This window comes from Blautia sp. MSK.20.85 (assembly GCF_013317245.1).
Lineage (GTDB): Bacteria > Bacillota > Clostridia > Lachnospirales > Lachnospiraceae > Blautia_A.
In genome coordinates this window covers 1-57,671 of record NZ_JAAIUN010000022.1, presented here as the reverse complement: position 1 = coordinate 57,671, position 57,671 = coordinate 1, and the positions used below count along the sequence as shown (strand labels likewise).

General features: G+C 46.0%; 51 protein-coding genes (1 of these 51 running past the window's edge). 45 read left to right on the top strand and 6 right to left on the bottom strand.

Annotation, left to right across the window (positions count from 1 at the left end; all coding sequences use genetic code 11):
- Positions 1–108, top strand: the 3' portion of a protein-coding gene (locus G5B12_RS12100; RefSeq protein WP_021977914.1) for a hypothetical protein. 117 nt of this gene lie to the left of the window's left edge; the window shows 108 of its 225 coding nt (coding positions 118–225); the start codon falls outside the window, past its left edge; it ends in the stop codon at positions 106–108.
- A 63-nt stretch (positions 109–171) separates the two neighbouring features.
- Here the strand turns inward: G5B12_RS12100 and dapF are convergent, their stop codons facing one another.
- Positions 172–1,026: a diaminopimelate epimerase gene (gene dapF / locus G5B12_RS12095; protein WP_174088369.1), complete on the bottom strand. Its 855-nt coding sequence runs from the start codon at positions 1,024–1,026 to the stop codon at positions 172–174.
- A gap of 353 nt (positions 1,027–1,379) precedes the next feature.
- Here dapF and G5B12_RS12090 point away from each other — a divergent pair, with 353 nt between their 5' ends.
- From G5B12_RS12090 to nagA, 4 genes are all read left to right on the top strand, one after another.
- On the top strand, positions 1,380–2,156 hold the full coding sequence (locus G5B12_RS12090) for a transporter substrate-binding domain-containing protein (protein WP_021977912.1): 777 nt from the start codon (positions 1,380–1,382) through the stop codon (positions 2,154–2,156).
- Positions 2,157–2,322: 166 nt separating this feature from the next.
- The gene (locus G5B12_RS12085; protein WP_021977911.1) at positions 2,323–3,012 is read left to right on the top strand and encodes an amino acid ABC transporter permease; all 690 of its coding nucleotides are present in this window, start codon (positions 2,323–2,325) and stop codon (positions 3,010–3,012) included.
- Positions 2,999–3,742 (top strand): amino acid ABC transporter ATP-binding protein, encoded by a 744-nt coding sequence (locus G5B12_RS12080; RefSeq protein ID WP_021977910.1) that lies wholly within the window; start codon positions 2,999–3,001, stop codon positions 3,740–3,742. The genes G5B12_RS12085 and G5B12_RS12080 overlap by 14 nt, the downstream gene beginning before the upstream one ends.
- A 200-nt stretch (positions 3,743–3,942) precedes the next feature.
- Complete coding sequence (nagA, locus tag G5B12_RS12075; RefSeq protein ID WP_174088367.1) at positions 3,943–5,046, top strand: N-acetylglucosamine-6-phosphate deacetylase; 1,104 nt, start codon at positions 3,943–3,945, stop codon at positions 5,044–5,046.
- A 176-nt stretch (positions 5,047–5,222) separates the two neighbouring features.
- Here nagA and G5B12_RS12070 read toward each other — a convergent pair whose 3' ends face one another.
- On the bottom strand, positions 5,223–5,648 hold the full coding sequence (locus G5B12_RS12070) for a CBS domain-containing protein (RefSeq protein WP_021977908.1): 426 nt from the start codon (positions 5,646–5,648) through the stop codon (positions 5,223–5,225).
- A 48-nt stretch (positions 5,649–5,696) separates the two neighbouring features.
- On the bottom strand, positions 5,697–6,707 hold the full coding sequence (gene asnA, locus G5B12_RS12065; RefSeq protein ID WP_021977907.1) for an aspartate--ammonia ligase: 1,011 nt from the start codon (positions 6,705–6,707) through the stop codon (positions 5,697–5,699).
- Between the two features lie 262 nt (positions 6,708–6,969).
- Here asnA and G5B12_RS12060 point away from each other — a divergent pair, with 262 nt between their 5' ends.
- Together G5B12_RS12060 and nrdD are read left to right on the top strand one after the other, a co-directional pair.
- Positions 6,970–7,527 carry a hypothetical protein gene (locus tag G5B12_RS12060; protein ID WP_174088366.1) on the top strand — a complete coding sequence of 186 codons (558 nt, stop codon included), beginning with the start codon at positions 6,970–6,972 and terminating at the stop codon, positions 7,525–7,527.
- A 175-nt stretch (positions 7,528–7,702) separates the two neighbouring features.
- Positions 7,703–9,838, top strand: a complete 2,136-nt coding sequence (gene nrdD, locus G5B12_RS12055; protein WP_021977905.1) for an anaerobic ribonucleoside-triphosphate reductase — start codon at positions 7,703–7,705, stop codon at positions 9,836–9,838.
- A gap of 278 nt (positions 9,839–10,116) precedes the next feature.
- Here nrdD and arcC read toward each other — a convergent pair whose 3' ends face one another.
- Complete coding sequence (gene arcC / locus G5B12_RS12050; RefSeq protein WP_021977904.1) at positions 10,117–11,049, bottom strand: carbamate kinase; 933 nt, start codon at positions 11,047–11,049, stop codon at positions 10,117–10,119.
- A gap of 573 nt (positions 11,050–11,622) precedes the next feature.
- Here arcC and G5B12_RS12045 point away from each other — a divergent pair.
- From G5B12_RS12045 to lgt, 16 genes are all read left to right on the top strand, one after another.
- A complete protein-coding gene (locus G5B12_RS12045; protein ID WP_174088364.1) occupies positions 11,623–13,497 on the top strand; it encodes a COG1470 family protein in 1,875 nt (624 codons plus the stop codon).
- A 153-nt stretch (positions 13,498–13,650) separates the two neighbouring features.
- The gene (locus G5B12_RS12040) at positions 13,651–15,117 is read left to right on the top strand and encodes a UDP-N-acetylmuramoyl-L-alanyl-D-glutamate--2,6-diaminopimelate ligase (RefSeq protein WP_174088362.1); all 1,467 of its coding nucleotides are present in this window, start codon (positions 13,651–13,653) and stop codon (positions 15,115–15,117) included.
- 4 nt (positions 15,118–15,121) lie between these two features.
- Complete coding sequence (gene priA, locus G5B12_RS12035) at positions 15,122–17,341, top strand: replication restart helicase PriA (RefSeq protein ID WP_174088360.1); 2,220 nt, start codon at positions 15,122–15,124, stop codon at positions 17,339–17,341.
- Between the two features lie 52 nt (positions 17,342–17,393).
- Positions 17,394–17,867, top strand: coding sequence for a peptide deformylase (gene def / locus G5B12_RS12030; protein ID WP_021977900.1), 474 nt, complete (start codon positions 17,394–17,396; stop codon positions 17,865–17,867).
- Positions 17,868–17,879: 12 nt separating this feature from the next.
- Complete coding sequence (gene fmt / locus G5B12_RS12025) at positions 17,880–18,824, top strand: methionyl-tRNA formyltransferase (RefSeq protein ID WP_021977899.1); 945 nt, start codon at positions 17,880–17,882, stop codon at positions 18,822–18,824.
- Positions 18,825–18,830: 6 nt separating this feature from the next.
- The gene (locus tag G5B12_RS12020) at positions 18,831–19,538 is read left to right on the top strand and encodes a zinc metallopeptidase (RefSeq protein WP_118063775.1); all 708 of its coding nucleotides are present in this window, start codon (positions 18,831–18,833) and stop codon (positions 19,536–19,538) included.
- Positions 19,534–20,886, top strand: coding sequence for a 16S rRNA (cytosine(967)-C(5))-methyltransferase RsmB (rsmB, locus tag G5B12_RS12015; RefSeq protein ID WP_118063805.1), 1,353 nt, complete (start codon positions 19,534–19,536; stop codon positions 20,884–20,886). Before G5B12_RS12020 ends, rsmB begins: the two co-directional genes overlap by 5 nt.
- Positions 20,887–20,891: 5 nt before the next feature.
- Positions 20,892–21,932, top strand: coding sequence for a 23S rRNA (adenine(2503)-C(2))-methyltransferase RlmN (gene rlmN / locus G5B12_RS12010; protein ID WP_021977896.1), 1,041 nt, complete (start codon positions 20,892–20,894; stop codon positions 21,930–21,932).
- 1 nt (position 21,933) lies between these two features.
- On the top strand, positions 21,934–22,680 hold the full coding sequence (locus G5B12_RS12005; protein WP_021977895.1) for a Stp1/IreP family PP2C-type Ser/Thr phosphatase: 747 nt from the start codon (positions 21,934–21,936) through the stop codon (positions 22,678–22,680).
- Positions 22,674–24,923, top strand: coding sequence for a Stk1 family PASTA domain-containing Ser/Thr kinase (pknB, locus tag G5B12_RS12000; protein WP_174088358.1), 2,250 nt, complete (start codon positions 22,674–22,676; stop codon positions 24,921–24,923). The genes G5B12_RS12005 and pknB overlap by 7 nt, the downstream gene beginning before the upstream one ends.
- Before the next feature lie 2 nt (positions 24,924–24,925).
- The gene (gene rsgA / locus G5B12_RS11995) at positions 24,926–25,804 is read left to right on the top strand and encodes a ribosome small subunit-dependent GTPase A (RefSeq protein WP_118063771.1); all 879 of its coding nucleotides are present in this window, start codon (positions 24,926–24,928) and stop codon (positions 25,802–25,804) included.
- Between the two features lie 3 nt (positions 25,805–25,807).
- The gene (gene rpe, locus G5B12_RS11990) at positions 25,808–26,482 is read left to right on the top strand and encodes a ribulose-phosphate 3-epimerase (RefSeq protein WP_174088356.1); all 675 of its coding nucleotides are present in this window, start codon (positions 25,808–25,810) and stop codon (positions 26,480–26,482) included.
- 2 nt (positions 26,483–26,484) lie between these two features.
- Positions 26,485–27,159 (top strand): thiamine diphosphokinase, encoded by a 675-nt coding sequence (locus G5B12_RS11985; RefSeq protein WP_021977891.1) that lies wholly within the window; start codon positions 26,485–26,487, stop codon positions 27,157–27,159.
- Positions 27,160–27,297: 138 nt separating this feature from the next.
- On the top strand, positions 27,298–28,743 hold the full coding sequence (locus G5B12_RS11980; protein ID WP_021977890.1) for a VWA domain-containing protein: 1,446 nt from the start codon (positions 27,298–27,300) through the stop codon (positions 28,741–28,743).
- A 177-nt stretch (positions 28,744–28,920) separates the two neighbouring features.
- Entirely contained in the window at positions 28,921–30,018 is a 1,098-nt protein-coding gene (gene ychF / locus G5B12_RS11975; protein ID WP_021977889.1) for a redox-regulated ATPase YchF, read from the top strand.
- A gap of 66 nt (positions 30,019–30,084) precedes the next feature.
- Entirely contained in the window at positions 30,085–31,203 is a 1,119-nt protein-coding gene (lgt, locus tag G5B12_RS11970; protein ID WP_174088354.1) for a prolipoprotein diacylglyceryl transferase, read from the top strand.
- Positions 31,204–31,356: 153 nt separating this feature from the next.
- Here lgt and G5B12_RS11965 read toward each other — a convergent pair whose 3' ends face one another.
- Positions 31,357–32,163: a helix-turn-helix domain-containing protein gene (locus G5B12_RS11965; RefSeq protein WP_021977887.1), complete on the bottom strand. Its 807-nt coding sequence runs from the start codon at positions 32,161–32,163 to the stop codon at positions 31,357–31,359.
- Positions 32,164–32,345: 182 nt separating this feature from the next.
- Between G5B12_RS11965 and G5B12_RS11960 the strand changes: the two genes are divergently transcribed.
- The 12 genes from G5B12_RS11960 (at position 32,346) to ftsZ (ending at position 49,223) form a co-directional block, all read left to right on the top strand.
- Complete coding sequence (locus G5B12_RS11960) at positions 32,346–35,390, top strand: glycoside hydrolase family 2 TIM barrel-domain containing protein (RefSeq protein WP_174088352.1); 3,045 nt, start codon at positions 32,346–32,348, stop codon at positions 35,388–35,390.
- A 303-nt stretch (positions 35,391–35,693) separates the two neighbouring features.
- Positions 35,694–36,125: a division/cell wall cluster transcriptional repressor MraZ gene (gene mraZ, locus G5B12_RS11955; RefSeq protein ID WP_021977885.1), complete on the top strand. Its 432-nt coding sequence runs from the start codon at positions 35,694–35,696 to the stop codon at positions 36,123–36,125.
- A gap of 35 nt (positions 36,126–36,160) precedes the next feature.
- Positions 36,161–37,096 (top strand): 16S rRNA (cytosine(1402)-N(4))-methyltransferase RsmH, encoded by a 936-nt coding sequence (gene rsmH / locus G5B12_RS11950; RefSeq protein WP_021977884.1) that lies wholly within the window; start codon positions 36,161–36,163, stop codon positions 37,094–37,096.
- Between the two features lie 29 nt (positions 37,097–37,125).
- On the top strand, positions 37,126–37,695 hold the full coding sequence (locus tag G5B12_RS11945; RefSeq protein WP_021977883.1) for a hypothetical protein: 570 nt from the start codon (positions 37,126–37,128) through the stop codon (positions 37,693–37,695).
- Between the two features lie 31 nt (positions 37,696–37,726).
- Positions 37,727–39,796, top strand: coding sequence for a peptidoglycan D,D-transpeptidase FtsI family protein (locus G5B12_RS11940; RefSeq protein ID WP_244096089.1), 2,070 nt, complete (start codon positions 37,727–37,729; stop codon positions 39,794–39,796).
- 66 nt (positions 39,797–39,862) lie between these two features.
- Positions 39,863–41,629: a peptidoglycan D,D-transpeptidase FtsI family protein gene (locus G5B12_RS11935; RefSeq protein WP_174088350.1), complete on the top strand. Its 1,767-nt coding sequence runs from the start codon at positions 39,863–39,865 to the stop codon at positions 41,627–41,629.
- 63 nt (positions 41,630–41,692) lie between these two features.
- Entirely contained in the window at positions 41,693–42,649 is a 957-nt protein-coding gene (gene mraY, locus G5B12_RS11930; RefSeq protein WP_021977880.1) for a phospho-N-acetylmuramoyl-pentapeptide-transferase, read from the top strand.
- 14 nt (positions 42,650–42,663) lie between these two features.
- The gene (murD, locus tag G5B12_RS11925; RefSeq protein ID WP_174088348.1) at positions 42,664–44,019 is read left to right on the top strand and encodes a UDP-N-acetylmuramoyl-L-alanine--D-glutamate ligase; all 1,356 of its coding nucleotides are present in this window, start codon (positions 42,664–42,666) and stop codon (positions 44,017–44,019) included.
- Between the two features lie 55 nt (positions 44,020–44,074).
- Positions 44,075–45,175, top strand: a complete 1,101-nt coding sequence (locus G5B12_RS11920) for an FtsW/RodA/SpoVE family cell cycle protein (protein WP_021977878.1) — start codon at positions 44,075–44,077, stop codon at positions 45,173–45,175.
- A gap of 27 nt (positions 45,176–45,202) precedes the next feature.
- Positions 45,203–46,483, top strand: coding sequence for a UDP-N-acetylglucosamine 1-carboxyvinyltransferase (gene murA, locus G5B12_RS11915; protein ID WP_330597710.1), 1,281 nt, complete (start codon positions 45,203–45,205; stop codon positions 46,481–46,483).
- On the top strand, positions 46,480–47,820 hold the full coding sequence (locus G5B12_RS11910; protein ID WP_021977876.1) for a cell division protein FtsQ/DivIB: 1,341 nt from the start codon (positions 46,480–46,482) through the stop codon (positions 47,818–47,820). Before murA ends, G5B12_RS11910 begins: the two co-directional genes overlap by 4 nt.
- A gap of 251 nt (positions 47,821–48,071) precedes the next feature.
- Positions 48,072–49,223, top strand: a complete 1,152-nt coding sequence (ftsZ, locus tag G5B12_RS11905) for a cell division protein FtsZ (RefSeq protein WP_118070617.1) — start codon at positions 48,072–48,074, stop codon at positions 49,221–49,223.
- A 75-nt stretch (positions 49,224–49,298) separates the two neighbouring features.
- Here the strand turns inward: ftsZ and G5B12_RS11900 are convergent, their stop codons facing one another.
- The gene (locus G5B12_RS11900) at positions 49,299–49,622 is read right to left on the bottom strand and encodes a DUF1540 domain-containing protein (protein ID WP_021977874.1); all 324 of its coding nucleotides are present in this window, start codon (positions 49,620–49,622) and stop codon (positions 49,299–49,301) included.
- Between the two features lie 444 nt (positions 49,623–50,066).
- Here G5B12_RS11900 and infC point away from each other — a divergent pair, with 444 nt between their 5' ends.
- The 10 genes from infC to G5B12_RS11850 form a co-directional block, all read left to right on the top strand.
- Complete coding sequence (gene infC, locus G5B12_RS11895) at positions 50,067–50,561, top strand: translation initiation factor IF-3 (protein WP_021977873.1); 495 nt, start codon at positions 50,067–50,069, stop codon at positions 50,559–50,561.
- A gap of 83 nt (positions 50,562–50,644) precedes the next feature.
- Positions 50,645–50,842 carry a 50S ribosomal protein L35 gene (rpmI, locus tag G5B12_RS11890; RefSeq protein WP_019162770.1) on the top strand — a complete coding sequence of 66 codons (198 nt, stop codon included), beginning with the start codon at positions 50,645–50,647 and terminating at the stop codon, positions 50,840–50,842.
- A 33-nt stretch (positions 50,843–50,875) separates the two neighbouring features.
- The gene (rplT, locus tag G5B12_RS11885) at positions 50,876–51,232 is read left to right on the top strand and encodes a 50S ribosomal protein L20 (RefSeq protein WP_015526090.1); all 357 of its coding nucleotides are present in this window, start codon (positions 50,876–50,878) and stop codon (positions 51,230–51,232) included.
- 236 nt (positions 51,233–51,468) lie between these two features.
- Positions 51,469–52,629: an ABC transporter substrate-binding protein gene (locus G5B12_RS11880; RefSeq protein ID WP_118070619.1), complete on the top strand. Its 1,161-nt coding sequence runs from the start codon at positions 51,469–51,471 to the stop codon at positions 52,627–52,629.
- 96 nt (positions 52,630–52,725) lie between these two features.
- Entirely contained in the window at positions 52,726–53,610 is an 885-nt protein-coding gene (locus tag G5B12_RS11875) for a branched-chain amino acid ABC transporter permease (protein ID WP_015526088.1), read from the top strand.
- Between the two features lie 10 nt (positions 53,611–53,620).
- Entirely contained in the window at positions 53,621–54,694 is a 1,074-nt protein-coding gene (locus tag G5B12_RS11870; protein WP_022426434.1) for a branched-chain amino acid ABC transporter permease, read from the top strand.
- 2 nt (positions 54,695–54,696) lie between these two features.
- Positions 54,697–55,455 carry an ABC transporter ATP-binding protein gene (locus tag G5B12_RS11865; RefSeq protein WP_015526087.1) on the top strand — a complete coding sequence of 253 codons (759 nt, stop codon included), beginning with the start codon at positions 54,697–54,699 and terminating at the stop codon, positions 55,453–55,455.
- Positions 55,456–55,469: 14 nt separating this feature from the next.
- Entirely contained in the window at positions 55,470–56,180 is a 711-nt protein-coding gene (locus tag G5B12_RS11860) for an ABC transporter ATP-binding protein (protein ID WP_021977871.1), read from the top strand.
- Between the two features lie 10 nt (positions 56,181–56,190).
- Positions 56,191–56,811, top strand: coding sequence for a cytidylate kinase-like family protein (locus tag G5B12_RS11855; protein WP_015526085.1), 621 nt, complete (start codon positions 56,191–56,193; stop codon positions 56,809–56,811).
- Between the two features lie 104 nt (positions 56,812–56,915).
- Positions 56,916–57,671 (top strand): polysaccharide deacetylase family protein (locus tag G5B12_RS11850; protein WP_244096088.1); only part of this gene is annotated, 756 nt, incomplete at its 3' end.

Genomic DNA, 57,671 nt, shown 5'->3' with positions numbered 1-57,671 from the left:
TCCAGTAGACTATCTGAGCAGATTTTAAATGACAGCTATGGAATAGAAAATATGGATGCAAAATATCTTGCAGAAGATTTGATAGAAAATGAACCGGAATTATTTTGAAATTAAAAGAGGCAGTTATGGAAATGGAGGGAGCTCCCAAAAGCTCCCTCCATTTCCATTTATTTATTCACCTAAAAACCCAAGATCAATTTCCCCATCAAACACCGTAGTTGCCGGACCGGTCATGTAGATGAGATTTTCGTCTCTTTCCCAGGAGATATTTAAGTCTCCGCCAAGGAGCTGTACGGTTACCGGTTTGCTGCCGTCAACTTTATCGTTGAGGATGGAAGCGACTGTGACTGCACAGGCGCCGGTGCCGCAGGCGAGAGTCTCTCCGGAGCCGCGCTCCCAGACACGCATCTTAACGGTGTGGCGGTCGATCACCTGAACAAACTCGGTGTTGACCCTGTCAGGGAAGCAAACGTGATTCTCAAAGGACGGGCCGATTTTTTCCAGGTCAAGGCTGTCCACATCATCTACGTAGATGATGGCGTGAGGATTGCCCATGGAAACTGCAGTCATATGATACTCTTTTCCGTCAACGGTGATGGGAGCGTTGATCACCTGCTCGGTTTCGGCAACCACCGGGATCTCTTTTGCAGTGAGGATCGGGGAGCCCATGTTGACTTTTACCATGGAAGCCTTGCCATCGCGGATCGTAAGATCTACATATTTAATACCGCTTCTTGTGGCAATGCTTAAAGATGTTTTGTCCACAATGCCGTGGTCGTAGACATATTTGGCAACGCAGCGGATACCATTTCCGCACATGGCGCCCTGGGATCCGTCCAGGTTGTACATATCCATCTCACAGTCTGCGATCTCAGACGGGCGGATCAGGATCAGACCGTCGGAACCGATGCCAAAGTGGCGGTCGCTGACAAATTTCACCACTGCGGCAGGATCTTTGACAGTCTCCTCAAAACAGTTTACATATACATAATCGTTTCCAATGCCGTGCATTTTCGTGAATTTCATAATGATAACCTCCTCTTGTTTCTGAATATTATACTTGGTTTTTCTGTTGGAGCACAAGACCCGCATGGAAAAAACACGCCAGTTTTTTCCAGTTGCTGTCTCTGATAGTATAGTATACTGGATAATTGTTATCGAAAAGTGAATTTTCCCCATGGAATTCCCATAAAATAGAAGGGGAATTTCGGATTTATGGATTTTATGTGCTTGCATTTTGTCAGAAACATGGTATCATAAAACAAAGCAATATGCACGGAGATGCATAATTATGCTGTACATCGCGAAATGCGCTGCTGCATTAAGAGAAAGAAGCAGCCCCTTTCGCGATGTACAAGAGAATTCAGGAGGAAGAAAAAATGAAGAGAAAATTTATGGCACTTGCACTTGCGGCAGCTATGACAGTATCCATGACATCCGCTGTTTTTGCAGCAGATGAGATCAAGAGCGCAGATGATCTTACCGGAAAGAAGATCGGTGTTCAGCTTGGAACTACCGGTGACACCATCGCTACAGATATCAAAGATGCAACAGTAGAGAGATATAATAAAGGTAACGATGCAGTAATGGCTCTGAAACAGGGCAAGATCGACTGCGTGGTTATCGACAGCGAGCCGGCCAAGAAGTTCGTTGATAAGAATGATGATCTTAAGCTTATCGATAACGTATTTGATAAAGAGGAGTATGCGATCTGTATTTCCAAGGACAACACAGATCTTACCAAAGAATTCAACGACGCACTGAAAGAGCTTAAGGATGACGGAACACTGGATTCCATCAGAGACAACTACATCGGTGATGATGCAGGCAAGACTCCATATGAGACTCCGAAGGATGCAGATCATTCCAAGGGAACTTTGACCATGGCAACGAACGCAACATTCCAGCCATATGAATATTATGACGGAGATAATATCGTAGGTATCGACGTTGATATCGCACAGGCAATCTGTGATAAGCTTGGATACGATCTGAAGGTTGAGGATATGGAATTTGATGCCATCGTAAATGCAGTAAAATCCGGAAAAGCTGACTTTGGCGCAGCAGGAATGACTGTAACAGAGGATCGTAAGAAGAGCATTGATTTCACAGATCCATATACAACCGCAGAGCAGGTTATCATCGTACAGAAATAAATTAACTCAATAAATTGCTTGGCAGTTTACTGAGTTATGAGCAAGTAGCGAATGCGGATCGCGAATATCCGCTTGACGAAAAATTACAAAAATTACACGCAGGTTCCGGATATCCGGGGGACTTTTCCGGATTTCGGAACCTGTAGTTTTGGAAAGGGTGGAAATTTTGAGTCTTATTGAACAGTTTCAGTTTAATTTTCTGGACGACAGCCGCTGGCAGTTTATTGTATCCGGTCTGAAAAACACCATCATTATTACATTCTTTGCGGTGCTGCTTGGCGTTTTTCTGGGATTTCTGATTGCCATTGTCCGTTCCACACATGATAAGACGGGGAAACTTAAGATCCTTAATGTGATCTGCAGAGTTTACCTGACTGTGATCCGTGGAACACCAACCATGGTACAGCTGCTGATCGTTTACTATGTTATTTTTGCTACCGTAGATCCGGGTAAAGTGATCGTTGCCATCATTGCGTTTGGAATGAACTCCGCAGCATATGTGGCAGAGATCGTCCGTTCCGGTATCATGTCCATTGATCAGGGACAGTTTGAGGCAGGACGAAGCCTTGGACTTAACTATACACAGACTATGACCAAGATCATTCTTCCACAGGCCGTAAAGAATATCCTTCCGGCACTTGGAAATGAGATGATCGTACTTCTGAAGGAGACCTCCATCAGTGGTTACATCGGTCTTACAGATCTGACCCGTGGCGGAGATATCATCCGAAGCCAGACCTACAGTGCCCTGTTCCCGCTGCTTGCAGTAGCGGCAATTTATCTTGTGATCGTTTGTTTCCTTACATACCTTGTAGGAAGACTTGAGAGGAGGCTGAGAAACAATGAGCGTAAGTAATGAGGTACTTCTTGACGTGCAGGGACTTCAGAAGGCCTACGGCAGCAATCAGGTCCTTAACGGGATCACCACACAGATCCGTCGCGGTGAAGTAGTAGCCATCATCGGACCGTCCGGCTGTGGTAAATCCACATTTCTCCGTTCGCTGAATCTTCTTGAGGAGCCAACCGGGGGAAAAATCCTTTTTGAGGGAACTGATATCACAGATCCGAAGGTAGATATCAACCGTCACCGACAGAAGATCGGAATGGTATTCCAGCAGTTTAATCTCTTTCCGCATAAAACCGTAAAAGAGAATATCATGCTGGCACCGGTAACTTTGAAGCTGATGAGCAAAGAAGAAGCAGAGAAAAAAGCTCTGGAGCTTCTCAAGCGTGTCGGACTTCCGGACAAGGCAGATTCTTATCCGGACATGCTTTCCGGTGGACAGAAGCAGCGTATCGCCATTGCAAGATCCCTTGCCATGAACCCGGATGTGATGCTGTTTGATGAGCCTACATCCGCACTTGATCCGGAGATGGTCGGAGAGGTTCTGGAACTGATGAAGGAGCTTGCAAAATCCGGTATGACCATGGTTGTGGTAACTCATGAGATGGGATTTGCCCGCGAGGTTGCAACCAGAGTTCTTTTCATTGATGAGGGAAAGATCCAGGAGGAGAATTCCCCGAAGGAATTTTTTGCCAATCCAAAGAACAAGAGACTTCGTGAGTTCCTTTCAAAAACCTTATAAATTTCAATTACTGAAAACTGATATTTTCCATATCTGGTACAAAATTGCCGGAGGAAAATATCAGTTTTTTTCTGTATGACAGATTTTAAGATAAAAATGTGCTATAATGAACAATCAGAAAGAAAAGTGATAAAAGGGGAAATATGGAGTCTGATCAGTGAAAAGGACTTTTATAAAAAACAATGGAGAGGGAAAAAACTATGATTATTCGAAATGGAAATGTTTTTCAGGAAGACGGCAGTTACCGGAAGATGGATCTTTATGTGGAAAATGGCAGAATTGTTTCCAGTGAGGAGGAAGTATCTGATAAAGAAGAAATTGACGCTTCGGGCCTGAAGGTTCTGCCGGGACTTGTGGATATTCACAGCCATGGTGCTGTGGGACATGATTTTTCAGATGCAGATGCCACCGGCCTTAAAAAAATCCTCAAGTATGAGAAAGCACATGGAATTACTTCCTATTGTCCTACATCAATGACACTTCCGATGGAACAGCTGATCCGGATTTTTGCTTCCGCGACAGAAGTGGAGCAGGATGACAGCAGTGCCAGGATCGTGGGCCTGAACATGGAGGGACCGTTTTTGGATCCTGCGAAAAAGGGGGCACATGTAGAGGAATATATCCGCAAACCGGACATCAGATTTTTCCGGGAATGTCAGGAAGCTTCCGGCGGAATGATAAAGGTTGTGACTGTGGCTCCGAATATGGAAGGTGCAGAGGCGTTTATTGAAGCACTTAAAGATGATGTGGTGATTTCCATCGGCCATACAGGCGCGGATTACGACTGTGCGGCAAAAGCCATGGAAAAGGGTGCCCATCATGTAACTCATCTGTACAATGCCATGAATCCGCTTGGACACCGTGCGCCTGGTGTGATCGCGGCAGCGGCAGATGATCCGCTGTGTATGGCAGAAATGATCGGAGACGGGATTCATATTCATCCGGCTATAGTAAGAAATACATTCCGGATGTTCGGGGAAGAACGGATCGTACTGATCAGCGATTCCATGATGGCAGCAGGAATGGAAAACGGTGTTTATGAGCTGGGCGGCCAGAAGGTTATCATGAACAACCGTAAAGCAGTTCTTGAGGATGGCACCATTGCCGGTTCCGCAACCAACCTCTATGAATGTATGCAGTGCGTGATCGCAATGGGCGTGCCGGAACATACAGCGATTTTTGCAGCTACCAGAAATCCTGCAAAGAGCATTGGCATCTATGGAGAGGTGGGTTCTCTTGTGCCTGGAAAACGTGCGGATATGGTACTTGCAGATGAGAAGCTGAATATCGTGAGAGTGATCTGATGAAGGTCTGAGTGAATCAGATAAAGAATGGCACAGAAACTGCAAAACTGTTGCCTGAAGTGAAAATGTCTGTCTGAATAAAATATGGCTCCGGTTCCCGGAAAGCGGAATGAGAATGTTCGCTTTATGCCGGGAACCGGAGCCTTGTTTTTGTTGTTTGGCGCTGGTGGCTGAGTTTATTCCTCAGCAGCGCCCTGTGCGGCTTTCATTTCGTTGTAACAGTATTTGATGATAGATTTTCTGGTTATGATTCCGATAAAGGCTCCCTGGTCGTCCACAACCGGCACAAAGTTCTGATTGATGGCGCGGTCCAGGAGATCTTCCATATTGGAATCTGCGTGGACCGGTTTATAGGTGGCACGGCGTGGGATTGCCATGATGGGAACGCCCTCTGTTTCCTTGATGTCGTGAATGTCTGCCCGGCGCATGCCCCAGAGAAGGTCGCCCTCTGAGATGGTGCCGAGATATTTGCCGTCCATGGTGAGAATGGGAATACAGGAGTACTTGCGGTGCTCCATTTTTTCAAGGGTCTGGCGAAGGGTCTCATCTTCGAAGATGTAGGCGACTTCGCTTTTGGGAATCAGAAAAAACAGAATGTTCACGTTATTACCTCATTTCCGCAAAAATTATAAATAAATCTGCAAGATGTTTTAGAGAAGCTGAAGTCCGTGTGCCTCTGCAGCATCTGTGATTTCTTTTGGCCAGAGAGATACATGTACTTCTCCGATGTGCGCTTTACGCAGGAAGAACATACAGATTCTGGACTGTCCGATACCACCACCGATGGTGTACGGAAGCTCTTTGTTCAGGATGGCTTTCTGGAAAGGAAGCTCTCTTCTGTCATCGCAGCCTGCTTCTGTAAGCTGGCGGTCAAGCGCAACCTCGTCAACACGGATTCCCATGGAGGAAAGCTCAAGTGCAATGTCAAGTACCGGATAGTATACAAGGATATCACCGTTCAGTTCCCAGTCATCGTAGTCCGGGGCACGTCCGTCGTGGCGCTCTCCGTTTGTGAGGGTTTTTCCGACTTTCATAAGGAATACGGCACCTTTTTCACGGACGATCTTGTATTCACGTTCCTTTGGTGTGCAGTCCGGATACATGTCAAGAAGCTCCTGCGTTGTGATGAAGAAGATGTCTTTCGGAAGGATTTCTTCGATGTAGTCGTACTGTACAGCCATGTATTTCTCAGTTTTACGAAGGACACTGTAGATGGTGCGTACGGTCTCCTTGAGAGTTTCCATAGTGCGCTCTTCCTTGGAGATGATCTTTTCCCAGTCCCACTGGTCTACGTAAACAGAGTGGATATTGTCCAGATCTTCATCGCGGCGGATCGCTACCATATCTGTGTAGAGGCCTTCACCGTGAGAAAAACCATATTTTTTCAGAGCGTAGCGTTTCCATTTCGCAAGGGAGTGTACGATCTCGGCATTGCTGCCTTCGATAGCCTTGATATCAAAGCTTACCGGGCGTTCTACACCGTTAAGGTTGTCATTAAGGCCGGATTCCGGTGCTACAAATGTTGGAGCGGATACTCGGAGAAGATTAAGCTTCTGGGAGAGTGTCTGCTGGAAGAAATCTTTTACTGTTTTGATCGCAATCTGTGTGTCATGGAGGTTGAGGTCTGCATGATAGGTTGCGGGGATTGTGATTGTGTTCATTATCGGCTCCTCCTGATGATTTTTGGGCTTATTGCTCTGTGGGGTATTATAGCAGAAAATGGCCAGGGTGGCAATATAAGGAGATGTGAAGTCCGGTCCCGGACCAGGGAAAAATACTGGGTATTGAGAGCGTGATATGATATACTGAATGTAAATTGTGAAGCGATCGCATTCAGGGACATACAGCAGGAAAGAATGCGAATGTCCGATTGATAAAAAGAAATGTGAATGTCCGTTTTAACGGACAGAATGGAGGGAGTTTATGGCAGGTGAGAAGTGTCAGGTTTGTGGCGGCAGGGTTGTAAATGGCAGGTGTTCGCTGTGCGGGATGCCTTACAGAAATGATGAAATACTCTACCATCTTAATGAACCCCGGGATGTACATTACAGGCATGCTTCCGCAAAAGTGCGGGATATGATGCGACAGTATGGACAAACTGTGGACAAAACAGCACAGCGCGGCGGCAGAGTGAACCGGAGTACAAATATGGGCCGGAATACGAATGCAGGCCAGAATATGAATACGGGCCGGAATATGAATACAGGCCGGAATGCAGGTGCGAACCGGAATCCAAATGGAAATCGAAATACAGGAAATGCAGCTGCAACTGTAAGGAAGACCGTACCGGCAGGTAACACCATGAATAAAACAACGGCAGACAGGAACCGTACAGAAGTTCCAAACCAGGGGAAAAAGCAGCAGAACGAAGGACGGAAAAGAAACAGTATAAGCTGGATCATATGGCTTATAGTGGCACTGGTTGCTTTGTTTCCCCAGTTATGGGATTTTATCGTAGAATGGATCAGAATGAATTTGTAAGAATATTTCCGCAGTGAGATCATGCGGTGCTAAGAGTCTGTATTTTCTTGTATACAGAAATACCCCTTTTCTTTTCCTCCCAGCTGTGGTATACTCATGCCTAGCACAATATATAGAAAAAAACCAAGATATAGAGAATAACAATACTATATATAGTATTCGGGAGAGATGAGTCATGTTATATGTGATTAAGAAAGACGGAACAAGAGAGGAGTTTAATCCTCAGAAAATCGTGGCTGCCGTAAATAAATCAGCAGAGCGTATCCTTTATACTTTTTCCGATGAGGAGAAGGATTTTATCTGCCGTTTTGCTCAGGAGCATGCGGATTCCCTTGGGAAAAATGAGATCGAGATCCAGGAGATGCACAACATCGTGGAGGGTGCACTGGAGCGGGTGAATCCTGCAGTTGCCAAGAGCTACCGCGATTACCGGAATTACAAGCTGGATTTCATCCACATGATGGATGACGTTTACACCAAGAGCCAGGCCATCCGCTACATCGGTGATAAGAGCAATGCCAATACAGACAGTGCGCTTGTTGCAACCAAGAGAAGCCTGATCTTTAATGAGCTGAACAAGGAGCTTTACCGGAAGTTCTTTATGAACCGTAATGAGCTTCAGGCATGTAAGGACGGTTATATTTATATTCATGATCAGTCTGCACGTCTGGATACTATGAACTGCTGTCTGTTTGATGTGGCAGCTGTTTTAAGCGGCGGTTTTGAGATGGGTAATGTCTGGTATAATGAGCCGAAGACTCTGGACACAGCCTTTGATGTTATGGGCGATATCATCCTCAGCACAGCGGCGCAGCAGTACGGTGGTTTTACCGTTCCGGAAGTTGATAAGATCCTGGCACCGTATGCGAAGAAGAGCTATGATAAATATATTTCCGAATTTCTGAAATACTCCGATGAGAGCTGGAGCGGCCGCGAGGAACGTGCGATCGAGTATGCCCTTGACAAAGTCCGCAGGGATTATGACCAGGGATGGCAGGGAATTGAGTATAAGCTGAATACGGTTGGTTCTTCCAGAGGCGATTATCCGTTTGTTACAGTAACACTTGGTCTTGGAACTGAGCAGTTTGAGAAGATGTGTACGGTTTCTCTCCTTGAAGTTCATCAGGGAGGCCAGGGAAAAGCCGGACATAAGAAACCGGTACTGTTTCCGAAGATCGTATTCCTCTATGACAAAGAGATCCACGGTCCTGGAAAGTGCTGTGAGGATATTTTTGAGGCTGGTGTGGAGTGCTCCTCCAAGACCATGTATCCGGACTGGCTGTCCATGTCCGGAGCAGGCTATATTTCCAGCATGTACAAGAAATACAAAAAAGTCATCAGCCCGATGGGATGCCGTGCTTTTTTAAGTCCGTGGTATGAGCGTGGCGGCATGGAACCGGCAGATGAGAATGATACGCCTGTTTTTGTGGGCCGTTTTAACATCGGTGCGGTAAGCCTTCATCTTCCGATGATCCTTGCCAAGGCCAGGGCGGAGAGCAGAGATTTCTATGAAGTTCTGGATTTCTATCTGGAAATGATCCGTAATCTGCATATCCGTACGTATGAGTATCTGGGACAGATGCGTGCGTCTACCAATCCTCTTGCCTACTGTGAGGGTGGTTTCTACGGTGGACATCTGAAACCGAATGAAAAAATCGGCAAGATCCTGAAGCCGATGACAGCTTCCTTTGGTATTACAGCACTTAATGAGCTGCAGGAGCTTTACAATGGAAAATCCATTGCAGAGGATGGTGCGTTTGCTCTGGAAGTCCTGAAATATATCAATGACAAGGTAAATCAGTACAAGAAGGAAGATGGCTATCTTTACGCAATCTACGGAACACCGGCAGAGAGTCTCTGCGGCCTTCAGGTAGAACAGTTCCGTAAGATGTACGGAATCATTGAGGGTGTTTCTGACAGACCATATGTGAGCAACAGTTTCCACTGCCATGTAACCGAGGATGTAACCCCGATCGAGAAACAGGATCTGGAGGGTCGTTTCTGGGAGCTTTGCAATGGCGGTAAGATTCAGTATGTACGTTATCCGATCGGCTACAATAAAGAAGCCATCCGTACATTGATCCGTAGAGCCATGGATCTGGGGTATTATGAGGGCGTGAACCTTTCTCTCGCATACTGTGATGATTGTGGTCACGAGGAGCTGGAGATGGATGTGTGTCCGGTCTGCGGTTCCAGAAACCTGACGAAGATCGACCGTATGAACGGATATCTTTCCTACAGCCGTGTTCATGGAGATACCCGTCTGAATGAGGCGAAGATGGCGGAGATCGCTGAGCGAAAATCCATGTAAAATGGCCGGACAGATTGGCAGAGGAACCGTTCTCTGATGCGGAGCCAGGCAGTAAAGTATGGATTTTTGATGCCTGTCTGAACGGATACAGATTAAGACATAGATTATAAAAATACACAGATATGGCATTATGCGCTGTATCTGTGTTTTTTTGCGCCAGTTTTCCGGTATAAAAAATATCCCGCAGAGCTGCTGGCAGGATCAGCAGTTCTCTGCGGGATATTGTCATGGCAAAGTGGATATTTATATTTCACTTTATATTCTGTGTTTATAGATAATTATTTAATGATGGTTCCTGTTTTCTCACAGTATCCGTCTTTGGCGTGAGCCATATCGGTGATGATGGTACGGCGTCCGGTGCCTTTTTCAACGAAGGAAACACCTGCTTCTATCTTCGGAAGCATGGAGCCTGCAGCGAACTGATCGTCTGCAATGTATTTCTTCGCATCTTCTGTGGAGATGGTATCCAGATAAGATTCCTGATCGGTGTTGTGGTTAAGGCTTACCTTTTCAACACTTGTAAGGATCATCAGAGTATCTGCGTTCAGTTCCTCTGCAAGAAGTCCTGCTGCACGGTCCTTCTCGATGATAGCACTGGCACCGTTCAGCTGGGTACCCTGCTCAAGAACCGGGATTCCGCCACCGCCTGCTGCGATAACGATCTGCTCTGCCTGGGAAAGAACCTTCACGGTCTCGATCTCCACGATCTTCTGTGGCTTCGGTGCTGCAAGGATTCTTCTGTACTGTCCTTCCCCTACTTTTGTGACGAAGTTTCCTTTTTCTTCCTCGGCTTCTGCTTCTTCTGCATTCAGGACACGACCGATGATTTTCTCCGGTTCGGAAAATGCTTCATCATATGGATCAATGACAACCTGTGTGAGAATGGTGCTGACAGGTTTATAGATTCCTCTGGAAATAAGTTCCGCACGAATGGCGTTCTGAAGGTCATAGCCGATATAACCCTGGCTCATGGCAGAACATACGGACATTGGTGCAAATGTATAATCAGGATGTGCCTTGCCGAATTCATTCATTGCGGTGTGGATCATCCCTACCTGCGGACCGTTGCTGTGGGAGATTACCACGCGGGTTCCCTCTTCAACCAGGTCTGCGATTGCCTTGGCTGCAAGTCGGGCGGCTGTTTTCTGCTCAGGAAGTGTGGTACCAAGTGCTCGGTGGCCTAATGCAACTACTACAGTTTTTTCGCTCATAGGAAATACCTCATTTCTCTTTAAAATTGGTTACTGTTCAATAGTAACGAGTATTATATTTCATTATAAAAGACCTATGTTGGAAATGCAATAGAATTTTAGATGAATACGGTTTACAGATAGTTGTCAGGCCGTGAATTTTCAGACAAGGAAAAACCGCCTGATTCGGTCAGGCGGTTCATTTCCTACTATTTTTTGAGGGGGGAGATAGAGAGTGGTTTTTCATCTATCCAAGACCTATTATATAGAGGAAATATGTTTAAATTATGTCGGCAATCTAAAAGAAATCGAAAATTTATAAAGAAAGTTTAAACAAACTTTATAATTTTTATATCTGGTTGCGCCCATTTGAGGAATGTGCTACATTGAAAGAGTCTAATTTCCGCGCTCTGCGGAATGTATTCACGCATCAGTTCGATGCAGAAATCCTATTTTTACTGATAAATATTGTTTTTCTGACGGTTATGCACCGTTTTGCCGGGGAGGGATGCCTTTGTCTGTGGAAAAGTAAGCTTCTGTTAAATGTGAATGTGTAAAAGATAATGCCATAGCAGGCAGAAATGGAGAATTGAAATGAAAAACAGAATATGGAAACAGATAAGGAGAACTTCAATTGCAGCTGCAACTGCGGGAACTGTACTGGTGGGAAATATTCAGCCGGGAACCGTTTTGGCATCTGCATTTCAGTCAGGGCCGAACCCGAAAGTGGAGCAGAGTTGTTTCTGGACAGACAGAGAGAAGGGAATGGCAGAGCTGGATATCCGGATCACGGGATTAAAGGATTGGATAATGGAGAGAAGGAATTCGGATGGCAATGAGAACCTGTCGGAAATAACAGAACCGGAAAATGAGCAGGAAATGGAGGAAGAAGATGAGTACATGGAGGAGCTGGCATCCGGGAAAACAGTATACGAAGAGAATGAAACGCAGGAGGAAGAGAGTGAGGGCTCACAGGAGGGAACGACGTCCGGAGGAGAAGATGTAGAGAATGAAAGCTCTGCCATGATACTGGAAAACGAAGAAGTCACGGAAGAGGATCAAAATCCGGAAGAAACGGAGGAAATGCCAGAAGAAGAATCGGAAGAGGAATCCGGGGAAAACAAAAATCCTGACGTGGAACCGGAACCAGTGACCTGCGTGGTGTATGTCTCGGAATATTTTTCCCCGGAAACAACATCACTTCCGGAAAATGTACAGACACAGCAGATACCGGTGAAAAATCAGAAAGGCGAAGATACGGAAATCACAAAACTGGTATATAAGATAGAAACGGAAAATTTCCATGAGGAATCTATTTTGCTGCAGATTCCGCTGTCTCTGCGGGAAGAATACAGATATCCGGTGGAAGAAACCAGTTATCTGCTGGTGCAGGATGAACCGCTGCAGAAAGACTGTGATGGTGCGGGAACAGCTCTTCTGGTGAAAGAAAACGGAAGTACTCAGATTCTTGCGGAAGGAATTTCTCCAATTCTTACTGTGGAAGCTGCAAAAGCAGATATGATACTTTCTGTAACTTCCGAGACAGAAGAAATGAAAGCCGGAAAAACCATCCGTTATCGGGTAGATCTTGCGAATACAGGGGCTCTGGATCTTGAGAATATCCGGATGACCAGCAGTTTTTCCTGCCCGAAGATTACGCAGCAGTGGGAAGAAGCACAGGGACTTACCGGAAAAGGCTCCAGGGCGGAAGTGACAGAGTTGAAAGCCGGTGAACAGAGGAGTTTTTATATTCTGGCACCGCTTTTAAATGAACAGGAAAAGGATCTGGAGCATAAAGTGGAAGCAGGGGCAAAAGTGAAAGGCCGTCCGGAGGAAACTATCTTTCGGAAGGCGGAGGTGGTCAGTCCGCTGCAGTCTTTGAAGGCGGATTTTTCCGTAAAAAAAACAGCAGACCGGGAAAGCGCAGCTCCAGGAGAAACCGTGACGTATCAGATCTGTATCATAAATACAGGGGAAAAAACACTGCATTCGGTTGTTGGAACAGAACGTTTTCAGGCAGAGGGAATTGAAGCACAGTTTGTGGAAAAGGAAGGCATTAGGTTAAACAGCACCAGAACCAAGGCACTGATCCCACAGATAGCGCCAGGAGAAGCCGTGTCACTTCAGGCAACGGTAAAGATTCCGGAAAAAACCGTAAACCAGAAACTTTTTAACCAGATCTCTGTGACAAGTAAGGAAACCGGTGAAAAACAGGTGACTGCATCCGCAGAGATTACTGTGGAAGGAAAAGCCACCCAAGCGCTGGAAACAGAGATGATCTCAGAAAATGGAGAGCCGGATTCCACATCTGTACAGGAAGGAATGGCAAGAGAGGCCTCCACACATCCGAAAACAGGAGATGATACAGTTACAGAACTGCTTGTTCTACTTGCACTGACAGCTGCAATCACAGCTCTGGGGGCTTTCTGGCTGCACCGAAAATATGCCGGAATGCGAGAGAAAAAGTGATGTTTCAGGCGTTGGGCGCACCGTAAAGAAACGTTGAAAACAGGGGGCAGGTGTGCTATTCTATATGGTATGTACATAAAACAAGAATAGTATGCCTTCCCGTATTCTGACCGCGAAGCGACAGCAGGGATACGGGGAAATGGAGGAGAAAAAATGAAACTTTTATCCTTATTGGAACATCTTGAATACAAATGTCTTCAGGGAAGTACAGACCAGGAAGTTTCTTCTGTTGTTTATGATTCCCGTAAAGTGGAAGAGGGAAGCCTTTTTATCTGCATCCGGGGCGCTGTAGTAGACGGACATAAATTTGTGCCGGATGTTGTGGCAAAGGGAGCCAGAACTCTTATTGTGGAGGAACCTGTGGAAGCTCCTTCTGATGTAACGGTAATTCAGGTGAAGGATACCCGTTATGCCATGGCGTTTATTTCCGCTGCATGGTTCGGACATCCGGCAGAGAAACTGAAAACCATCGGAATCACAGGAACAAAAGGAAAAACCACAACCACCTATATGGTAAAATCCATCCTTGAGAATGCCGGATACAAGGTAGGCCTTATTGGAACTATCGAGGCGATTATCGGAGAAAAACATATCCCGGCTGCCAATACCACACCGGAGTCCTACATGGTACAGAAATATTTTCATGATATGGTAGAGGCAGGATGTGACGCGGTAGTTATGGAGGTTTCTTCACAGGGACTGATGCTCCACAGAACCCAGGGATTTGTCTTTGATTTTGGAATTTTCACAAATATTGAGCCAGATCATATCGGACCGAATGAACATAAAGATTTCGATGATTATCTTCACTGTAAATCCATGCTTCTGAAACAATGTAAGGTTGGTATCGTAAACCGTGATGATGAACATTTTGAACGTATTATCGATGGCCATACCTGTGAGCTTGAGACATACGGATTTTCTGAAAAAGCGGATCTCCGTGCAGAAGATGCGAAACTGGTGGGAAGAAAAGGATATCTTGGAATTTCCTACCATGTAAAGGGACTTCTTGATTTTCCGGTGGAGATCGATATTCCTGGCAAATTCAGTATTTACAATTCCCTGACAGCCATCGCCATCTGCCGTCATTTCAAAGTATCTGAAGAGAATATCATCAAAGCGCTGAAAGTAGCCAAGGTGAAAGGTCGTATTGAGATGATCAAGGTATCCGACGAATTTACGCTGATGATCGATTATGCGCACAATGCCATGGCGCTTGAGAGCCTTCTTGGAACATTGAAGGAATATAACCCGCACAGACTGGTATGCCTGTTTGGATGTGGGGGAAACCGCTCCAAGCTCCGCCGCTATGAGATGGGTGAGGTTTCCGGCAAGATGGCAGATCTCACGATCATCACTTCTGATAATCCACGTGATGAAGATCCTCAGGCCATCATCGATGATATCAAGATCGGAATGGCGAAAACCGATGGTAAATATGTAGAGATCCCTGACCGTAAGGAGGCTATTGCCTATGCGATCCATCATGGAGAACCGGGAGATATCATTGTCCTCGCAGGAAAAGGACATGAGGATTACCAGGAAATCAAGGGTAAGAAATATCCGATGGATGAGAGAGTTCTGATCCGGGAAATCCTGGAAGAAGATCGGAAAGCGTAATCGGATGGTCTATGCAGATGTGATCATTGACATTTCTCATGAGAAAGTTGACCGGGATTTTCAGTACCGCATTCCGGAAGAACTGGAACCGGCCATAAAACCAGGCGTTGTGGTTACTGTACCGTTCGGGAAGGGAAATACACTCCGAAAGGGTTATGTGATCGGAACTTCTACAGAAGCCAAATATGATGCCTCGAAGACGAAGGAAATCCAGGGAGTGTCCACGGACAGTGAAACAACGGAATCCAGACTGATCGCACTTGCGGCATGGATGAAAGAAACGTATGGTTCTACCATGATCCAGGCACTGAAAACAGTACTTCCTGTAAAAGATAAAGTAAGAGCCAAAGAAAAAAAGCTGATCTTTTTTACCGGGGAGAAAGCGCATGCACAGAAGCTTCTGGAAGAACTGGAAGGCAGTCGCTTTAAAGCTCGTGAAAGATTTCTGAGGGCAATTCTGGAGGCAGGAAGTTTGGATTATACCTATGCGTCAAAAGAGCTTGGAGCCAGTATTTCTGTCCTGGATTTTTTTGAAAAAAAGGGCCTTATAAAGATTGAAAGCCAGGAAATGTACCGCATTCCGAAAAACAGTGGACTGGTAAAAGAGGACGGGGAACTTTCTCTGAATCAGGAACAGCAGGAAGCCGTTGCAGAGATTTTTCAGGAATGGCAGAAACCGGAACCGAGACCTGCACTTCTTTTTGGAGTGACCGGAAGCGGAAAGACGCAGGTTTACATGAGGCTGATCCAGGAAGTACTGGAAGAGGGAAAACAGGCCATTGTGCTGATTCCGGAAATTGCACTTACCTATCAGACAGTCCGGCGTTTTTATGCCATGTTTGGAGATAAAGTTTCTGTCCTGAATTCCAGACTTTCCCAGGGAGAACGTTATGACCAGTTCAAAAGAGCGAAACGTGGCGAGGTGCAGGTGATGGTGGGACCCAGATCTGCGCTGTTCACCCCGTTTTCCAATCTGGGACTGATCGTTATCGATGAAGAACATGAACCCACCTATAAAAGTGAAAATACACCAAGGTATCATGCCAGGGAAACAGCCATTCAGAGAGCAGGCATGGAACATGCCCGTATTGTTCTGGGATCTGCAACACCGTCACTGGAGGCTTACAGTCATGCCTGTGACGGAGAATATCTTCTGGTACGATTAAACGCCCGTTATGAAGAACGGCCGCTTCCTCAGGTATCAATTGTTGATTTGCGGGAAGAATTAAAAAAAGGTAACCGTTCCGTGCTGAGTATGGAATTGAAACAGCAGATGGATCATGCACTTAAGAACAGGGAACAGGTTATGCTGTTTCTGAACCGGCGGGGTTATGCAGGTTTTGTTTCCTGCAGGGCATGTGGGCACGTGATGAAATGTCCGCACTGTGATGTGTCTTTAAGTGAACATAATGGCAACCGTCTGGTCTGCCATTACTGCGGATATGAAATTGCGAAACCAGAATCCTGTCCTTCCTGTGGTTCTCCGCATATCGGTGGATTTAAAGCCGGAACCCAGCAGATCGAGAAAGTCCTGGAAAAAGAATTTCCCGAAGCCCGTGTCCTTCGAATGGATTTTGATACCACAAGGACAAAAGACAGTTATGAGAAGATCCTGGCAGCTTTTGCCAGACATGAGGCGGACATTCTGGTGGGAACGCAGATGATCGTTAAAGGACATGATTTCCCGGATGTGACGCTGGTAGGTGTGATCGCTGCAGATCTTTCACTGAACATGGATGATTATCACTGCGGGGAACGGACATTTCAGCTCCTTACCCAGGCGGTTGGGCGTTCCGGCAGAGGAAATAAGGCGGGGCATGCGGTGATACAGACGTATCAGCCGGAGCACTACAGTATTCAGGCAGCAGCCATTCAGGACTATGAGAAATTTTATAAAGAAGAGATGATGTACCGGATGCTTCTGGATTATCCGCCGGCAGCTCATATGATGACAGTTTTTGGCGCCTGCCAGGATGAGGAACTTCTCAAAAAAGCCATGTATTATATAGAAGTTTTTATCCGCAGGGTAAGTCCGAAAGAGGAGCTTCACATGATCGGCCCTGCGTCTGCATCGGTAGGAAAAGTAAAAGATGTTTACCGCCAGGTGCTCCATCTGAAGCACACAGATATACGTTTTCTCACGGCAGTCAGAGAAAAGCTGGAGAAATATATAGAGATAAATTCCGGATTCCGGAAGATATATATACAATATGATATGATGTAACGATTTCATAAAGAAAGGAAATCGCTGCAGATGAGTTAAAGGAGAAGAAAAAATGGCACTTAGAACAATTCGTGTACAGGGTGATTCTGTACTGACAAAAAAATCCCGCACAGTGGACAAAATGACACCAAGGATCGGAGAACTGATTACAGATATGCTGGATACCATGTATGATGCAATGGGCGTAGGCCTTGCGGCACCACAGGTGGGAATCCTGAAACGTATTGTTGTAATTGATGTAGGGGAAGGCCCGATTGTCCTGATCAATCCGGAGATCCTTGAGACCAGCGGTGAGCAGACCGGTGATGAGGGATGCTTAAGTGTTCCTGGAATGGCAGGACAGGTAACACGTCCGAACTATGTGAAAGTAAAAGCTCTTGATGTAAATATGGAAGAGCAGATCTATGAGGGAGAGGGACTTCTCGCAAGAGCGTTCTGCCACGAGATCGATCATCTTGATGGAAAAATGTATACAGAGCTTGTGGAGGGAGAACTTCACAAGGTAACTTATGATGAAGAAGACTAAAGGCGGGATAATATGAAAATTGTTTATATGGGAACTCCGGACTTTGCGGTGGCACCACTTGCGGCGCTGGTAGAGAACGGATATGAGGTCGAGGCAGTGATCACACAGCCGGACAAACCTAAGGGCAGAGGTAAGACCATGATGCCTACCCCTGTAAAAGAAGAAGCACTGAAACATGAGATTCCGGTACTGCAGCCGGTAAAAGTAAGAGATCCGGAGTTTGTGGAGAAGCTTAAAAGTCTTGCACCGGATATTATCGTTGTAGCGGCATTTGGACAGATCATTCCAAAGAGTATCCTTGATATGCCGAAATTCGGATGTATCAATATCCATGCATCCCTTCTTCCGAAGTACCGTGGAGCAGCGCCGATCCAACAGGCTGTGATCGACGGAGAAAAAGAATCCGGCGTTACTATCATGCAGATGGGAACCGGCCTGGATACCGGGGATATGATTTCCAGGATCGTAGTGCCACTTTCAGAGGATGAGACAGGAGGAAGCCTGTTTGATAAGCTTGCTGTGGCAGGAGCAGAGCTTCTGGTACAGACACTGCCGTCTATCTTTGACGGAACTGCCACCCGCGAAAAACAGCCGGAAGAAAGCCCGACACCATATGCAGCCATGATCTCCAAAAAAATGGGACTTCTGGATTTTGGAAAAAGTGCAGAAGAACTGGAGCGGCTGGTAAGAGGCCTCAACCCGTGGCCGAGTGCTTTTACCTTTATCAATGGAAAAACGCTGAAGGTCTGGAAGGCTTCTGTACTGAAAACGCAGGCCGGGAAAGTACCGGGAACTGTACTTGCCGCAGATAAAGAAGGAATTCAGGTAGCCTGCGGACAGAATGTGCTGGTACTTCATGAAGTACAGCTGGAAGGCAAGAAACGGATGGAAGTAGATGCTTTTCTGCGGGGCTATCAGTTGAAACCAGGAGACATGTTTAAAGATTCCAGGGAGTGATAAGCGATGTACGGATATGGTTATTATGGCTGGGGGATGGACCCCACGGTTCTGCTGCTTGTGATCGGAATGCTGCTTTCTCTGGTTGCATCCGCGAAACTGCACAGTACGTTTGCTGTTTATAAAAAGATTCGGAATCATTCCGGGATCACTGGCGCGGAAGCTGCACAGAGGATCTTAAGGGCAGCAGGTATCACGGATGTGCAGGTGGTTCCGATCAGGGGAAGCCTGACCGATCACTATGATCCAAGAACAAAAACAGTTTCCCTTTCTGAGGATATTTATGGAAGAAATTCACTGGCAGCAGTAGGCGTGGCAGCCCATGAATGCGGACATGCGATCCAGGATGCCATCAATTATGCGCCTCTGAACATCCGATCTGCCATTGTACCGGCAGCCAATATCGGCTCACAGCTTTCCTGGCCGCTGTTTATTGCGGGACTGATCTTTTCCATCCGTCCTCTGGTGACTTTGGGAATTGTTCTGTTTTCACTGGCAGTACTTTTTCAGCTGGTAACTTTGCCGGTTGAGGTCAATGCGTCTTCCAGAGCGCTGAAAATGCTGGAAAGTACCGGGATTTTGGGTACAGATGAAAAAAAAGGAGCAAGAAAAGTACTGACAGCGGCAGCGCTTACTTATGTGGCAGCTCTGGCAGCATCGATTTTACAGCTTCTGAGACTGATTATCCTTGCAGGAGGTAGAGATCGTGATTAACAGCGGAGTAAATACAAGAGAACTGATTCTTGAGATCCTGCTGGAGATTGAGGAGGAAGGCGAGCACAGCCACATTGCGATCCGCAATGCCCTTTCCAAATATCAGTTCCTTCCAAAACAGGAACGTAGTTTTATAACGAGAGTATGTGAGGGAACCCTGGAATACAGGATCTACATTGATTATGTGATCGATTCTTTTTCCAAGGTTCCTGTAAATAAGATGAAACCACAGATCCGTGAGATTTTAAGAAGTGCGGTATATCAGCTGAAATTTATGGACAGTGTTCCGGACAGTGCTGTGTGCAATGAGGCTGTAAAGCTGGCACAGAGAAAAGGCTTTTATAATCTGAAACCTTTTGTTAACGGTGTACTTCGCACGATTGCCAGGGAAATAGGAAAACTGGAACTTCCATCCAGAGAGGAAGACGAGGTACGTTATCTCTCTGTGAAATATTCCATGCCGGAATATCTTGTAGAAAAATGGAAAGCTGCCTACGGTGTGAAGACAACCGAGAAGATCCTGGAAGATTTTCTGACAGAAAGACCGATCACTGTGCGGTGCCGGACGCATAAGGCTTCTCTTAAGGAGATTGTTACAAGCCTGAAAGCACAGGGAGTGACAGTACAGCAGGCACCATACCTTCCGTATGCCCTGAAGATTTCGGATTACAATCATATCCTGACACTGGATGCATTCCTCCAGGGAAAGATCCTTGTGCAGGATATCAGCTCCATGCTGGTGGCAGAGGCAGCCAGTCCGAAAAAGGGCGATTACATTATCGATATGTGTGCGGCGCCGGGTGGAAAAAGTATTCATGCTGCCGATAAAATGGGTGATTATGGAAATGTGGATGCAAGGGATGTAAGCCAGTATAAGGCAGACCTTATCAAGGAGAATATCCACAGAACCGGTGTGATCAATGTAGATGCGAAGGTTCAGGATGCGACCGTATATGATCCGGATTCCGAGCAGGCAGCGGATATCGTTATCGCAGATGTACCCTGCTCCGGATATGGAGTTATCGGTAAGAAGCCGGAGATCAAATATCGGGCAACACCACAGAAACAGGAAGAAATTGTAATGCTCCAGAGAATGATCCTGGATAAGGCGGCGAAATATGTGAAGCCGGATGGAACACTGATCTTCAGCACCTGTACCATTGCCCGTGAGGAAAACGAAGAAAATGTATTATGGTTTTTAAAGAACTATCCGTTTCGACTGGAAAGTCTGGACCCGTATATTCCGGAAGAACTTCACTGCAAATCCACAAAACTCGGGTATCTGCAGCTTCTGCCGGGGATACATAAGACAGACGGATTCTTTATTGCCAGATTCAGAAGGAAATAATAAAAATGACAGATATAAAATCCATGACAATGGAGGAACTGAAAAATCTGATGACAGAGATTGGCGAAAAGCCTTTCCGCGCAAAGCAGATCTATGCATGGCTTCATCAGCAGCTGGTTACCTCCTGGGATGAAATGACAAATCTTTCCAAAAGCCTCCGCGAGAAACTGTCGGTTTATCCGATTACAGCACTCAGCCAGGCAGATGTGAGGATTTCAAAAATCGACGGAACCAGGAAATACCTGTTCCAGTTGGAAGACGGAAATGTGATCGAGAGTGTTCTTATGAGATATCATCACGGAAACTCTGTATGTATTTCCTCACAGGTAGGGTGCCGTATGGGCTGCCGGTTCTGTGCTTCTACCATCGGAGGCCTGACCAGATGCCTGAAACCTTCCGAGATGCTGGACCAGATCTACCGGATACAGGCAGATACCGGAGAACGGGTGGCAAACGTGGTAGTGATGGGAACCGGTGAGCCGATGGACAATTATGATAATCTTGTCCGTTTTATCCGGATACTTACCGACGAAAACGGACTTGGCATCAGTCAGAGGAATGTAACGGTTTCTACCTGTGGCATTGTTCCGAAAATGTATGATCTGGCAGAAGAGAAACTGCAGATCACGCTGGCGCTTTCTCTTCATGCGCCTAATGATGAGAAACGTCAGGAACTGATGCCGATCGCCAATAAATATTCCATGGATGAGGTTCTGGATGCCTGCAGAAACTACTTCGACAAAACAGGCAGAAGGATCACTTTTGAGTACAGCCTTGTGGCTGGTGTGAATGACAGTGAGGAAGATGCAAAACAGCTGGCCGGCCGTATTAAGGGGATTAACTGTCATGTGAATCTGATTCCGGTTAATCCGATCAAGGAGCGTTCCTATGTGAGGTCTACTCGACAGGCTGTGGAGAATTTCAAAATAAAACTTGAAAAATACGGAATTAATGTTACTATTAGAAGGGAAATGGGCAGTGACATTGACGGTGCCTGTGGACAGCTAAGAAAAAGTTACATGGAAAAAACAGAAAGCGAGAAGTGACATGAGGATATACTCAGCTACTGATGTAGGGCAGAAGCGGAAGATGAATCAGGATTACGTGTTTGTGTCTGAAGGTCCGGTAGGAAATCTGCCTAATCTATTCACAGTCGCGGACGGGATGGGTGGCCATAACGCCGGTGACTATGCATCCTCACATGCAGTACGGATCCTTGTGGATGAAATCCGTGAAGATGCGGATTACAATCCGGTGAAGGTTATTCGTCATGCGATAGAAACTGCAAATACGGAGATCAGAAACCGTGCGCAGGAAGACGAGAACCTCCGGGGCATGGGAACCACTATGGTAGTGGCGACTATTGTAGATCAGTATGCCTATGTGGCCAATGTAGGTGACAGCCGTTTGTACGTGATCCAGGACGGAATCCACCAGATCACCAGAGACCATTCACTGGTTCAGGAAATGGTGAAAATGGGTGAGATCAGTGAAGAGGAAGCACGGAACCATCCGGATAAGAACATTATTACACGGGCACTTGGCGCAGAGAAAACGGTGGATGTGGACTTTTTTGACCTGAAACTTGAGGAGGGATGTACGATCCTTATGTGTTCAGATGGTCTCAGCAATATGGTTGCAGATGAGAAGATTGAAGAGATCATATCCGATCCGGAAGCAGATATTGATCAGAAGGGCAGTGCGCTCCTTCGGGAAGCAAATCAGAATGGTGGTAAGGATAATATTGCAATCGTACTGGTAGAACCATTCACGAATGAGGTGGAAACATGTTGAAGACGGGAATGATCATAGCCGAGCGCTATGAGATCGTAGGAAAAATCGGAACTGGCGGAATGGCAGATGTCTATAAGGCTATGGATCATAAGCTGAACCGCTTTGTGGCAGTGAAGGTCCTGAAACCGGAATTTCGGGAGGACACCACGTTCATCAAGAAATTCAGAAGTGAGGCTCAGGCTGCAGCCGGTCTTACCCATCCGAATATTGTCAATGTATTTGACGTAGGAGATGACGGTGGTGTTTATTACATTGTCATGGAACTGATCGAGGGAATCACCCTGAAGGAATATATTTCCAAAAAAGGCAAGCTCTCTATCAAAGAAGCTACAAGTATTGCTATCCAGGTCTCAATGGGACTGGAGGCTGCACACAACCATGGAATCGTGCACAGAGATGTGAAACCGCAGAATATCATTATTTCCACAGATGGTAAAGTGAAGGTGACGGATTTTGGAATTGCCAGAGCTGCGTCATCCAACACCATCAGTTCCAATGTGATGGGATCTGTACATTACAGCTCTCCTGAGCAGGTGAGAGGCGGATACAGCGATGAGAAGAGTGATATTTATTCTCTGGGAATCACACTGTATGAGATGGTAACAGGAAGAGTACCTTTTGACGGAGATACGACCGTTGCCATTGCGATCAAGCATCTTCAGGAAGAAATGGTTCCGCCAAGTGTGTATACACCGGATCTTCCGTACAGTCTGGAACAGATCATACTGAAATGTACACAGAAGAGCGTGGATCGCCGTTATACCCGAATGGAAGATGTGATCGCAGATCTGAAACATTCACTGATCGATCCGCAGGGGGATTTTGTGAAGCTGACAACTGTGGATACAGATGCGAAGACAGTTGTGATCTCAGAGGAAGAGCTTGGAGAGATTAAACACACTCCGAAGCAGATCACCAAGGCGGAAACAGCTGCTCTTGAGAAAGAAGAGTATGATGATAATGACTATGATGACGCGGAAGATGACTACGAATCCGGGAAAAGATCCGGAAAGAAAAAGAAACATGGAGCTGGAAGAGGACTGACGATCGCTGCATTACTTGGCGGTACAGTTCTGCTGGTTGTTCTTGTGGTCGTTCTCGGACGTGCAGCCGGGCTTTTTGGAACAGGAAGTTCGAAGAGTAACAAGGCAGAACAGAAAGCAGAAAGCGCATCAGACAGCATGGCAACAGTTCCGGATCTTGTAGGAAAGACAGAGGATGAGGCCAAGGCTCTTGCAAATGATGCACATCTCGGTGTACAGATGGCAGGAGAAGAGGCATCTGATCAGGAGAAAGGCAAGATTTCCCGTCAGGAAACAGCAGCAGGAACTCAGGTTGCGGAATATACAACAGTGAAATACTGGGTAAGTACCGGAACACAGCAGATCACGATTCCGGATCTGGATGGACGTACAGGAATTGATGCCCAGCAGACACTGGAAGATCTGGGCCTTAAGGTAACTGTTCAGAAGGAGTACAGTGATACCGATGATAACGGATATGCGCTTGTAGATCCTGGATATGTATACAGCGTAGAGCCGGCAGCAGGCACTTCTGTTCAGGCTGGTTCTTCAGTAACGCTGACAGTCAGCCGTGGCGTTGATTATGGCGATAATGCCGAAGTTCCAAGCGTTGTTGGAATGAGCAAGGATGATGCACTTACAACTTTAGGTAAGTTTATCGATATTCAGATTACAGAGCAGCAGAGCTCAGAAGCAACCGGAACTGTGATTGCACAGGAGCCGGAAGCTTACGCGGCAGCAGATCCGGATCAGCCAGTCTATCTGACGATCAGTTCCGGAGATCAGGTACCGTCTGCAGACAGTACAGCATCTGCAGACAGCACGGCGACGACAGACAGTACAACAACTACAGATAGTACCGCAGCTACAGACAGTACGGCAGCTACAGATAATACAGCTTCCACAGACAGTACAGCATCTGCAGACAATACTGCCTCCACAGGAAGTGCAGCCTCCGGTTCCGGCTGGAAATGTACACAGGTTCTGGATACACCGTCCGGTTATAATGGAGGAGCGATCCGTCTGGAACTGATCCAGGATGTCAATGGAGAGCCGACAGCAACCAAGATCATTGACGGACAGAAAGTAAGCTTCCCGTATCAGCTGGATGTGACCGGAGCAGACGGAGTCTCAACCGGTACGATCTATCTCTACGAGGAGACAGATGGAAATTATCAGCAGCTTGGAACCTACACCGTTACTTTCAAGAAAGCTGACTGATCATGCAGGGAAAAATAATCAAAGGTATTGCCGGATTCTACTATGTATATGCAGAAGACGGCAATACATACGAATGCAGGGCGAAAGGCATTTTTCGAAAAGATAAGCGAAAGCCCCTGGTAGGTGACAATGTGGACATTACAGTCCTGGATGAAAAAGAACTGGAGGGAAGCGTGACCGGGATCCATAAACGCAGAAATTCCCTGATCCGTCCGGCGGTAGCCAATGTGGATCAGGCACTTGTGATCTTTGCCATGGATAACCCGAAACCCAATTTCATGCTTCTGGATCGTTTTCTTATCATGATGGAGCGGGAAGATGTTCCGGCAGTCATCTGCTTTAATAAAAAAGATCTGGCAACAGCGGAAGAACTGGAGTTTCTGTATGAGACCTATCAGAGCTGTGGCTATCAGGTAATATTATCAAGCGCACTGAAGGGAGAGGGGCTTGGCGAGATAGAAGCCGTGCTGAAAGGCAAGACGACAGTTGTAGCAGGCCCTTCGGGAGTTGGAAAGTCTTCTCTTACCAATTCTCTTCAGGAAGAAGTGGAGATGGAGACCGGCGAGATCAGCCGCAAACTGAAACGCGGAAAACATACCACACGCCACGCACAGATCATACCGGTTTCACAGGATACTTTTCTTGTGGATACACCGGGATTTTCCTCCTTATATATTGAAAATATGGAGGAACAGGAACTGAAGGATTATTTTCCTGAGTTCCGAAAATATGAAGGACAGTGCCGTTTCCAGGGCTGTCGTCATATACACGAACCGGGCTGTGCCGTTAAGGAAGCCCTTGAGAACAATGAGATCAGCAGACTCCGGTATGAGGATTATCTGGAGCTGCATCAGGAATTAAAAGAGAAAAGGAGATACTGAGTCATGGAATACCGATTGTGCCCGTCGATTTTATCCGCAGATTTTAACCGACTGGGAGAACAGATTAAAATTCTGGAAAAAGAAGGCGTAGAATATCTGCATATTGATGTTATGGATGGAGATTTTGTCCCGAGCATTTCTTTTGGAATGCCGGTGATCAAGTCGATCCGGAAAGAATCCAACATGTTTTTCGACGTACATTTGATGGTAACAGAACCGGAAAGATATATTCGCGATTTTGTGGAGTGTGGAGCAGATTCCATTACCGTACATGCAGAGGCATGTGAGGATCTGGAGCGCACACTGGAGCAGATCAAAGCTGCCGGTGTAAAAGCGGCTGTTTCTATTAAACCATCCACACCGGTCAATGACATCAGTCATCTTCTCGAAGACGTGGATATGGTTCTGGTGATGACTGTTCAGCCTGGATTTGGCGGACAGAAGTACATGGATGAGTGCACAGAGAAGATCCAGGAGCTTCGTGAGCTTATTGATGAGGAAGATCTTGATGTTGATATTCAGGTAGACGGCGGCATCAATGATGATACACTGGAGACAGTTATGCGTGCCGGTGCCAACTTCATGGTTGCAGGATCCTGGGTATTTAAAGGCGATGTAGCCGCAAATGTGCGACATATCACAGGCAGGATTCACGATATTAAAGAAAAGCTGGACTGAAAATGATCGATACAGTAATAATCAGCGGGGGCAATATCCAGAATGGTTTTGCCCTCGATTTTTTAAAAAAAAGAATAAAAGAAGGCGGAAGAGAAAGCCTTGCCCTTGTTGCGGCAGACAGTGGAATGGAATGGTTCATGAGGAACCGGGAATTTATTCCGGATCTTGCAGTAGGGGATTTTGACAGCCTTTCAGAAGAAGGAAAAAAATACATGGAAAGTCTGAATGGACTTAAGATCATCAGGCTGAAACCGGAAAAAGATGATTCAGATACACAGTCAGCAGTCAATCACATGATCAGTGAAGGAAGCAGAGAAATACTGATCTTTGGGGCAACCGGAACAAGGCTGGATCATGTGCTCGCTAATCTCGGACTGCTTTCTATGGGAAGAGAAAAAGGAGTTCATATCGCACTTGCAGATCAGTGGAATTACATTACCCTGGTCGACAGTGGAACAGTTTTGAAAAAAGAAGAACAGTTTGGAAAATATGTTTCTTTCTTTACAGTTGGAGGGGATGTATCCGGGCTGACTCTGAAAGGTTTCAAATATCCTCTGGATGGATATGATCTGACTGTTGCTGACAGCGGCCTTACCGTCAGCAATGAGATTGCTGCGGAAACAGCGGAAGTTACATATGACAGAGGATCACTGCTTATGATCATGTCCAGAGATTAACACAGACCGGGAATTCATCCACAAAAAAGGACTTGTCAGAAAAACCACCAAAGATCCGGAAAAGTTGACAGTAATTGGTTGCAGACAGAGTTTGTGGGTGGTAAGATGTAAAAAAACTGTCAGGGAAGAAGGAAGAGTATGAAAACTGGAAAGAACAGACAGACGGGAAATCAGAACCCCTTTAATCCACAGTCATCCGGACAGGGAAGTCCTTATGGAAATGCCGGAGGAACACCGTTTGGAGGCGGAATGGGAAATGCCGGGGGAGCACCGTTCGGCGGTGGCTCCGGAGGTTTTGGAGGCGGCTCATTCGGAGGTGGAATGGGAAATGCCGGAGGAACACCATTTGGCGGTGGCTCCGGGAAATACAATGGACAGTTTGGATACAATGGAATGTCACCGATGAATACCAGGAAACGTACACGCTTTTCGAAATTGTTTCTGATCGTCTCACTTATTGTTTCTGTGATCTTTTTCCTGCTTGGAGAGGTTATTTACAGAACGCTGATCACAGGAGTGAATTCTGTGGTATTTATGGGAGTCTACTTTGCTTTGTTCGGACTGCTTTTGTCCATTGGACTTTTTGTTGTGGCGAAGATTTCTGATCTGGAGATCACATCGAATAAGATCCTGCTTGTCGGTGGCTGTGTCCTTTTGCTGTTAATACTTGGAATCCTGTTTGAATTTATTTATGAGCTGGATTTCAGTTCTGTGAGGACAGTAGCGGATAATTATGTTTTTGCGATCGATAATTCCGGTTCCATGCAGGACAATGATCCCAATCAGGAACGAGTGGCCGCGATCAAACAGCTTTTAAGTAACCGTGATGAGGATGTGGAATTTGCGGTATATACATTTTCAGAGGATATCCGCTGCATTCGTGAAATGATGCCGGTTTCCGCAGGAATCGAAGACTTTACCACAGAACCAAATGGAGGAACCCCTATTGTAGGTGTGCTGGGGAAGATCATGGATGACATGGAATCCGGAGCATTGCCCTACGATGAGGGAACACAGGTGATCCTTCTGACAGATGGATATGCAACGGATAATGGTTTCTTTGACTTCCGGTTAAATAAGATCCTGAAGAAATATAACAGCAAAAAAGTAAGCGTCAGCACAGTTGGACTGGGAAGCGTTGATGAGAATATGCTGAATGATATTTCCGGAAAAACAGGCGGAATCAGTGTGAGAACAGATAATGTAGACGAGCTTGCAACGGCAATGGCATCTGCGGTGCGTGTAACAGATACCAGCAGAAACCTTCTTTCTGCCCGTGCGAGAACGAATTATAACTGGGCATATGCGCTGATGCGTATTGTTTTCCTGATCATTCTTGGTGCCGGTTTCCTGGGGATCAAGCTTTTGGCAGTGGACAATACAGCGAACCTGGGAATGATCCTGATCTCGTCACTGATCGGGATCGTGTTGGGAGCTCTGATCATGGAAGTAGGCCTGAGCCTGATCCTGAACGAATTTTTTGCACGTCTTCTGATGACGCTGCTGTTTGGAATGATGATCACGACTCTGGAAAAGACGATCGTAGAAACAGCAAGCGGAAATATAGGTGTCAGATTTATGTGATCATGTGACTGTCGGTCACTTTGTAAACAGTGATATTATGTGGGATCCACTGGTATATCAAAGATACAGATAAGGTGTACAAAAGAGCTTCGGTGTGGTATAATTCATCCGTATTGAGGCTCTTTTTACGTGTGAAATACTGTAAGATCAAGTTATTCATAGGAGGAATATAGAGAAATGAAACTGGGAATCGTGGGACTTCCGAATGTAGGAAAAAGTACACTTTTTAATTCACTGACCAAGGCCGGAGCAGAGTCAGCCAACTATCCGTTCTGTACTATTGACCCGAATGTGGGTGTTGTAACGGTACCGGATGAAAGACTGAATCTTCTGGGAGATTTTTACAAATCAAAGAAAGTAACACCTGCAGTGATCGAATTCGTTGACATCGCGGGACTTGTAAAAGGTGCATCCAAGGGAGAGGGACTCGGAAACCAGTTCCTTGCAAACATCCGTGAGGTAGATGCTATTGTTCATGTAGTACGCTGCTTTGAAGATTCCAATGTTGTCCATGTAGATGGAAATATTGATCCGCTCCGTGACATTGAAACGATCAATCTGGAGCTCGTTTTCTCAGATCTTGAGATCCTTGAGAGAAGAATTGCCAAGGTTACCAAGACAGCACGTATGGACAAAGAGGCTGCCAAAGAGCTTACATTCCTCGAAAAAGTAAAGGCTCATCTGGAGGACGGACAGCTTGCCATCACTCTTGAGACAGAGAATGAAGATGAGGATGCATGGCTTGCAACCTATAACCTTCTTACAGCGAAACCGGTGATCTATGCAGCCAACGTTGCAGAAGATGATATTGCGGATGATGGAGCAAATAATGCACATGTACAGGCTGTGCGTGAGTATGCATCCAAACAGAACAGCGAGGTATTTGTGATCTGCGCACAGATCGAGGAAGAGATTTCCGAGCTGGACGAGGATGAGAGAAAGATGTTCCTTGAGGATCTGGGACTTACTGAGTCAGGACTTGAGAAACTGGTACGTGCAAGCTATCATCTTCTCGGACTTATGAGTTTCCTGACAGCAGGAGAAGATGAGACAAGAGCATGGACGATCAAGATCGGAACCAAGGCACCTCAGGCAGCAGGTAAGATCCATACAGATTTCGAACGCGGATTTATCAAGGCAGAGGTTGTAAATTACCAGGATCTTCTGGACTGTGGTTCCTATGCAGGTGCCAGAGAGAAAGGCCTTGTCCGTATGGAAGGAAAAGATTACGTTGTACAGGATGGAGATGTGATCTTATTCCGATTTAATGTTTGATCATCAGCAGTCAGTAATTAACGGGCAGAGAAAAATCGGTATCAAGAATATATAACAGGTGATTTTATGGATATGTCAATTCGTTTTCCCGGCCTGAAACTGGTTTTGGACTATGTTCCGAAATCATTTGAGATTTTTGGATTTGAGATTACGATCTATGGTGTTCTGATCGCAGTCGGAATGCTCCTCGGAATCTTTTTTGTGGTGCTGGAAGCCAGAAGAAATCATGAGGATCCGGATGGATATCTGGATCTGACTATCATAACGCTGATCGCAGGCGTGATCGGTGCAAGGCTTTTGTATGCGGCTTTTTCGTGGAGTCTGTACAAAAATGATCCGGGGCAGATCCTGAATGTACGATCCGGTGGAATGCTTTTTTATGGTGGCCTTCTGGGCGGAGTCCTGAGCGGCGCGGTTTACTGCCGGCTCCGCAAAAAGCCATTCTGGAAAATGGCAGATCTTGCCTGTATGGGAATCCTTATCGGGCAGATAATAGGAAAGTGGGGAAGTTTCTTTAACAGAGAATCGTTCGGAGAATATGCAGATAATATTTTTTCCATGCAGATTCCGCTGACTGTGGTAAGAGCAGGAGAGGTAACTACCGCGATGCGCGAAAATCTTCAGACCGCAGACGGATTATCCTGGATCATAGCGCAGCCACTGTTTTTATATGAGAGTCTCTGGTGTCTGCTTGTATTTCTGATGCTTATGATGCATCTTCGAAAAAGGGTATTTCAGGGAGAGATTTTTTTGAGATATCTGGCGGGATATGGTCTGGGGAGAGCTGTGATCCAGTGGTTCCGCACAGATAAGGTATATTTTCCGGGAACAGAAATTGATGTTTCCTTAGTGATTTCAGGTGTGCTTTTTGTCTTATGTACAGTGATCGTTACGGTGAAGCTTGTAATGGCGAGGAAGCGTGCCCGGGTACGAAAGAGAAGAATCGAAAAAGATTACCAGGCAGAAAAAGAAGCCGCAGAACAAAGAGAACAGGCAATGGAGAATCTGGAAACAGAAACTGTACAGGGAGAAAAATATGAGTCAGGAGAAAATACGTCAGAAGGAGAAGAACCTCCGCAGAGCAGCACTTCTTCAGCAGTTGCAGGAGGAACGGAAGAAACTGGACAACCAGATCCAGTCCCGGAGCGACCTTCTGAAGAATCTGGAAGCCAGTCAGAGAGTTGACCGCATTCTGGAATTATACTATCAGAACTGAAACGATTTCAGAACATAAGAAAGCACTGTCCGGCAGGAAAAGTCAGAAAGACATATCCTGCAGGACAGTGCTTTTTTATATAATACAAAAGAACTTCCGGGCAGGTGTGTGCCATGGCAATATCAGTACATTTTACGAAAATCCAGAGGGGTGGTCCCGGTGATCTTACGGAACATGGCAATAAAATGACTGGCATCGGAGAAACCGGAAGCACCGGCAACATCCTGGATCTTCATATCCGGTTTGGACAGAAGGAGCTCTCTGGCGCGGCTGATACGGTACATTGTAACATACTCATAAACAGAGCAGCCAAGGAAGCGCTGAAACAGACGGGAGAGATACTGAGGAGAAACAAAAACACTCTGGCTCAGCTCGGCGGCTGTGATGTCATTCTGGTAACTGGTTTCGATTTCTTTTATTACAGGGAGCACATATCTCTGATAAAGCGGATTATCCTGGATTTTGGGAGAGGCAGCGCAGTCCATGAAATTCATAAGAAGATTGTAACAGTCCGAGGAAAGCGATTTCATATTCGGTGTCGGCTGGTGGTATTTTCGAAGGGAATAGGAGATCAGTTTACGGATATTTAAGCCCTGCTCTTTCGGGGTGAGGATCACTTCCTGATTGTCTGTCATAGAAGGGATACTGCCTGCGAGAGTCCCGGTAAATGTGGCAAACATGGTAATCCATGAGGTGGATTCCCGGTGATAGGAGTGGGGAACCGATGGTGCGATGAGAATCCCCTCGTTTGCACCCAGGGTATATTGTTTCCCGCGGACTTCGATACGTCCGGTACCTTTTTCCGTCTGGAGATAATGGTAGTAGGGATAGCCATCCGGGCGTGATATGTTATCCTGGTTCCAGTGATTCCCAAGAGATTCAAACATAAACGGAGCACTGACGGGAGTGTTTCTGAAATAAATAGACATATTCTTCACCTGTTTCTAAATGTTATATATTTTGGTGAAACATATTATACCATAATCTTTAAGTTTATACTATAATAATGTACAGACAGAAATGAAGTAACGAAAATACAACTGTAAAACACAGTATTTCAGGAAATTCAGTCAATATTTACCGGAATACAAAAGCCGGACAGGAGGAAAACATGAAAAAATTTGATTATTCTCTGGTGAAAGATCCACAGTATTTCTGTGACGGAAGAATGGAAGCGCATTCGGACCACATGTATTATCGCAGTGAGGAAGAACGGGAAGATGAGGAAACCTCCTATCGCCACAGCCTCAACGGACTCTGGAAATTCCACTATGCAAGAAATTATGCAAGTACAGTTGCAGGATTTGAGGAGGACGCATATTCCTGCAAGGACTGGGAAGATATTTATGTACCGGCGCATATCCAGATGGAAGGATATGATGTACCACAGTATGCCAATGTCCAGTATCCATGGGAAGGTCACGAGGAACTTCACCCGGGACAGATCCCGGAGCGTTTTAACCCGGTGGGAAGCTATGTGAAATATTTCCATGTGCCGGAAAACATGAAAGGAAAAAGAGTATTTATCTCTTTCCAGGGAGCAGAAAGCGGACTGGCTTTGTGGCTCAACGGAACTTTTGTGGGATACAGTGAAGATTCTTTTACCCCTTCAGAATTTGAGCTTACAGAGTATCTGAAAGAGGGCGAGAACAAACTGGCAGCCCAGGTATTCAAATGGACAGCCAGCAGCTGGTGCGAAGACCAGGACTTTTTCCGCTTTTCCGGAATTTACAGAGATGTTTATCTTTATACCGTGCCGGAGGTTCATGTCTATGATCTTAAGATCCGTGCGATCCCGGATGAGACCCTTAAAAAAGCAAGTCTTGAGATCGTGACAAAAACCTGGGGAAAAGGAAAACTGAAACTTATACTTTCCAGAAAAGGCGAGATCCTTTTGCAGGATGAAAAAGCTCTGGACGGTGAAGATACCTGTACATGGGAAATTTTAAACCCTCTGCTCTGGAGTGCGGAAGAACCGAATCTCTATGATCTTGACATGGAAGTGTATGATGAGAACGGAATGCTCCAGGAGATCATTCCTGAAAAAGTCGGTTTCCGCCGCTTTGAGATGAAAGACGGTATTATGACCCTCAACGGCAAACGTATTGTGTTTAAGGGAGTAAACCGTCATGAATTCAGCTCCGTCACGGGAAGACACGTATCCCGGGAGGAACTGATCCAGGATATTATGACTATGAAGCAGAACAACATCAATGCCATCCGTACCTGCCATTATCCGGATGCTTCTCCGATCTACCGCCTCTGTGATGAGTACGGCATTTATATGATCGCGGAAAACAATCTGGAATCTCATGGTTCCTGGGATGTGGCAGAACTTACAGGAGACTACACAGATATTGTTCCTCATAACAAACCGGAATGGCTTGGTATGATGCTGGATCGTGTAAATTCCATGTACCAGCGTGACAAAAATCACCCGGCAATCCTGATCTGGTCATGTGGAAATGAGTCCTTTGGTGGAAAAGATATCTTTGAGATGTCCGAATTTTATCGTAAGAATGATCCTACAAGACTTGTGCATTATGAAGGCCTTTTCCATGACAGAAGCTATAATGCAACCAGCGATATGGAAAGCCAGATGTATCCGTCTGTAGAAGCAATTAAGGAATTCCTAGCAAAAGATGACAGCAAGCCGTTTATCTGCTGCGAGTACACTCATGCAATGGGAAATTCCTGTGGCGCAATGCATAAATATACAGATTTTACTGACACAGAACCGAAATATCAGGGTGGTTTCATCTGGGATTACATTGACCAGTCCATTTATAAAAAAGACCGCTACGGAAAAGAATTCCAGGCATACGGCGGTGATTTCGGTGAGCGTCCGACGGATTATAATTTCAGTGGAAACGGTATTGCATATGGCGGTGACAGAACTCCGTCTCCGAAGATGCAGGAGGTCAAATTCAATTACCAGAATATCACTGCGGAGGTAACAGAAAATGCTGTAAAAGTTATCAACAAAAACCTGTTTGTAAATACCGATACGTTCCGCTGTGAAGTGACTCTTGCAAAGAATGGACATGTTCTTTGTACAGAGACACTGGAGACATCCGTAGAGCCGTTAAGCGAAAAAACATACGCCCTTCCTTTTGGAAAACAGCAGAGAGCGGGCGAATATACAGTGACCGTATCCTTCCTTCTCAGAGAAAAAACACTCTGGGCAGAGGCAGGACATGAGGTTGCATTTGGACAGTATGTTTACAAGGTAGAAGGAGAGGAGAAAGCTCCGGTTTCCGGTGTGGAGATCGTGAGAAGCCTTCACAACATCGGCGTTCGCGGAGAGAATTTTGAGGTGATGTTCTCCGTTCTCAATGGTGGGCTGGTTTCGTATAAATATGCAGGAAGAGAAATGATCGAGGCAATTCCGAAGCCGAATTTCTGGAGAGCACCTACAGATAATGACTGTGGAAATCAGATGCCGATGCGTTACGCACAGTGGAAGATTGCCAGCATGTACGCAAGCCACAAAGAGTTCCGCAGGGGAATGTATGGTCCGTCCAACGCCCCGGAGACAACTGTCCATGATAACAGTGTGGAGGTTGCCTTTACTTACATCATGCCGACGACACCGGTCAGCGAGTGCCGCCTTGCCTACGAAGTATTCGGAGATGGAAGGGTAAAAACTGCCCTGACCTATGATCCGGTAAAAGAACTGGGGGATATGCCGGAGTTTGGTGTACTCTTTAAATTCAATGCAGATTATGACCATGTCAAGTGGTATGGACTTGGACCTGCGGAAACTTATGCAGACCGCAAACATGGCGCAAAACTTGGCATCTATGAGAATATGGTGACAGACAATCTGGCACGTTATCTGGTACCGCAGGAATGTGGCAGCAAAGAAGGCGTACGCTGGGCAAAGATCACAGACAGAAAGGGCAGGGGAATGCTCTTTGAGATGGATGAGAAAAACGGCCCGATGATGTTCTCCGCACTTCCATATACCCCTCATGAAATGGAAAATGCCATGCATCCATATGAACTTCCGGAAATCCATTATACTGTTGTCCGTGCCGCAAAGGCACAGATGGGTGTGGGAGGAGATGACAGCTGGGGTTCCTATACCCACCCGGAATATCTTCTTGACACCGATAAAAAAATGGAATTTTCTTTTGTATTCAAAGGACTTTAAATGTCATAAAAAAACAGAACATAAAGGCTGAAAAAAAGCTTCCGGAAACCATCCGGAAGCTTTTTTATTTCATAATAATGCACAGAAAATATACATGCTGAAAAAAAACCTGTGGATATTTCATGAAAAGAAAAAAAACTTGGATATGCACTTGTTTTTTCATGGTAAATAGTTTAGAATGATTACATAAGTGGTAGAAAGTGGTGAATAGTGGTAGCGAATGGGGCTGAGTGGCAGAACACACCATTTGCACCCTGGAAACACGAAGGGGAGAATCGTGTTTCACGAGAGTAGGTGGGTTTCATGTTCATGGGCGAGTATAATCATACGATCGATGCGAAGGGGCGTCTGATCATCCCATCCAGGTTCAGGGAACTCTTAGGGGAAGAGTTCGTACTGACCAGAGGGCTCGATGGTTGCCTTTCCATTTATCCGATGGATGAATGGGCTGCCTTTGAAGAGAAACTCCGAGCATTACCACTTACAAATAAAGACGCAAGAACCTTTTCACGTTTCTTTGTAGCCGGAGCTACGACATGCCAACTGGATAAGCAGGGGAGAATTCTGGTGCCGCAGACGCTGCGCCAATTCGCTGGTCTGGAGAAGGATGTGGTGCTTACGGGTAATCTGAACCGGATTGAGGTATGGAGCAAGGAGAAGTGGAGCGAGAATTGCAATTATGATGACATGGACAGCATTGCGGAGAGCATGCAGAACATTGGAATCGTCATTTGAGCATAGCGCAGGTAGAAATCCCACAGGAGACGGATATGGAATTTAAGCATAAATCTGTATTACTCGATGAGACCATTGAAGGCTTAAGGGTAAAGCCGGATGGAATCTATGTGGATGGCACTTTAGGAGGAGCGGGACACGCCACAGAGGTGTGTAAGAAACTTTCTGCCAAGGGGAGATTTATTGGCATAGATCAAGACCAGGATGCGATAATTGCTGCGAGTGAACGGCTGTCAGCCTTTAATCAGGTGACAATCATTCGCAGCAATTATTGTTACATGGCAGATGAGTTAAGATCCCGTGGCATTGAGAAAGTGGACGGGATCCTGCTGGATTTAGGAGTGTCATCTTATCAGCTGGATAACGAAGAGAGAGGTTTTTCCTATCGGTATGATTCTCCTCTGGACATGCGAATGGACAGAAGGCAGAGCCGTACAGCCGGAGATATTGTCAACGGCTATGAAGAACGGGAACTTTATCGTATTATCCGCGATTACGGCGAAGATAAATTCGCCAAGAATATAGCGAAACATATCGTGGCTGCCAGAGCGCAGGCACCGATTCAGACAACCGGGGAACTGACAGAAATCATAAGGGGAGCCATCCCCATGAAAGTACAGGCTACAGGAGGACATCCGGCCAAGAGGACTTTTCAGGCGATACGCATTGAGCTGAACAGAGAGCTTGATGTGCTCCGTGATTCTCTGGACGGAATGATCGATCTTCTGGATGACGGAGGAAGGATCTGTATCATCACATTCCATTCTCTGGAAGACAGGATCGTAAAAACGATTTTCCGCAAAAATGAAAATCCATGTACCTGTCCGCCGGATTTTCCGGTTTGTGTATGCGGAAAGAAATCAAAAGGTAAAGTGATCACAAGGAAACCGATCCTTCCTAGTGAACAGGAGATGGAGGAGAATCCGAGATCAAAAAGTGCGAAGCTTCGTATTTTTGAACGAAAGCTGTAAATGAGTTTTTAAAGATGGAAGGTAGGCAAATGGCGAAGACAGGAAGAGGGACTACAGCCAGAAGAAATCGGAATACCGTCAGGAACAGCAGAGAAATGTATGTTCAGGGAAATGCGGTAAAAAGGTTACAGGAAGTTCCTCGCAGAACTGATCTGCCCGATGTACAGGAAAGGCGTCGGCTGGCCCGGGAGAGAAATCAGAAATCCGCAGTTCCGGTAACACCTGCGAAGCAGGCGGCGAACAGGAAGATACAGCGGAACAGAGAAAAAGCGATGGCTATGAATAAAGGTTTCGTTCTGTTTCTCACTGCGGTTTCCATTGCGGTATTATTTACCTGCATCAATTATCTGCAGGTAAAATCAGAAATCACGGCGAGTATGAAAAATGTTGCAAATCTGGAATCTGAGCTTGCCCAGCTGAAGGAAGATAACGATGCATATTACAGTCAGGTTACTTCTGATGTTGATATCAGCGCGATCAAGAAAAAGGCAATCGGCGAGCTTGGGATGAAATATCCTTCTGAGGATCAGATACAGACATATGTTACCGAGGGTAACAGCTATGTAAGACAGTATCAGGATGTGGATACGCACAAGTAACAGATGTACAGTTTTTTGAGCAGGTGATCGATTGAGTACAAGAAGGCGCAGGCCGGTAAAAAAAATTAATAAGAATATGAAAAAAAAGCTGGCAGTACTATTTTCTTTAGTGGTGTTGGCTTTAGTTGGTTTGGTGGCAAGAATTACCTATATTAATGCCACAAGCGGAAGCAAATACAGAAAACAGGTGCTGAGTCAGGCACAGCAGAAATATGAAAATCAGACACTCCCCGCCAAAAGGGGAGATATTTATGACCGGAATGGAAATATTCTGGCAACAAGTAATAAAGTTTATAATGTGATTCTTGACTGTCTGGAAGTTAACAAGGATGAAGATTCCGTGGAGCCGACCATCAAGGCTCTTGTGGAAGTACTTGGCCTGGATGAGGAGGAGATGCGTAAGCTTCTCAACGATGACAGCACAAAGAGCAGTCAGTATCAGATTGTCAAGAAACAGATCTCCATGGATGATAAGAAAGCCTTTGAGAGCTATGAGAATCCGGGGGATGACAGCGAGCTGAGCGCCGCTCAGAAGAAAGAGCGTTCCAAGGTCACAGGAGTATGGTTTGAGGAGGATTACTTAAGATCTTATCCGTTCAACGAAACAGCCTGTGACACCATTGGTTTTACACTTTCCAGAGATGTGGCAGATGCAGGTCTGGAGGGTTATTACAATGCAACGCTTACCGGTGTTGACGGAAGACAGTATGGATACATCAACAATAATTCTGATGTGGAGCAGACGATCATAGAGCCCACCGACGGAAAAAGCATAGAAACTTCCCTTGACCTGGGGCTTCAGCAGATTGTGGAGAAGTATGTAAATACTTTTGAAGAAAAAATGGGAGCCAAGAATGTCGGTGTCATTATCGAAGATCCAAAAACAGGAGAAATTCTGGCCATGGATGGTGGTGACCGTTACGATCTGAATAATCCGAGAGACCTTTCCAACGTTTATTCCGAGAGTGAGATTGCGGCCATGAACGATGAGGAAACCGTAGATGCTCTGAACGGAATGTGGAGTAATTTCTGTGTGACAGACGCATACGAACCGGGATCAGTAGTAAAGCCCATTGTTATGAGTTCTGCTCTTGAGATGGGAGCCATTTCCGAGACAGATAATTTTGTCTGTGACGGAGGACAGTCCTTTGGTGCGGAAGGAGCTACGACATTTATTAAATGCGCGGTATGGCCCGATGCCCATGGAACAGAAGCACTTTCCGATGTTATTGCCAATTCCTGTAACGATGGTATGATGCAGATCGCGGCGAAAATGGGAAAAGATAATTTCCTCAAAACGCAGAGTACGTTCAACTTCGGAACAAGAACCGGTATTGACCTTCCGAATGAGGGAAGCGGTGTAATCCACACCAGCGAGACCATGGGAGAGACAGAGCTTGCATGTTCCGCATTTGGACAGGGATATACGCTGACGATGATCCAGGAGATCAACGCCATGTGTTCCGTTATCAATGGTGGATATTATTATCAGCCACATCTGGTAACCAGGATCAAAGACAGCAGTGGTGGAATTGTGAAGACGATTTCTCCGACTCTGATGAAACAGACCATTTCCGAGAAGATATCCGCAGATATCCGCTCCTATATGGCAGCCAGTGTAGATCACGGTACCAGCCGTACTTCTAAGGTTCAGGGCTACAGCTCCGGTGGTAAAACCGGTACAGCCGAGAAGCTTCCACGAGGCAATGGCAAATATCTGGTATCTTTTATCGGCTTTGCACCGGTGGATGATCCGGCTCTTGTGATTTACGTTGTTGTAGATGAGCCGAATGTAGAGGATCAGGCAAGCAGTACTTATGCACAGTATATTGCCCAGGGAATCCTTTCCGAAGCGCTTCCGTATCTGAATGTGCAGCCGGATGAGGCTGAGGACGGCGAAGTTCCGACTACAGAACTGTGGGATATCTTTAAGGGAATCAGTGATTCCGCAACAGGATCTGCTACTGACGGACAGAAGGAAGCAATCTCCAATGAAGATGTTCCAAGCCCGCCGGAAGATGCTTCCGAGGACGAAGATACAGAAGATAACAACGATATGCAGAGTGACGGCCTTACCAATGAAGAGGCCGGCCTGGAATAAGATTTTGAATACCCTCTCAGGGAAATGTCATATATTACAATGACAATCTCTGAGGGGGATTTTTTTATGATCCGGACCATGGTTTATCACAGGAAAAAGATCCGGGTGGTTTTTGTGATCTGTGCGCTGCTTCTTCTGGGGCTTGTGGGGAGACTTCTGTATCTGATGGGAGCACAGGCTGAATATTATTCAAAAAAAGCAGATGATCTTCACGAGAGGGAACGTGACATCAAGGCTGCCAGGGGAAAAATTCTGGATATCAATGGAAATATTCTGGCAGATAACCGGACAGTCTGTACTGTATCCGTGATACACAGCCAGATTAAAGATCCGGAAAAAGTGATCCAGGTACTTGCGAAAGAACTGACCATGGATGAAGAGACCATCCGGAAAAAAGTAGAAAAAATTTCTTCTATTGAAAGAATTCGAACAAATGTGGAAAAAGCAACCGGGGATGCGATCCGTGAGTATGCACTTGCGGGAGTGAAAGTGGATGAAGATTACAAAAGATATTATCCCTGTGGTTCCCTTGCCTCCAAAGTGCTGGGATTTACAGGGGGTGACAATCAGGGAATCATTGGCCTTGAGGTGAAATATGATGAGATCCTGAAAGGCGAACCCGGGAAAATTCTCACAGTTACCGATGCACGTGGAGTGGAAATTGACGGGACCGGAGAACGGCGGAAGGAACCAGTGGCGGGAAATACACTGCGGACCAATCTGGATGTTAACATTCAGAAATATGTACAGCAGGCGGCGCTGAAAGTGATGGAGGAAAAACAGGCAGAGAGGGTGTCCATTCTTCTCATGAATCCTCAGAATGGAGAAATCTATGCCTGTGTCAATGTTCCGGAATTTGACCTGAACGATCCGTTTACGCTAAACACAGAAGAAACGTCTTCAGATAGAAAAAAGAAGCAGGATCTTCTGAACCAGATGTGGAGAAATCCCTGTCTGAACGATACTTATGAACCAGGTTCGACTTTTAAGATTATCACCATGGCAGCGGGATTGGAAGAAGGAGTTGTGTCAACGGAAGACCGTTTTTTCTGCCCGGGGTATAAAGTGGTGGAGGACCGGAGGATACACTGTGCAAAAAGAACCGGACATGGTGCACAGAACTTTGTAGAGGGTGCACAGAACTCCTGCAACCCGGTGTTTATTGAGGTGGGACTGCGGCTGGGAGTAGATAATTATTATAAATACTTTAAACAGTTCGGACTTTTGAAAAAAACAGGAATTGATCTTCCGGGAGAAGCTGGAACGATCATGCATAACCCGAAAAATATGGGAGAGGTGGAACTTGCCACCGTATCCTTTGGCCAGTCGTTTCAGATCACGCCGATCCAGCTGGCAACAACGGTCAGTGCGATCATCAATGGCGGAAACCGGATCACTCCTCATTTTGGGATCAGTGTGGAAAGCGCGGACGGAACAGAAGTGCAGACACTGGAATATCCGGTGGAAACGGGGATCGTGTCCAAAGAAACTTCACGGACAGTACGGACGATTCTGGAAACGGTAGTTTCAGAAGGTTCCGGGAAAAACGCCGGGATCGAAGGTTTCTCCATCGGGGGAAAAACAGCTACCTCTCAGACTCTGCCCAGAGGTTCCGGCAGATACATTTCTTCATTCCTGGGATTTGCACCGGCAGAAGACCCGAAAGTTCTGGCCCTGTGCATTATCCATAATCCTCAGGGCATGTATTATGGCGGAATCATTGCCGCACCGGTAGTAAGAAGTATTTTTGAAAATGTGTTGCCCTATCTTGGAATTGCGAAGACCGTCACGCAGACTCCATCCGGGGAAAACCGGGCAGATGGGGTTGATTAATGAAAGGAAAAGCCTTATACTGTTGAAGAAGTATAAAAAAACGAAAGAATTAGAGGTGTGAGGATGGAGTTTCATGTTGTGATCCCTGTGCTGATCTCATTTGCGATCAGCCTTGTATTAGGACCGATTGTTATCCCTTTTTTAAGAAGACTTAAAATGGGACAGACAGAGAGAGAGCTGGGCGTGCAGTCCCACCTGAAAAAGAACGGTACCCCGACCATGGGCGGAGTGATCTTTCTCATTGCGACAACTGTGACATCACTGTTTTATATCAGAGATTATCCGATGATCATCCCGGTACTTTTCCTGACCCTGGGATTTGGACTGATCGGATTTCTGGATGATTATCTGAAAGTAGTCCTGAAACGTTCAGATGGTCTTCTGCCATGGCAGAAAATGGCACTGCAGATTGTTGTGACAGCTGTATTTGCTTTTTATCTTGTAAATTATTCCAACGTATCCCTGACTATGAAGATCCCGTTCTGGAGCGGACATTATCTGAATCTGGGATGGTTTGCGGTTCCGGTACTGTTTTTTGCGGTTATCGGTACAGTAAACGGAGTAAACTTTACCGACGGACTTGACGGACTGGCTTCCAGTGTTACCCTGATTGTTGCAGTATTTTTTACTGTTGTTTCCCTTGGAATGAACAGTGGTGTGGAGCCGATTACCTGTGCGGTTGTAGGCAGCCTTATGGGCTTCCTTCTGTTTAATGTATATCCGGCCAAGGTATTTATGGGAGACACCGGTTCTCTGGCACTGGGCGGTTTTGTGGCTGGTGTGGCTTATGCCATGCAGATGCCGCTGTTTATTATCCTGGTGGGACTGATCTACCTTATTGAGGTACTGTCCGTTATGATCCAGGTATCCTATTTCAAGGCAACACACGGAAAAAGAATTTTCAAGATGGCGCCTATCCACCATCATTTTGAGCTTTGCGGGTGGTCCGAGACACGGGTCGTTGCAGTGTTCTCTGTTGTAACTGCCATTATGTGCCTGATCGCTCTCCTGGCATTATAAGGAGGAACAGAAAAATGGATTTAAAAGGAAAAAAAGTTCTCGTTTTCGGAGCCGGAAAAAGTGGCATTGGTGCCGCTGACCTGCTTGGAAGTGTAGAAGCACAGCCGATAATCTATGACGGAAATGAAAACCTTGATAAAGAAGCGGTTTTACATAAAACAAACGGAACATACACCCCGGAGATCTGGGCCGGTGCTTTTCCGGAAGGAGAGATGGAAAGTCTTGATCTCGTAGTGTTAAGCCCGGGAGTTCCAACAGATCTTCCACTGGTAAAGAGCTTCTACGAAAAAGGCCTTCCGGTATGGAGTGAGGTAGAACTTGCCTACCGTACAGGAAAAGGCGAGGTTCTTGCAATTACAGGAACCAACGGCAAGACAACAACAACAGCTCTCCTTGGAAAGATTATGGGAGATGCCCGTGAATCTGTATTTGTTGTAGGAAATATCGGAACTGCATATACATCAAAATCACTGGAGACGCGTGAGGATTCTGTAACCGTTGCGGAGATCAGCAGCTTCCAGCTGGAGACTATCGAGCAGTTCCGCCCGAAGGTCAGTGCGATCCTCAACATTACAGAAGATCATCTGAACCGTCATCATACCATGGAAGAATACATCCGTGTAAAAGAGCTGATTACCAAGAATCAGGGACCAGAAGATGTATGTGTCCTGAATTATGAGGATGAAGTCCTCCGTAAATTCGGTGAGAACATCGTTCCGAAGGTGGTATATTTTTCAAGCCTGCGTAAACTGGATCAGGGTATCTATCTGGACGGAGATCAGATCATTCTGAAAACAGAAAAAGAAGAGATCCCGATCGTAAAGACAGGAGAACTTAAGATCCTTGGCCGTCATAATCACGAGAATGTAATGGCTGCAGCAGCCATGGCATATTATGCGGGAGTTTCTGTGGAAAGCATCCACAAGAGCGTATGCGAGTTTGTGGCAGTTCCTCACAGAATCGAGTATGTAACAGAGAAGAACGGCGTTGCCTATTACAACGATTCCAAGGGAACCAACCCGGATGCAGCCATCAAGGGAATTCAGGCTATGAACCGTCCGACTCTTCTGATCGGCGGTGGCTATGACAAGGAATCCAGCTATGACGAGTGGATAGAATCCTTCGACGGAAAAGTCCGTTATCTTGTTCTCATTGGCCAGACAAAAGAAAAGATCAAAGCAGCGGCAGAACGTCTTGGATTTACAGACATCATCCTCTGTGAGGATCTGAAAGAAGCAGTTCAGATTTGTGCGGAAAAAGCAAATCCAGGAGATGCGGTTCTTCTTTCACCGGCCTGTGCAAGCTGGGGACAGTTTGATAACTACGAACAGCGTGGCGACATGTTCAAGGAATATGTGAAAGCACTGTAATAATCCGAAAAATACATACATAAGCTGAAATAAAGACCACTGTGGAGGCCACAGCATGAAGGCAGAACAGAAACAGACCGGAAAGACTGATACCGTTCTCTGGGTTCTGGTTCTGATCCTTGTTGTGTTTGGCCTGGGGGCGCTTTTTTCGGCAAGCGAATATAATGGCAGAGTGCGTTTTCACGACTCTGCCTATTATTTTAAGAAGCAGCTCTTTGCCACGGCACTGGGGCTGCTTGTTATGTATCTGGCATCAAGGGTGGATTACCGCATTCCTGTGAAGCTGGCACCGGGCGCATATATTCTTTCACTTTTTCTCTCTACGGCAGTGCTGCTTTTCGGACAGGAGATTAACGGGTCGAAGCGGTGGCTGAACCTTGGGCCGCTGTCATTTCAGCCATCGGAGTATTCCAAGGTTGCGGTAATCCTTTTTCTCGTATGGCAGATCAGCCGGACAAAAAGCAAGACAACGGGGTTCTGGTTTATGTGCAGGACGATGATGACCCTGCTCCCGGTAGTTGGCCTGGTAGGTTCCAATAATTTAAGTACGGCGGTGATCATTCTAGGAATCGGTGTGATGCTGATCTTTGTGGCCAATCCCAGATATCTGCAGTTTCTGGCTCTGGGAAGTGCAGGAGTTGGATTTATTGCGGTTTTTCTTGCTGCGGAAAGTTACCGCCTGGAGCGTCTGGCGATTTGGAGGGATCCGGAAAAATATGAAAAAGGATTTCAGACCATACAGGGTCTGTATGCCATAGGAAGCGGAGGGATTTTTGGCAAAGGTTTCGGGAACAGTCTGCAGAAGCTGGGATTTGTACCGGAAGCCCAGAATGATATGATTTTTTCCATTGTGTGTGAAGAGACGGGAATTCTGGGGGCTTTTCTGGTACTTTTTCTGTTTGGGCTTCTGATCTGGAGGCTTTGTATGCTGGCACTGAACTGCCGGGATCTTAAGGGGACACTTCTATGCGCCGGAATCATGGCACATATGTCGATACAGGTAGTCCTGAATGTTGCGGTTGTAACAAATACGATTCCCAATACCGGGATCACGCTGCCCTTTGTAAGTTATGGCGGAACTTCCGTTGTTTTTCTTCTGGGGGAGATGGGGCTGGCTTTAAGTGTCAGCAGTCACAGACATGGAAGAATCACATAGAATAAAAAGTAAGAGGCCCTTTTAGGAGTGGAAGACTTGAATGAGATCGATGAGATCGTCGTAACCGGAGGCAGGCCGCTGCATGGGACTGTGCGGATCCAGGGGTCAAAAAATACGGCACTTCCGGTTATGGCGGCGGCCCTTTTAAGCTCCGGGACCAGTGTACTGCGGGAGTGTCCGAAGATCACAGATGTATTTTTGATGGAAAAAATCCTCCGGGAGCTGGGCGCGGAAACCTGGTGGGAGGATCATGACCTTTATCTGGACTGCAGTCATGCGGACGGTACCGTGATACCGGAATATTTTTCCGGAAAAATGCGTTCTTCTGTGATTCTGCTGGGGGCAATGCTTGGACGGAATGGGAAAGCACGGACCGGTTATCCGGGCGGATGTGTCATTGGCAAACGTCCGGTGGATCTTCATATACAGGTTTTACAGAAGCTTGGTGCCAGAATCGTGGAAAACGGGAATGAGATTCAGGCAACCTGTGGAAAACTGAAAGGAGCGGAAGTGATTTTTCCCAAAAGCAGCGTGGGAGCCACAGAACAGGGAATTCTGGCAGCCGTTCTTGCAGAGGGAAAAACCGTTTTTACGGGATGTGCCCGCGAACCGGAAATTACCTGGCTGTGTCAGTATCTGACAGGGATGGGGGCAAAGATTGAAATTCTGGAAAATGGAAGTATCTGTATCGAAGGTGTAAAGAAACTGCATCCCGGCAGCGGGACGATTCCCCCGGACCGTATTGTTGCCGGAACCTATCTTATGGCAGCGGCGGCCACCAGAGGAGAGATCATTCTGGAAAATCCGCCGATCGATGAAATGCATGCAATCCTGGAAGTATATCGGAAAATGGGTGGACAATGTCACCGGATAGGTGGTAAACTAATAGTCAACGGAAAAAATGCAGGTTTTCCTCTTGAACTTCTGGAGACAGACGTTTATCCTGGATTTCCTACAGATCTGCAGTCTCCTGCGATGGCAGTGCTGGTCACGATTCCGGGGGTAAGCAGAATCCGTGAGAAGATTTTTGAGGACAGATATAAACTGGCGTCATGGCTCTGTTATATGGGAGCGAAGATTGAGATCCGGGATGGAATGGCTGTGGTACACGGAGGTTATCCACTTCGGGGATGCATCGTGGAAGCAGAGGAACTCCGCGGAGGTGCGGCACTTGTGATCGCGGCGCTTGCAGCAGAAGGGGTTACCAGGATCAGAGGCTGCTCTTTTATTGAAAGAGGTTATGAACATATCTGTGAAGATTTGACTGCCCTGGGCGGTCTGCTGATAAAGGACAGAGGAACTTTATGAAAAAATCAAAAAAAAATTCGCTGGCAGCAGCCGGAATGATTCTGGTTCTGCTGCTGGCAGGTGTTATTTTCTTTTTTACTTATTATCAGGTTGATGAAGTACAGGTGATGGGAAGTAGCCATTATTCTGAGAAACAGATCAAGAAGATGGTCCTTCGGGGGCCGTTGGCATCCAATTCTGTTCTGGCACCCCTTCTTTACACCAAACAGAATACAAAAGATGTTCCTTTTGTGGATGGTTATACAGTGACCAGACTTAACCGTCACACCATTTGTGTCAGTGTGAAGGAGAAGGATATTGTCGGCTGTATTCCTTATCTGGACAGTTACATTTACTTTGACAGAAATGGAGTTTTTGTGGAAGGTTCCACAGAACGCAATGAGAAGATTCCGTTTTTTGACGGAATTAAAGTAAAAAAAGTAATTCTCAATGAGAAGCTTCCTATTAAGGATGAGACTGTGATGAACACAGCGGTGGCTCTGTCTACTATTTTTTCAAAAAATGACAAGGTTCCGGATCATATTGAATTCGGAGATGACGGGCAGATCAGCCTGGTTTACGGAGATATTACGGTCAAGCTTGGAAAGGACGAGTATCTGGAAGACAAAATGACCAGGGTACTTGCCATTCTTCCGCTGATTTCCGGAAAAAAAGGAATTCTCCACGCTGAAAATGTAAATGATAATTCCAAGACCATAACACTGGAGCAGGAACAGGATGAGAATCAGAATTCCGAAGAAACCTGGACAGGCGGTTATGATGAGGAAGGAAATTACACAGGCGAGGGCGAATACGACGAAAATGGCAATTATGTAGGGCCGAAGCCTCAGAGTGATCTGGAATATGCAAAGGAAAAATGGATCGGCGGATATGACGAAGAAGGTGACTACACAGGAAGCGGTGAGTATGACGCCAACGGTAATTATGTCGGAGAAGCACCTACGGAAGAGAGTATGGCTGCCAAGGGAAACTGGAAAGGTGGATACCGTGAGGATGGCGGTTATGATGGAACCAGCGAATATGACCGTGACGGTAATTATGTAGGAACACTTGAGGATTATCTGGCATCAGAAGAAGGCAACGGAGACGGGACAGATTCTGCGAATGCAGACTCTGGAAATGCGGATTCCGAAAGCGCAGATACCGGAAGTTCCGATTCTCAGAATACGAATTCAGAGGATTCCGAAAACGGAGATTACACTTCGGATGGAAGTACGGATAATATGGATGAGGATACTGATACAGAAACGGATTACAATAGTGATTATGGTGATGGATCTGATAATTATGACGAAAATCAGGACGGAGATTACAGTGATGCGTCCGATTACCAGTGAAGATAAAAAAATCCTTTCTTATATAAATACCAGTATTTGGGCATTTTGCCAGAGATTGTTTTGCAAATGTTTCTGTTAATAGAAACAGTGCCGAAATTTAGTGAAAAAAGTATAAAAAAACAAAATTAGTGGTTGATTAATTACCGAAAAAAATATATGATATAACTATGTGTATATGTAGCTTGGAATAGATTATTACACTGAATCGGATATCAGGTAGAAATAAAGGAGGAAGTACATTGTTAGAGATAATGACGAATGAGGCTGAGTCTTCTGCGAAGATTATTGTAATTGGAGTAGGTGGCGCAGGTAATAATGCAGTAAACAGAATGGTGGAAGAGGCCATTGGAGGAGTTGAGTTTGTAGGTGTCAATACCGATAAACAGGCTCTGACACTGTGTAAAGCTCCGACTGTACTTCAGATTGGTGAGAAAATTACGAAAGGTCTTGGCGCCGGTGCACAGCCGGAAGTTGGACAGAAGGCAGCTGAGGAGAGCATTGAAGAAGTTAAGAAGATCATTGAGGGAGCTGACATGGTTTTCGTTACCTGTGGTATGGGTGGCGGAACCGGAACCGGAGCTGCTCCTGTAATCGCCGGTGCGGCGAAAGAAATGGGTATCCTGACTGTCGGTGTTGTTACCAAGCCTTTCCGTTTTGAAGCTAAGACTCGTATGAATAATGCACTTGCGGGAATCGAGAATCTGAAGAAAGCAGTTGACACTTTAATTGTCATCCCGAATGACAAGTTACTTGAGATCGTTGACAGAAGAACAACCATGCCGGAAGCACTGCGTAAGGCTGATGAGGTTCTTCAGCAGGCAGTACAGGGTATCACAGACCTGATCAATCTGCCGGCACTGATCAACCTTGACTTTGCAGACGTACAGACTGTTATGACAGACAAGGGAATCGCTCACATCGGTATCGGTGAGGCAAGAGGTGATGACAAGGCTATGGAGGCTGTACAGCAGGCGGTATCTTCTCCGCTTCTTGAGACAACCATTAAGGGCGCTACGCATGTGATCATCAATATTTCCGGAGATATTTCTCTTATGGATGCCAACGATGCGGCAAGTTATGTTCAGGAACTTACAGGTGAGGATGCGAATATTATCTTTGGTGCCATGTATGATGATTCTGTTGCAGATTATGCAAGGATTACAGTTATTGCAACAGGTCTTACAGACAATAACCTTCAGAATACACCATTTGGAAACAGAGCTTCCAATTCTGTATTCGGAGCAGCCAAGAAGACAAGCCCGTCACCGGCAAGCAGCATGAATCTTAATATGCCGAGCTTCAGTCTGCCAACTATGAATTCCACACAGTTTGGTACTAAGGCACCGACAAGCACTGTTCAGAAAAAGGACATCCAGATTCCGGATTTTCTTAAGAACAGATAATAAATGAACATAATAAAATCCGGCAGAGGATCCATCTGGAATCCTGCCGGATTTTTTGGCTTTCAGTTCAGAATATCAGCATTTACAGCTGAAAGTATCACATTTTGTATCACAGCAGCGATGTGCATTATCACCGGATACATTGATGGAAGCTGCGGTACATTTGCAGTGCTCATTGTAGGTACAGTTGTGTGCTTTGCAGTCGATGTTAATGGTTTCACATCCACAACCGGAATCAGCAGCATTTGTTGCAGAATCTTCTTTCTGATCGCGGAAACTTTCACAGGCGGTATCATCTGCATAACGTGCATCTGCGCCTTCCACATTAATGGCACCTTTGGAACAGAGAGAATCTTTGTTATAGTAGCAGTTGTGTGCGGAACATTTAAGGATTGTCATAAAAGTGTCCTCCTGATAAATATGATTTTACCGGAAACCGTCAGCTGTCGGACTTTGAACATCTGATCAATGGTCCATGTTACAGTCTGTCTTATCGGATTCCGATGTTGGATAGTATGCCCGGAAAAAGAAAAACTCATACGCACAAATAAATACATAATAATATAAAAAAACAGTTGACAAACAGAAGATACCATGGTATTCTCTTAAAGTACGTAGCGAAAAGAAAGCAGAGTTCACTCTCACCTCAGCGCTGAAGATAAGCGACTCAGGTCAATATTGCACAGTACTGCGAACGGAGAGACTATCAGTCCGCAGGTGTAATTTTGAAGTGTGGACATCTGTCTGCGCTTTTTTTGTGCAGGAAGAAATCCCGGCACAGTATTGAGAAAGAAAAAATTAATTCTATCATGTTCATGGAGGTGTACAACAATTAGCGGTTTAATGATTAACGAACAGATCAGAGACAGAGAGGTACGCTTAATTGGTCCGGACGGAGCTCAGCTTGGAATCGTGTCCGCCAGAGAAGCGATGGCGAAAGCACAGGAGGCAGGACTTGACCTTGTAAAGATTGCCCCACAGGCGAAGCCGCCAGTATGTAAGATCATTGATTACGGTAAATACCGTTACGAACTTGCAAGAAAAGAAAAAGAGGCCAGAAAAAAGCAGAAAACCATCGATGTCAAAGAAGTGCGTCTTTCCCCGAACATTGATACGAATGATTTAAAGACGAAGGTAAATGCAGCAAGAAAGTTCCTTAGCAAGGGCGACAGAGTTAAGGTTACACTTCGTTTCCGCGGAAGAGAGATGGCACATATGTCCAGCAGCAAACATGTGCTTGACGACTTCGCAGATCTTCTGTCCGATATAGCGACTGTAGAGAAGGCTCCGAAGGTAGAAGGCAGAAGCATGACAATGTTTCTGACTGAGAAACGGTAGATATCTCAGTCTTCACGGCAACAGCCGGGCAGAACGGGATGTTATATAAAATTTAGAAGTACCAAATCAAGGAGGAATTCATAATGCCAAAAATTAAAACTTGCAGAGCAGCAGCAAAGCGCTTTAAAAAAACAGGTACAGGAAAATTAGTAAGAAATAAAGCCTACAAGAGCCATATCCTTACAAAGAAATCTCAGAAGAGAAAGAGAAATCTGAGAAAATCTACTGTTGTTGATTCTACTAACGTAAAGAGCATGAAGAAAGCATTACCATATTTATAAGATAGAGAAGACGAGCAGGAGGAGAATTAAGAAATGGCAAGAATTAAAGGCGGATTAAACGCAAAGAAAAGACATAACCGTACATTAAAACTGGCAAAAGGCTACAGAGGAGCCCGTTCCAAACAGTATAGAGTAGCAAAACAGTCTGTAATGAGAGCACTTACAAGCTCCTATGCAGGAAGAAAACAGAAGAAACGTCAGTTCAGACAGCTCTGGATCGCCCGTATCAATGCAGCTGCAAGAATGAACGGACTTTCCTACAGCAAAATGATGCACGGCCTTAAAGTTGCAAACATCGACATCAACAGAAAGATGCTTGCAGAGATGGCAGTTAACGATGCAGCAGGCTTCACAGCACTTGCAGAGATCGCTAAGAAAGCAATCGCATAAGTAAAGTATTAAGAGACGAAGAAGTCCAGGGAATTTTTCCCTGGATTTTTTTGTAAAAAAATTCAGACAATTTGCTGAAAAACGACACAAGCTGTACAGCGGACAAGTGTCCGCGTTGTGCAATCAGACGAAAAACAACAGATAACTAAATTTGCCCTTGAAATAAAAAATATGCGATGCTATAATTTTACCATTAAACATTAGTAACGCGACAAAGCGCAGGAGGAGAGATTATTATGAAGAATTGGAAGAAAGTAATCGGCGTTGCATCAGCAGCAGCTATGACAGCAGCTATGATGATGCCTACATCAGTTTTTGCGGCAGATGATGAGACATTTAAGATCGGTGTGATCGGACCGATGACAGGTGATTACGCACAGTACGGTACCAACGTATACAACGCAGCCAAGATCGCAGCAGATGAGATCAACGAGAACGGCGGATTCAACGGATATAAAGTAGAGATTCTTGACGCAGGTGATGACCAGGGAGATCCGGAGAAGGCTGTTAACGCATACAATGACCTGATCGATAAAGGAATGCAGATGCTCTGTGGAACTGTAACATCCGGTTCCTGTATCGCAGTAGGAGCTGAGGCAGCTGAGGATACATTCCTCTTCACACCATCCGCAACAGCACTTGACTGTATCACAGCAGGAACAAACGAGTTCCGTATGTGCTTCACAGACCCGGCACAGGGAACCAAATCTGCTCAGTACATTTCCGAGCACAAACTTGCAACGAAAGTAGCAGTACTTTATGATTCCGCTGCTGACTACAACTCCGGTGTACATGACGCATTCGTTGCAGCAGCTGCTGATGACGGACTTGAAGTAGTTGCAGATGAGGCTTACACAACAGACAGCAACACAGACTATTCTGTACAGCTTGCAAAGATCAAGAAGAGCGGCGCTGAGCTTCTTTTCCTTCCGAACTACTATTCCGACAATGCGCTGATCCTTCAGCAGGCATCTGAGGCAGGGCTTGACATTAAATTCTTTGGTGTAGATGGCATGGATGGTATCCTCAATGTAGAGAACTTCGATAAATCCCTTGCAGAGGGTGTTATGCTTCTGACACCATTCTCCGCAACAGCTACAGATGAGAAGAGCCAGAACTTCGTAAAAGCATACGGCGATGCTCACAACGGTGAGATCCCGAACCAGTTTGCGGCAGATACATATGATGTACTTTACGCAATGCAGCTTGCAGCTGACGATGCAAAGATCACACCAGATATGGAAAATGCAGACATCAGTGCAGCAATGAGCGCATCCATGGCAAACATCGAGCTTGACGGACTTACCGGAAAAGCAAAATGGACCGAGGATGGCGAGTGTGATAAAGAGCCGAAAGCATTCGAGATCAAAGACGGTGCTTATGTAGAGATGAAATAAGTAATTTCTGTTAACGTTAGGGGTCAGGGGACGGTTGCCTTTAGTGGAAATCGTCCCCTTTTTCCCTTATCAATAAACAATTAAAAGAGGTGCGTTATGAGTTTTATATCTTATTTAAAAGACGGCATCAGTCTTGGCAGTATCTATGCGATCATCGCGCTTGGATATACCATGGTTTACGGTATTGCCAAGATGCTGAACTTCGCACACGGAGATGTTATTATGGTAGGAGCTTATATCATTCTTACCTGTATCACAAGAGGCGGTATGTCACCGATTCTTGCAGTGATTCTTTCCGTTGTGATCTGTACACTGCTTGGTGTTGTCATTGAGAAGGTAGCTTACAGTCCGCTTAGAAAAGCTTCCTCAAACCTGGCCGTTCTGATCACGGCTATCGGTGTCAGTTATCTGCTTCAGAACCTGGCACTTCTGATCTTTGGCGCAGATGCCAAGAGTTTCGTAGCTGTTATCAAAGTTCCGTCCATCACACTGTTTGACGGTGAGCTTACCATCAAGGGAATCACCATTGTCACAATCCTTGCATGTATCATTATCATGGTGGGACTTTCCCTCTTTGTTAAAAAGACAAAACCCGGACGTGCCATGCAGGCTGTTTCCGAGGACAGAGATGCGGCACAGCTGATGGGAGTTAACGTCAATGCGACAATTTCCCTCACATTTGCCATCGGTTCCGGACTTGCAGCGATCGCAGGCCTTCTGCTCTGTCAGACTTATCCGACCCTGACTCCATACACAGGAGCCATGCCTGGTATCAAAGCTTTCGTAGCTGCGGTATTTGGTGGAATCGGTTCTATTCCCGGCGCCATGGTAGGCGGTATCCTTCTGGGAATCATTGAGATTTTCGGTAAAGCCTATATTTCTTCCCAGGTTGCAGATGCCATCGTATTTGCAGTCCTGATCGTCGTGCTTCTTGTAAAACCGACCGGATTGTTCGGCAAGAACATCCAGGAGAAAGTGTAAGGTGGCCGATATGAAGAATATGAAAAATAAAACAACAAAAAACAATATGATCAACTACGGAATCGTCATTGTACTCTTTGTGATCGTACAGGCGCTTTCTTCAACTGGAAATCTTTCCAGACTTCTGATGGGACTTCTTGTTCCACTTTGTGTTTATACCATTGCGTCAGTTTCCCTGAACCTGGTAGTCGGTTTTTCCGGTGAGCTGAGCCTTGGACATGCGGGCTTCATGTGCGTGGGAGCTTTTTCCAGTGCCCTGTTTTCACAGGTTGCTGCAGACTCCATTCCGCAGGTTCCTCGCTTTATCCTTGCAATCCTTGTAGGTGCGGCAGTTGCAGCACTGTTCGGTGTGATCATCGGTATTCCGGTACTTCGTCTCCGCGGTGACTACCTGGCTATTGTTACACTGGCTTTTGGTGAGATCATCAAGAACCTGATCAATGTACTTTACATTGGCGTGGATGACAAAGGACTTCACGTTGCAACCAGTGCAGCCGGTCTTCATCTGGAAGCCGGCGGAAAGCAGATTCTCAAAGGTGCCCTTGGTATTTCGGGAACAGCAACTCTTTATAAAGATATCAAGAATTACTTTTTCCTGATCGGCGTGATCCTGCTTCTTCTCACATTGTTTATTGTACAGAACCTTGTAAACTCCAGAAGCGGACGTGCTATTATGTCAACCAGGGACAACCGTATTGCAGCGGAGTCTGTAGGAATCAATATCACCAGATATAAGCTGCTGGCATTTACCATTTCTGCAGCCCTTGCAGGAGTTGCAGGTGTGCTGTATGCACATAACCTTTCTCTTCTTAAGGTTTCTGTATTCGATTACAATATGTCCATTCTGGTACTTGTGTATGTAGTGCTTGGAGGAATCGGAAATATCAGAGGATCTATCATTGCAACAATTATCCTCTATGCACTGCCTGAGCTTCTCCGTGGATTCGCAAACTACCGTATGCTGATCTACGCAATCGTGCTGATCATCATGATGCTCTTTAACTGGGCACCTGCAGCAAGAGACTGGAGAGCGCGCATGGTAGAGAAATTTAAAGGCAAAAAAGCGAAAAAGGAGGTGGCCTGATCATGGCAATGCTGGAAGTAAATAATCTGTCTATCCAGTTCGGCGGTCTTCGTGCTGTTGACGGCTTTAACATGACCATTGAGAAAGGACAGCTCTATGGACTGATCGGACCGAACGGTGCCGGTAAGACAACGGTGTTCAACCTTCTCACAGGCGTATACAAGCCAACAGAGGGAATCATTAAACTGGACGGCCAGGACATTACAGGAAAAAGCACCATCGAGATCAACAAGGCCGGAATCGCAAGAACTTTCCAGAATATCCGTCTTTTCAAGGATATGCCGGTTCTTGACAATGTAAAAGTAGGACTTCACAATCATCATCCATACTCCACACTGACCGGAATCTTAAGACTGCCGAAATATTATAAGGTAGAAAAAGAGATGAACGAACGTGCCATGGAGATCCTGAAGGTCTTTGACCTGGATAAGGAAGCAGACACTCTGGCAGGCAACCTGCCTTATGGTAAACAGCGTAAGCTGGAGATCGCCAGAGCCCTTGCCACAGATCCGAAGCTTCTTCTTCTGGATGAGCCGGCAGCCGGCATGAACCCAAATGAGACGCAGGAGCTGATGGATACCATCCGTTTTGTGCGGGAGCATTTTGATATGACAGTCCTTCTGATCGAGCATGACATGAAACTGGTCGGTGGTATCTGTGAGGAACTGACGGTTCTGAATTTCGGTCAGGTACTGATCCAGGGTGAGACATCTGCAGTACTGAAAGACCCGACTGTTATCACTGCATATCTGGGAGAGTAAGGAGGAACGAGACAATGGCAATGTTGGAAGTAAAGGACCTCCAGGTCTACTATGGTGTGATCCAGGCCCTGAAGGGAATTTCTTTTCATGTAAATCAGGGAGAGGTTATTGCGCTGATCGGTGCCAACGGTGCCGGAAAGACAACCACACTTCAGACACTTACCGGAATTCTTTCTCCGAAGTCCGGAAGCATTGTGTTTGAGGGAAAAGACCTCACAAGAACACCGGCCCATAAGATCGTAGAGATGGGTATGGCACACGTTCCGGAAGGAAGACGAGTATTTGCGGATATGTCCGTTTATGAGAATCTTCTTCTTGGAGCTTATACAAGAAAGGACAAGGCGGAGATCGCAGAGAGCCTTACCAGTGTATACAAGAGATTCCCGCGTCTGGAAGAACGTAAAGGACAGCGTGCCGGAACACTTTCCGGTGGTGAGCAGCAGATGCTTGCCATGGGCCGTGCGCTGATGAGCAAACCGAGGATCATTCTGATGGATGAGCCGTCCATGGGTCTGTCACCGATCTTTGTAAATGAGATCTTTGATATCATCCGTGAGGTAAGCGAGAGCGGCACAACCGTACTTCTTGTTGAGCAGAATGCGAAGAAAGCACTTTCCATTGCGGACCGTGCTTACGTTCTTGAGACAGGAAGCATCACCATGGACGGAAAGGCCGAGGATCTTCTGAACGATGAAGCGGTTCAGAAGGCATATCTTGGAGAGTAGGAGGAAAGACATGGATAATTTCGTAATTACCATTGCAAGACAGTATGGAAGTGGCGGACGTACCATCGGAGAGGAGCTTGCAAAGAAATTAGGGATTTCTTACTATGACAAGGATATCATCCGCATGGCATCCGAGGAGAGTGGCATTCATGAGCAGCTTTTTGGAAGGGCAGATGAAAATGTCAGCACAAAGCAGAGATTTTTTGCAAAGTCCGGAATCTACAAGGGTGAGCTGATCCCGCCTCAGAGCAAGGATTTCACATCCGATGAGAACCTGTTCAATTATCAGGCAAAAATCATCCGCCAGCTGGCAGAGACAGAGTCCTGTGTGATCATCGGACGTTGTGCAAACATGATCCTGAAAGACTATTCCAATGTTCTCCGTGTGTTTGTTTACGGAGACTGGGATTTCCGTATCCGCGAGGCAAGCAAGAAGCTCAGCGGAACCACAAAGGACATTGAGAAATTCATGCATAAAGATGACAAGCGCAAGGAAGATTTCTGCAAACGTTTCATGGGAGTTGACTGGGCAGATATGACGAAATACAATCTGTGCCTGGATAACGGTACCCTTGGCTATAAAAAATGCGTGGAAGAGATCGAGAGTGCACTTGAGATCCTGAAGAAATAAAAAGAAATTGCAGAGAATATTCCTCGGGGAAAGAACAGTAAGAAGTCTTTTCCCGGGGATTTTTTCATATATTGTGGAAAAGTATGTTTGATCCGGCGGGAGATATGGATAAGCGAAAAAAATATTTCCGGGCAGTGACAGTGGCGCTGCTGCTGATCGCGTTCAGTGGATATGGAAAAATTTCAGACCGTGCGTTTCGGATGCAGGTGGTCAGGATGATCGCCGGTGAGGGGATGATCCGGCTGGTGGAGGCGCAGTATGTGGGAAAAAGCAGTGGGCGGGAAAATAGGAGTTATGAGGAGGCAGAACAAAAAGCAGGAAATATTGGCAGTGTTCAGAAAAAATATGGACAAAAAGCAGCAGACCCGGTGGCGGAAACTTTGTCTGACAGGAAGGACAATGAGGACCGTCCCAGGGCAGCACTCACCTTTGACGATGGCCCCCATGCAACATATACACCCTTGCTTCTGGATGGCCTGCATAAGCGTGGAATTCATGCCACATTTTTTCTTATGGGAAAAAATATCGAGGGAAAAGAAGAAATCGTAAAACAGATGCAGAAAGACGGTCATCTCATCGGCAATCACACCTACGACCATGTACAGCTGGATAAGCTGCCCGGTGACCAGGCCTGCCAGCAGATTTTAAAGACAAATAATGAGATCTATGAGATCACAGGAGAATATCCTTTGTATCTTCGTCCGCCTTATGGAGCCTGGCCCAAAAATCTGGAACTCTGTGTGACCATGCTGCCGGTATTCTGGGATGTGGACACCCTGGACTGGAAATCAAAAAACGTCCAGTCGTGCGCCCAGCTAAGGGTGTGTAGTCAAGCCGGTGGGATTCCGGTTTATCCAAGG

Excerpts from the sequence above, each read along its gene's own strand:
- dapF (WP_174088369.1), bottom strand. The coding sequence starts at position 1,026 with ATGAAATTCACGAAAATGCACGGCATTGGAAACGATTATGTATATGTA.
- G5B12_RS12090 (WP_021977912.1), top strand. The coding sequence starts at position 1,380 with ATGAAGAGAAAATTTATGGCACTTGCACTTGCGGCAGCTATGACAGTA.
- G5B12_RS12080 (WP_021977910.1), top strand. The coding sequence starts at position 2,999 with ATGAGCGTAAGTAATGAGGTACTTCTTGACGTGCAGGGACTTCAGAAG.
- nagA (WP_174088367.1), top strand. The coding sequence starts at position 3,943 with ATGATTATTCGAAATGGAAATGTTTTTCAGGAAGACGGCAGTTACCGG.
- asnA (WP_021977907.1), bottom strand. The coding sequence starts at position 6,707 with ATGAACACAATCACAATCCCCGCAACCTATCATGCAGACCTCAACCTC.
- G5B12_RS12060 (WP_174088366.1), top strand. The coding sequence starts at position 6,970 with ATGGCAGGTGAGAAGTGTCAGGTTTGTGGCGGCAGGGTTGTAAATGGC.
- nrdD (WP_021977905.1), top strand. The coding sequence starts at position 7,703 with ATGTTATATGTGATTAAGAAAGACGGAACAAGAGAGGAGTTTAATCCT.
- arcC (WP_021977904.1), bottom strand. The coding sequence starts at position 11,049 with ATGAGCGAAAAAACTGTAGTAGTTGCATTAGGCCACCGAGCACTTGGT.
- G5B12_RS12045 (WP_174088364.1), top strand. The coding sequence starts at position 11,623 with ATGAAAAACAGAATATGGAAACAGATAAGGAGAACTTCAATTGCAGCT.
- G5B12_RS12040 (WP_174088362.1), top strand. The coding sequence starts at position 13,651 with ATGAAACTTTTATCCTTATTGGAACATCTTGAATACAAATGTCTTCAG.
- priA (WP_174088360.1), top strand. The coding sequence starts at position 15,122 with ATGGTCTATGCAGATGTGATCATTGACATTTCTCATGAGAAAGTTGAC.
- def (WP_021977900.1), top strand. The coding sequence starts at position 17,394 with ATGGCACTTAGAACAATTCGTGTACAGGGTGATTCTGTACTGACAAAA.
- fmt (WP_021977899.1), top strand. The coding sequence starts at position 17,880 with ATGAAAATTGTTTATATGGGAACTCCGGACTTTGCGGTGGCACCACTT.
- G5B12_RS12020 (WP_118063775.1), top strand. The coding sequence starts at position 18,831 with ATGTACGGATATGGTTATTATGGCTGGGGGATGGACCCCACGGTTCTG.
- rlmN (WP_021977896.1), top strand. The coding sequence starts at position 20,892 with ATGACAGATATAAAATCCATGACAATGGAGGAACTGAAAAATCTGATG.
- G5B12_RS12005 (WP_021977895.1), top strand. The coding sequence starts at position 21,934 with ATGAGGATATACTCAGCTACTGATGTAGGGCAGAAGCGGAAGATGAAT.
- pknB (WP_174088358.1), top strand. The coding sequence starts at position 22,674 with ATGTTGAAGACGGGAATGATCATAGCCGAGCGCTATGAGATCGTAGGA.
- rsgA (WP_118063771.1), top strand. The coding sequence starts at position 24,926 with ATGCAGGGAAAAATAATCAAAGGTATTGCCGGATTCTACTATGTATAT.
- rpe (WP_174088356.1), top strand. The coding sequence starts at position 25,808 with ATGGAATACCGATTGTGCCCGTCGATTTTATCCGCAGATTTTAACCGA.
- G5B12_RS11985 (WP_021977891.1), top strand. The coding sequence starts at position 26,485 with ATGATCGATACAGTAATAATCAGCGGGGGCAATATCCAGAATGGTTTT.
- G5B12_RS11980 (WP_021977890.1), top strand. The coding sequence starts at position 27,298 with ATGAAAACTGGAAAGAACAGACAGACGGGAAATCAGAACCCCTTTAAT.
- ychF (WP_021977889.1), top strand. The coding sequence starts at position 28,921 with ATGAAACTGGGAATCGTGGGACTTCCGAATGTAGGAAAAAGTACACTT.
- lgt (WP_174088354.1), top strand. The coding sequence starts at position 30,085 with ATGGATATGTCAATTCGTTTTCCCGGCCTGAAACTGGTTTTGGACTAT.
- G5B12_RS11965 (WP_021977887.1), bottom strand. The coding sequence starts at position 32,163 with ATGTCTATTTATTTCAGAAACACTCCCGTCAGTGCTCCGTTTATGTTT.
- G5B12_RS11960 (WP_174088352.1), top strand. The coding sequence starts at position 32,346 with ATGAAAAAATTTGATTATTCTCTGGTGAAAGATCCACAGTATTTCTGT.
- mraZ (WP_021977885.1), top strand. The coding sequence starts at position 35,694 with ATGTTCATGGGCGAGTATAATCATACGATCGATGCGAAGGGGCGTCTG.
- rsmH (WP_021977884.1), top strand. The coding sequence starts at position 36,161 with ATGGAATTTAAGCATAAATCTGTATTACTCGATGAGACCATTGAAGGC.
- G5B12_RS11945 (WP_021977883.1), top strand. The coding sequence starts at position 37,126 with ATGGCGAAGACAGGAAGAGGGACTACAGCCAGAAGAAATCGGAATACC.
- G5B12_RS11935 (WP_174088350.1), top strand. The coding sequence starts at position 39,863 with ATGATCCGGACCATGGTTTATCACAGGAAAAAGATCCGGGTGGTTTTT.
- mraY (WP_021977880.1), top strand. The coding sequence starts at position 41,693 with ATGGAGTTTCATGTTGTGATCCCTGTGCTGATCTCATTTGCGATCAGC.
- murD (WP_174088348.1), top strand. The coding sequence starts at position 42,664 with ATGGATTTAAAAGGAAAAAAAGTTCTCGTTTTCGGAGCCGGAAAAAGT.
- G5B12_RS11920 (WP_021977878.1), top strand. The coding sequence starts at position 44,075 with ATGAAGGCAGAACAGAAACAGACCGGAAAGACTGATACCGTTCTCTGG.
- G5B12_RS11910 (WP_021977876.1), top strand. The coding sequence starts at position 46,480 with ATGAAAAAATCAAAAAAAAATTCGCTGGCAGCAGCCGGAATGATTCTG.
- ftsZ (WP_118070617.1), top strand. The coding sequence starts at position 48,072 with ATGACGAATGAGGCTGAGTCTTCTGCGAAGATTATTGTAATTGGAGTA.
- G5B12_RS11900 (WP_021977874.1), bottom strand. The coding sequence starts at position 49,622 with ATGACAATCCTTAAATGTTCCGCACACAACTGCTACTATAACAAAGAT.
- infC (WP_021977873.1), top strand. The coding sequence starts at position 50,067 with ATGATTAACGAACAGATCAGAGACAGAGAGGTACGCTTAATTGGTCCG.
- rpmI (WP_019162770.1), top strand. The coding sequence starts at position 50,645 with ATGCCAAAAATTAAAACTTGCAGAGCAGCAGCAAAGCGCTTTAAAAAA.
- rplT (WP_015526090.1), top strand. The coding sequence starts at position 50,876 with ATGGCAAGAATTAAAGGCGGATTAAACGCAAAGAAAAGACATAACCGT.
- G5B12_RS11880 (WP_118070619.1), top strand. The coding sequence starts at position 51,469 with ATGAAGAATTGGAAGAAAGTAATCGGCGTTGCATCAGCAGCAGCTATG.
- G5B12_RS11875 (WP_015526088.1), top strand. The coding sequence starts at position 52,726 with ATGAGTTTTATATCTTATTTAAAAGACGGCATCAGTCTTGGCAGTATC.
- G5B12_RS11870 (WP_022426434.1), top strand. The coding sequence starts at position 53,621 with ATGAAGAATATGAAAAATAAAACAACAAAAAACAATATGATCAACTAC.
- G5B12_RS11865 (WP_015526087.1), top strand. The coding sequence starts at position 54,697 with ATGGCAATGCTGGAAGTAAATAATCTGTCTATCCAGTTCGGCGGTCTT.
- G5B12_RS11860 (WP_021977871.1), top strand. The coding sequence starts at position 55,470 with ATGGCAATGTTGGAAGTAAAGGACCTCCAGGTCTACTATGGTGTGATC.
- G5B12_RS11855 (WP_015526085.1), top strand. The coding sequence starts at position 56,191 with ATGGATAATTTCGTAATTACCATTGCAAGACAGTATGGAAGTGGCGGA.